At 70.2% G+C, this 53,192-nt stretch carries 69 protein-coding genes (1 of these 69 running past the window's edge); 12 read left to right on the top strand and 57 right to left on the bottom strand.

All coding sequences use genetic code 11. From position 1 onward, the window contains the following. From ABD374_RS13480 to ABD374_RS13470, 3 genes are all read right to left on the bottom strand, one after another. Positions 1-710 carry the 5' portion of a polysaccharide deacetylase family protein gene (locus tag ABD374_RS13480; RefSeq protein WP_344494803.1) on the bottom strand. The gene continues 214 nt to the left of window position 1, outside the view, so 710 of the gene's 924 nt are visible here — the first part of the coding sequence; its start codon is at positions 708-710; the stop codon falls past the left edge of the window. A 100-nt stretch (positions 711-810) separates the two neighbouring features. Continuing rightward, on the bottom strand, positions 811-1,359 hold the full coding sequence (locus ABD374_RS13475) for an NUDIX hydrolase (protein WP_344494801.1): 549 nt from the start codon (positions 1,357-1,359) through the stop codon (positions 811-813). A 21-nt stretch (positions 1,360-1,380) separates the two neighbouring features. After that, positions 1,381-2,772 (bottom strand): hypothetical protein, encoded by a 1,392-nt coding sequence (locus tag ABD374_RS13470; protein ID WP_344494800.1) that lies wholly within the window; start codon positions 2,770-2,772, stop codon positions 1,381-1,383. Between the two features lie 73 nt (positions 2,773-2,845). Between ABD374_RS13470 and ABD374_RS13465 the strand changes: the two genes are divergently transcribed. Continuing rightward, positions 2,846-4,015, top strand: a complete 1,170-nt coding sequence (locus ABD374_RS13465; protein ID WP_425577232.1) for a THUMP-like domain-containing protein — start codon at positions 2,846-2,848, stop codon at positions 4,013-4,015. Between the two features lie 47 nt (positions 4,016-4,062). On the opposite strand, the gene ABD374_RS13460 is transcribed toward ABD374_RS13465, so the two are convergent. From ABD374_RS13460 to tsaB, 5 genes are all read right to left on the bottom strand, one after another. Next, the gene (locus ABD374_RS13460) at positions 4,063-4,635 is read right to left on the bottom strand and encodes a hypothetical protein (RefSeq protein ID WP_344494796.1); all 573 of its coding nucleotides are present in this window, start codon (positions 4,633-4,635) and stop codon (positions 4,063-4,065) included. Positions 4,636-4,740: 105 nt separating this feature from the next. After that, positions 4,741-5,004: a hypothetical protein gene (locus ABD374_RS13455; protein WP_344494794.1), complete on the bottom strand. Its 264-nt coding sequence runs from the start codon at positions 5,002-5,004 to the stop codon at positions 4,741-4,743. Then, positions 5,001-6,098 carry a tRNA (adenosine(37)-N6)-threonylcarbamoyltransferase complex transferase subunit TsaD gene (gene tsaD / locus ABD374_RS13450; protein ID WP_344494792.1) on the bottom strand — a complete coding sequence of 366 codons (1,098 nt, stop codon included), beginning with the start codon at positions 6,096-6,098 and terminating at the stop codon, positions 5,001-5,003. The genes ABD374_RS13455 and tsaD overlap by 4 nt, the downstream gene beginning before the upstream one ends. Next, on the bottom strand, positions 6,091-6,585 hold the full coding sequence (gene rimI, locus ABD374_RS13445) for a ribosomal protein S18-alanine N-acetyltransferase (protein ID WP_344494918.1): 495 nt from the start codon (positions 6,583-6,585) through the stop codon (positions 6,091-6,093). The genes tsaD and rimI overlap by 8 nt, the downstream gene beginning before the upstream one ends. Before the next feature lie 17 nt (positions 6,586-6,602). Beyond that, positions 6,603-7,262: a tRNA (adenosine(37)-N6)-threonylcarbamoyltransferase complex dimerization subunit type 1 TsaB gene (tsaB, locus tag ABD374_RS13440; RefSeq protein ID WP_344494790.1), complete on the bottom strand. Its 660-nt coding sequence runs from the start codon at positions 7,260-7,262 to the stop codon at positions 6,603-6,605. A 97-nt stretch (positions 7,263-7,359) separates the two neighbouring features. Here tsaB and ABD374_RS13435 point away from each other — a divergent pair, with 97 nt between their 5' ends. Continuing rightward, positions 7,360-7,947 (top strand): hypothetical protein, encoded by a 588-nt coding sequence (locus tag ABD374_RS13435; RefSeq protein WP_425577231.1) that lies wholly within the window; start codon positions 7,360-7,362, stop codon positions 7,945-7,947. Positions 7,948-7,962: 15 nt separating this feature from the next. Here ABD374_RS13435 and ABD374_RS13430 read toward each other — a convergent pair whose 3' ends face one another. The 7 genes from ABD374_RS13430 to glmS all read right to left on the bottom strand — a co-directional run bounded on the left by ABD374_RS13430 (position 7,963) and on the right by glmS (position 15,284). Beyond that, positions 7,963-8,124 carry a hypothetical protein gene (locus tag ABD374_RS13430; protein WP_344494786.1) on the bottom strand — a complete coding sequence of 54 codons (162 nt, stop codon included), beginning with the start codon at positions 8,122-8,124 and terminating at the stop codon, positions 7,963-7,965. 127 nt (positions 8,125-8,251) lie between these two features. Then, positions 8,252-8,764 carry a tRNA (adenosine(37)-N6)-threonylcarbamoyltransferase complex ATPase subunit type 1 TsaE gene (tsaE, locus tag ABD374_RS13425; RefSeq protein WP_344494784.1) on the bottom strand — a complete coding sequence of 171 codons (513 nt, stop codon included), beginning with the start codon at positions 8,762-8,764 and terminating at the stop codon, positions 8,252-8,254. Then, a complete protein-coding gene (locus tag ABD374_RS13420) occupies positions 8,736-9,962 on the bottom strand; it encodes an alpha/beta fold hydrolase (RefSeq protein ID WP_344494782.1) in 1,227 nt (408 codons plus the stop codon). The genes tsaE and ABD374_RS13420 overlap by 29 nt, the downstream gene beginning before the upstream one ends. A gap of 12 nt (positions 9,963-9,974) precedes the next feature. Then, complete coding sequence (gene alr, locus ABD374_RS13415; RefSeq protein WP_344494916.1) at positions 9,975-11,117, bottom strand: alanine racemase; 1,143 nt, start codon at positions 11,115-11,117, stop codon at positions 9,975-9,977. A gap of 370 nt (positions 11,118-11,487) precedes the next feature. Next, a complete protein-coding gene (locus ABD374_RS13410) occupies positions 11,488-13,023 on the bottom strand; it encodes an NAD(P)H-hydrate dehydratase (RefSeq protein ID WP_344494780.1) in 1,536 nt (511 codons plus the stop codon). Between the two features lie 13 nt (positions 13,024-13,036). Further along, positions 13,037-13,405, bottom strand: coding sequence for a holo-ACP synthase (locus ABD374_RS13405; RefSeq protein ID WP_344494778.1), 369 nt, complete (start codon positions 13,403-13,405; stop codon positions 13,037-13,039). 4 nt (positions 13,406-13,409) lie between these two features. After that, positions 13,410-15,284, bottom strand: coding sequence for a glutamine--fructose-6-phosphate transaminase (isomerizing) (gene glmS / locus ABD374_RS13400; protein ID WP_344494776.1), 1,875 nt, complete (start codon positions 15,282-15,284; stop codon positions 13,410-13,412). A 78-nt stretch (positions 15,285-15,362) separates the two neighbouring features. Here glmS and coaA point away from each other — a divergent pair, with 78 nt between their 5' ends. Together coaA and ABD374_RS13390 are read left to right on the top strand one after the other, a co-directional pair. Then, a complete protein-coding gene (gene coaA, locus ABD374_RS13395) occupies positions 15,363-16,352 on the top strand; it encodes a type I pantothenate kinase (protein ID WP_344494774.1) in 990 nt (329 codons plus the stop codon). Positions 16,353-16,364: 12 nt separating this feature from the next. Then, entirely contained in the window at positions 16,365-17,309 is a 945-nt protein-coding gene (locus tag ABD374_RS13390) for a DUF389 domain-containing protein (protein WP_344494772.1), read from the top strand. Here the strand turns inward: ABD374_RS13390 and glmM are convergent. The 4 genes from glmM to ABD374_RS13370 all read right to left on the bottom strand — a co-directional run bounded on the left by glmM (position 17,306) and on the right by ABD374_RS13370 (position 21,698). Next, the gene (gene glmM / locus ABD374_RS13385; protein WP_344494770.1) at positions 17,306-18,664 is read right to left on the bottom strand and encodes a phosphoglucosamine mutase; all 1,359 of its coding nucleotides are present in this window, start codon (positions 18,662-18,664) and stop codon (positions 17,306-17,308) included. The genes ABD374_RS13390 and glmM overlap by 4 nt on opposite strands. 141 nt (positions 18,665-18,805) lie before the next feature. Continuing rightward, positions 18,806-19,333 carry a 30S ribosomal protein S9 gene (rpsI, locus tag ABD374_RS13380; protein WP_093799532.1) on the bottom strand — a complete coding sequence of 176 codons (528 nt, stop codon included), beginning with the start codon at positions 19,331-19,333 and terminating at the stop codon, positions 18,806-18,808. 45 nt (positions 19,334-19,378) lie between these two features. Beyond that, complete coding sequence (gene rplM, locus ABD374_RS13375) at positions 19,379-19,822, bottom strand: 50S ribosomal protein L13 (protein WP_028812351.1); 444 nt, start codon at positions 19,820-19,822, stop codon at positions 19,379-19,381. Positions 19,823-20,078: 256 nt separating this feature from the next. Next, positions 20,079-21,698 (bottom strand): ABC-F family ATP-binding cassette domain-containing protein, encoded by a 1,620-nt coding sequence (locus ABD374_RS13370; protein ID WP_344494766.1) that lies wholly within the window; start codon positions 21,696-21,698, stop codon positions 20,079-20,081. Between the two features lie 56 nt (positions 21,699-21,754). Here ABD374_RS13370 and ABD374_RS13365 point away from each other — a divergent pair, with 56 nt between their 5' ends. Then, on the top strand, positions 21,755-22,639 hold the full coding sequence (locus ABD374_RS13365) for a hypothetical protein (protein WP_344494764.1): 885 nt from the start codon (positions 21,755-21,757) through the stop codon (positions 22,637-22,639). On the opposite strand, the gene truA is transcribed toward ABD374_RS13365, so the two are convergent. From truA to rpsJ, 31 genes are all read right to left on the bottom strand, one after another. After that, complete coding sequence (gene truA, locus ABD374_RS13360) at positions 22,613-23,473, bottom strand: tRNA pseudouridine(38-40) synthase TruA (RefSeq protein ID WP_344494762.1); 861 nt, start codon at positions 23,471-23,473, stop codon at positions 22,613-22,615. The two genes, ABD374_RS13365 and truA, sit on opposite strands and share 27 nt — an antisense overlap. A gap of 87 nt (positions 23,474-23,560) precedes the next feature. After that, positions 23,561-24,055, bottom strand: coding sequence for a 50S ribosomal protein L17 (gene rplQ, locus ABD374_RS13355; protein WP_344494760.1), 495 nt, complete (start codon positions 24,053-24,055; stop codon positions 23,561-23,563). 79 nt (positions 24,056-24,134) lie between these two features. Further along, positions 24,135-25,157 (bottom strand): DNA-directed RNA polymerase subunit alpha, encoded by a 1,023-nt coding sequence (locus ABD374_RS13350; protein WP_003956430.1) that lies wholly within the window; start codon positions 25,155-25,157, stop codon positions 24,135-24,137. Positions 25,158-25,320: 163 nt separating this feature from the next. Then, a complete protein-coding gene (rpsK, locus tag ABD374_RS13345; protein WP_003948617.1) occupies positions 25,321-25,725 on the bottom strand; it encodes a 30S ribosomal protein S11 in 405 nt (134 codons plus the stop codon). Between the two features lie 65 nt (positions 25,726-25,790). Continuing rightward, on the bottom strand, positions 25,791-26,171 hold the full coding sequence (gene rpsM / locus ABD374_RS13340) for a 30S ribosomal protein S13 (RefSeq protein ID WP_093799536.1): 381 nt from the start codon (positions 26,169-26,171) through the stop codon (positions 25,791-25,793). Positions 26,172-26,363: 192 nt separating this feature from the next. Continuing rightward, positions 26,364-26,477 carry a 50S ribosomal protein L36 gene (rpmJ, locus tag ABD374_RS13335; protein WP_009740505.1) on the bottom strand — a complete coding sequence of 38 codons (114 nt, stop codon included), beginning with the start codon at positions 26,475-26,477 and terminating at the stop codon, positions 26,364-26,366. Positions 26,478-26,538: 61 nt separating this feature from the next. Beyond that, complete coding sequence (infA, locus tag ABD374_RS13330) at positions 26,539-26,760, bottom strand: translation initiation factor IF-1 (RefSeq protein WP_003956442.1); 222 nt, start codon at positions 26,758-26,760, stop codon at positions 26,539-26,541. A gap of 174 nt (positions 26,761-26,934) precedes the next feature. Next, positions 26,935-27,777, bottom strand: coding sequence for a type I methionyl aminopeptidase (map, locus tag ABD374_RS13325; protein ID WP_344494756.1), 843 nt, complete (start codon positions 27,775-27,777; stop codon positions 26,935-26,937). 104 nt (positions 27,778-27,881) lie between these two features. Beyond that, a complete protein-coding gene (locus ABD374_RS13320) occupies positions 27,882-28,544 on the bottom strand; it encodes an adenylate kinase (RefSeq protein ID WP_344494754.1) in 663 nt (220 codons plus the stop codon). After that, a complete protein-coding gene (gene secY / locus ABD374_RS13315) occupies positions 28,544-29,857 on the bottom strand; it encodes a preprotein translocase subunit SecY (protein WP_344494752.1) in 1,314 nt (437 codons plus the stop codon). Before secY ends, ABD374_RS13320 begins: the two co-directional genes overlap by 1 nt. Positions 29,858-30,096: 239 nt before the next feature. Further along, positions 30,097-30,552 (bottom strand): 50S ribosomal protein L15, encoded by a 456-nt coding sequence (gene rplO, locus ABD374_RS13310; protein ID WP_344494750.1) that lies wholly within the window; start codon positions 30,550-30,552, stop codon positions 30,097-30,099. A 1-nt stretch (position 30,553) separates the two neighbouring features. Further along, on the bottom strand, positions 30,554-30,736 hold the full coding sequence (rpmD, locus tag ABD374_RS13305; protein ID WP_028812361.1) for a 50S ribosomal protein L30: 183 nt from the start codon (positions 30,734-30,736) through the stop codon (positions 30,554-30,556). Then, the gene (gene rpsE, locus ABD374_RS13300; protein ID WP_028812362.1) at positions 30,736-31,338 is read right to left on the bottom strand and encodes a 30S ribosomal protein S5; all 603 of its coding nucleotides are present in this window, start codon (positions 31,336-31,338) and stop codon (positions 30,736-30,738) included. Before rpsE ends, rpmD begins: the two co-directional genes overlap by 1 nt. A 46-nt stretch (positions 31,339-31,384) precedes the next feature. Continuing rightward, a complete protein-coding gene (gene rplR / locus ABD374_RS13295) occupies positions 31,385-31,768 on the bottom strand; it encodes a 50S ribosomal protein L18 (RefSeq protein WP_093799540.1) in 384 nt (127 codons plus the stop codon). A gap of 3 nt (positions 31,769-31,771) precedes the next feature. Next, complete coding sequence (gene rplF, locus ABD374_RS13290) at positions 31,772-32,311, bottom strand: 50S ribosomal protein L6 (protein WP_069927443.1); 540 nt, start codon at positions 32,309-32,311, stop codon at positions 31,772-31,774. Between the two features lie 21 nt (positions 32,312-32,332). Next, entirely contained in the window at positions 32,333-32,731 is a 399-nt protein-coding gene (gene rpsH, locus ABD374_RS13285; RefSeq protein ID WP_028812365.1) for a 30S ribosomal protein S8, read from the bottom strand. 222 nt (positions 32,732-32,953) lie between these two features. Then, positions 32,954-33,139, bottom strand: a complete 186-nt coding sequence (locus ABD374_RS13280; protein ID WP_004571834.1) for a type Z 30S ribosomal protein S14 — start codon at positions 33,137-33,139, stop codon at positions 32,954-32,956. A 2-nt stretch (positions 33,140-33,141) separates the two neighbouring features. Beyond that, positions 33,142-33,699: a 50S ribosomal protein L5 gene (gene rplE, locus ABD374_RS13275; RefSeq protein ID WP_028812366.1), complete on the bottom strand. Its 558-nt coding sequence runs from the start codon at positions 33,697-33,699 to the stop codon at positions 33,142-33,144. Continuing rightward, the gene (rplX, locus tag ABD374_RS13270) at positions 33,699-34,022 is read right to left on the bottom strand and encodes a 50S ribosomal protein L24 (RefSeq protein ID WP_028812367.1); all 324 of its coding nucleotides are present in this window, start codon (positions 34,020-34,022) and stop codon (positions 33,699-33,701) included. Before rplX ends, rplE begins: the two co-directional genes overlap by 1 nt. Before the next feature lie 2 nt (positions 34,023-34,024). Beyond that, the gene (gene rplN / locus ABD374_RS13265) at positions 34,025-34,393 is read right to left on the bottom strand and encodes a 50S ribosomal protein L14 (protein WP_003966950.1); all 369 of its coding nucleotides are present in this window, start codon (positions 34,391-34,393) and stop codon (positions 34,025-34,027) included. Positions 34,394-34,519: 126 nt separating this feature from the next. Then, positions 34,520-34,804, bottom strand: coding sequence for a 30S ribosomal protein S17 (gene rpsQ, locus ABD374_RS13260; RefSeq protein ID WP_028812368.1), 285 nt, complete (start codon positions 34,802-34,804; stop codon positions 34,520-34,522). Continuing rightward, positions 34,804-35,028 (bottom strand): 50S ribosomal protein L29, encoded by a 225-nt coding sequence (gene rpmC, locus ABD374_RS13255; RefSeq protein WP_028812369.1) that lies wholly within the window; start codon positions 35,026-35,028, stop codon positions 34,804-34,806. The genes rpsQ and rpmC overlap by 1 nt, the downstream gene beginning before the upstream one ends. Further along, on the bottom strand, positions 35,028-35,447 hold the full coding sequence (gene rplP / locus ABD374_RS13250; protein ID WP_028812370.1) for a 50S ribosomal protein L16: 420 nt from the start codon (positions 35,445-35,447) through the stop codon (positions 35,028-35,030). The genes rpmC and rplP overlap by 1 nt, the downstream gene beginning before the upstream one ends. Before the next feature lie 5 nt (positions 35,448-35,452). Further along, complete coding sequence (rpsC, locus tag ABD374_RS13245) at positions 35,453-36,298, bottom strand: 30S ribosomal protein S3 (protein ID WP_028812371.1); 846 nt, start codon at positions 36,296-36,298, stop codon at positions 35,453-35,455. Next, a complete protein-coding gene (rplV, locus tag ABD374_RS13240; RefSeq protein ID WP_028812372.1) occupies positions 36,298-36,645 on the bottom strand; it encodes a 50S ribosomal protein L22 in 348 nt (115 codons plus the stop codon). The genes rpsC and rplV overlap by 1 nt, the downstream gene beginning before the upstream one ends. 41 nt (positions 36,646-36,686) lie before the next feature. Next, complete coding sequence (gene rpsS, locus ABD374_RS13235) at positions 36,687-36,968, bottom strand: 30S ribosomal protein S19 (RefSeq protein WP_093799542.1); 282 nt, start codon at positions 36,966-36,968, stop codon at positions 36,687-36,689. A gap of 12 nt (positions 36,969-36,980) precedes the next feature. Further along, entirely contained in the window at positions 36,981-37,817 is an 837-nt protein-coding gene (rplB, locus tag ABD374_RS13230) for a 50S ribosomal protein L2 (RefSeq protein WP_069927446.1), read from the bottom strand. Positions 37,818-37,856: 39 nt separating this feature from the next. Further along, positions 37,857-38,180, bottom strand: a complete 324-nt coding sequence (rplW, locus tag ABD374_RS13225; protein WP_028812375.1) for a 50S ribosomal protein L23 — start codon at positions 38,178-38,180, stop codon at positions 37,857-37,859. Beyond that, complete coding sequence (gene rplD, locus ABD374_RS13220) at positions 38,180-38,830, bottom strand: 50S ribosomal protein L4 (RefSeq protein WP_344494741.1); 651 nt, start codon at positions 38,828-38,830, stop codon at positions 38,180-38,182. The genes rplW and rplD overlap by 1 nt, the downstream gene beginning before the upstream one ends. Positions 38,831-38,837: 7 nt before the next feature. Further along, positions 38,838-39,482: a 50S ribosomal protein L3 gene (gene rplC / locus ABD374_RS13215; protein WP_028812377.1), complete on the bottom strand. Its 645-nt coding sequence runs from the start codon at positions 39,480-39,482 to the stop codon at positions 38,838-38,840. A 14-nt stretch (positions 39,483-39,496) separates the two neighbouring features. Continuing rightward, a complete protein-coding gene (gene rpsJ, locus ABD374_RS13210) occupies positions 39,497-39,805 on the bottom strand; it encodes a 30S ribosomal protein S10 (RefSeq protein WP_003948644.1) in 309 nt (102 codons plus the stop codon). 818 nt (positions 39,806-40,623) lie between these two features. Here rpsJ and ABD374_RS13205 point away from each other — a divergent pair. Further along, positions 40,624-42,714: a PIG-L family deacetylase gene (locus ABD374_RS13205; RefSeq protein WP_425577230.1), complete on the top strand. Its 2,091-nt coding sequence runs from the start codon at positions 40,624-40,626 to the stop codon at positions 42,712-42,714. Positions 42,715-42,839: 125 nt separating this feature from the next. Here the strand turns inward: ABD374_RS13205 and tuf are convergent, their stop codons facing one another. The 6 genes from tuf to ABD374_RS13175 all read right to left on the bottom strand — a co-directional run bounded on the left by tuf (position 42,840) and on the right by ABD374_RS13175 (position 49,070). Next, positions 42,840-44,033, bottom strand: coding sequence for an elongation factor Tu (gene tuf, locus ABD374_RS13200; RefSeq protein WP_344494739.1), 1,194 nt, complete (start codon positions 44,031-44,033; stop codon positions 42,840-42,842). Positions 44,034-44,181: 148 nt separating this feature from the next. Then, positions 44,182-46,311: an elongation factor G gene (fusA, locus tag ABD374_RS13195; protein ID WP_344494737.1), complete on the bottom strand. Its 2,130-nt coding sequence runs from the start codon at positions 46,309-46,311 to the stop codon at positions 44,182-44,184. A 38-nt stretch (positions 46,312-46,349) separates the two neighbouring features. Further along, positions 46,350-46,820: a 30S ribosomal protein S7 gene (rpsG, locus tag ABD374_RS13190; protein ID WP_018101248.1), complete on the bottom strand. Its 471-nt coding sequence runs from the start codon at positions 46,818-46,820 to the stop codon at positions 46,350-46,352. Between the two features lie 2 nt (positions 46,821-46,822). Continuing rightward, on the bottom strand, positions 46,823-47,194 hold the full coding sequence (gene rpsL, locus ABD374_RS13185) for a 30S ribosomal protein S12 (RefSeq protein ID WP_003948652.1): 372 nt from the start codon (positions 47,192-47,194) through the stop codon (positions 46,823-46,825). Between the two features lie 309 nt (positions 47,195-47,503). Then, a complete protein-coding gene (locus tag ABD374_RS13180; protein WP_344494735.1) occupies positions 47,504-48,403 on the bottom strand; it encodes a hypothetical protein in 900 nt (299 codons plus the stop codon). Between the two features lie 220 nt (positions 48,404-48,623). After that, positions 48,624-49,070 (bottom strand): helix-turn-helix domain-containing protein, encoded by a 447-nt coding sequence (locus tag ABD374_RS13175; protein ID WP_344494733.1) that lies wholly within the window; start codon positions 49,068-49,070, stop codon positions 48,624-48,626. A 221-nt stretch (positions 49,071-49,291) separates the two neighbouring features. Between ABD374_RS13175 and ABD374_RS13170 the strand changes: the two genes are divergently transcribed. The 3 genes from ABD374_RS13170 (at position 49,292) to ABD374_RS13160 (ending at position 50,862) form a co-directional block, all read left to right on the top strand. Next, positions 49,292-49,570 (top strand): WhiB family transcriptional regulator, encoded by a 279-nt coding sequence (locus ABD374_RS13170; RefSeq protein WP_344494732.1) that lies wholly within the window; start codon positions 49,292-49,294, stop codon positions 49,568-49,570. A gap of 225 nt (positions 49,571-49,795) precedes the next feature. Further along, on the top strand, positions 49,796-50,659 hold the full coding sequence (locus ABD374_RS13165; protein ID WP_344494730.1) for a hypothetical protein: 864 nt from the start codon (positions 49,796-49,798) through the stop codon (positions 50,657-50,659). Beyond that, complete coding sequence (locus ABD374_RS13160; RefSeq protein WP_344494728.1) at positions 50,656-50,862, top strand: MerR family transcriptional regulator; 207 nt, start codon at positions 50,656-50,658, stop codon at positions 50,860-50,862. Before ABD374_RS13165 ends, ABD374_RS13160 begins: the two co-directional genes overlap by 4 nt. A 95-nt stretch (positions 50,863-50,957) precedes the next feature. Here ABD374_RS13160 and ABD374_RS13155 read toward each other — a convergent pair whose 3' ends face one another. Next, positions 50,958-51,248 carry a hypothetical protein gene (locus ABD374_RS13155; RefSeq protein ID WP_344494726.1) on the bottom strand — a complete coding sequence of 97 codons (291 nt, stop codon included), beginning with the start codon at positions 51,246-51,248 and terminating at the stop codon, positions 50,958-50,960. Between the two features lie 465 nt (positions 51,249-51,713). Here ABD374_RS13155 and ABD374_RS13150 point away from each other — a divergent pair, with 465 nt between their 5' ends. From ABD374_RS13150 to ABD374_RS13140, 3 genes are all read left to right on the top strand, one after another. Then, on the top strand, positions 51,714-52,121 hold the full coding sequence (locus tag ABD374_RS13150) for a hypothetical protein (RefSeq protein WP_344494724.1): 408 nt from the start codon (positions 51,714-51,716) through the stop codon (positions 52,119-52,121). Between the two features lie 123 nt (positions 52,122-52,244). Further along, entirely contained in the window at positions 52,245-52,850 is a 606-nt protein-coding gene (locus tag ABD374_RS13145; protein ID WP_344494722.1) for a phage tail tube protein, read from the top strand. A 91-nt stretch (positions 52,851-52,941) separates the two neighbouring features. After that, positions 52,942-53,192: hypothetical protein (locus tag ABD374_RS13140; protein ID WP_344494720.1), on the top strand; the 251-nt coding region annotated here is incomplete at its 3' end.

The raw sequence follows: 53,192 nt of genomic DNA, 5'->3' as shown, positions 1-53,192 counted from the left end.
CCGCAGGCGCGGGCGGCGCGCAGGGTGTCGGCGTTGTAGTTGCCGTACGGCGGCCTGAAGAGCCGGGGCCGCTTGCCGAACCGCTTCTCGATGACGGCCTGCATGCCGCAGATCTCGCGTTTCTGCTGGGCGTAGGTGAGGCCGGGCATGTAGCGGTGGTTGAGGGTGTGGTTGTGCAGGGCGACGCCGCGCGCCTGCATGCGCTCGAAGTAGCCGTAGTTCTCGCGCACCAGGTAGTCGCTGAGAAAAGCGCTGTAGGGGATGCCCAGCTCGGTCATCATCCGCAGCAGTTTCGGGTCCTTCTCCGCGCCGTCGTCCATCGTCAGGAAGACGACCCGCTCGTCGACCGGGACGGTGGTGAACACGGGCGGCAGCCCGCGCCCGGCCTCGAACCCCTTGCGCGTGGTGATCCTCGGCTTCACGGCGGGCGGTGGGGGCGCGAGGAGCGGCGTCTGCGCGAGCCCCCACTTCCTGGCGGCGGCGACACGCGCGATCTGGGCACGCCGCAGCCGCTCGGCGTACCCGGCGAGGGAGCCGGCGGGGCCCGCGCGGTGCGCCTGCTGCTGGCCGGGGGCCGGCGCGGCGGGCTCGGGGGGCCCGGCGGAGGGCGTGGCGCAGCCGGCGGCGACGAGGGAGGCGGCCAGCAGTACACCGAGCCCCGCCGCGTACCCCCTTCCAGCCCTTTTTGCCTTTTGTCGTACTAGTCGCATGGCGCCGCATACTGCCAGCGCGCGCCCCCCGTTCCCGGCCGACACCCGCGCGAAGAGCCCGCCGTCCCCCGGGCGGCCGACGCCCCGCGCACCGGGGCGCTCAGCCGTACGCCGCGGCCACCCCCAGCGCGGCGAGCGTGAACCCGTCGCGCACCTCCCCGCGCCGGATCCCGTCGGCCAGCTCCTCCCGTGACCACCAGCGGGCGGACGCGACCTCGCCGTCACCACTGCCACCGCCGCCCAGTACGGCATCGGCGGGGACGGTCACCTCCACCACCGCCACTTCGCTCTCGAGCAGACCGGAGTCGACGTCCACCAGGGCCAGCACCTCGGCCGCGCCGCCCCGCAGACCGGTCTCCTCGGCGAGTTCGCGCAGCGCGTCGGCGGCCGGCCCGCTCTCCCCGAAGCCCCGGGGCAGCTCCCACATCCACCGTCCGACAGCGGGCCGCCACTGGCGGACCATCAGCGTCAAGCCGTCGCGCCGGGCCAGCACCACCACCCCGGTACGGCCCGCGCCGACCCGTACCCGGTGCAGCTCCAGCGTCCGTCCGGCGGGCAGCCGGTACGTGTCGAGGAAGACCTCGCACCACCTGCCGTCCGGGTCGCCGTACACCCTGCGCGAGCCGGCGCGCTCCAGCTCACTGTCCACCGTCACCGTCCATGGCCGCTCTCACTGTCCGTCCGGGTCCGACTGCACCGTCGGCACCGCCGTCGGCAACTCCACCACATCGCACCGCCCCCGGTACGCGTCGAGCGAGCGCCTCCCCACCGCTCTTCCCCCGGCCAGCACCACCGCCACCACCACGGGGACCATGGTCCCCGCCATGCCCGACACGGCGTCGCCCAGCAGCCCCTCGCCCGCCACCAGGTTCGCCGCCGCGCCCAGGCCGCCCGCCGCGGTCAGCTCCCCGGTCCGGCCGCCCACGGTCCGTACGGCCCGCTGGATGCGCGTCATCGGGGCACCGCCCGCGGCCGGGCCACCGCTTCCCGGGTCTTTCGTACGGCCGCCGAGCAGCTCCCCTATCTCCTGCAACGCGGCCGGATCACGCGCCTCCCACCAGCGGCCGAGCGCGTCGGCCGCGTCGTCGGCGAACCGCTGCCAGTCCTCCCCGGGCATCAGGCCCAGCCGCCGCTCGAAGCCCGTCGGGAACGTCACCAGCGGCGCCTCCCCGGTGAGCGCCTCCGCCTCCCGCCTGCGCACCCCGCGCCGGGGCGCGGCCAGCGCCAGCATGCAGCGCTCGCCCGCCGCGATGGCCCGGTAGTAGGTCTCGTCGAAGGACTCCCGCAGCAGCTCGGCGTCGTCGCGTTCGGCCCGGCCCGCGGCCCTGGTCAGCGGTTCGAGCCGGTCGTACAGCAGGCTGCGGTTGGGCATCCCGCCCACGTCGAGCGCCCTGCCGGTCCACGCCTCCAGCACCCCCCGGCCCGCGTCGCTGCGCAGTTCCCCGGGCGCGGGCGGCGGCTGCACGGCGTACGCGGTGGGGTAGTCCGCCGGGGCCAGGTCACGCACCTCCAGCAGCCCGCGCCCGGCGGCTTCCAGCCAGTCGCGCCAGCGGGCGACGAGGCGCAGCCGCAGCGCGGGGTCCAGCTCGCCGGACGCGCGCAGCAGCCGGTCCACGGCATCCACCGGCCCGTCGGCGCCAGAAGCCGCGACGCCGCCGCCCGCCTCCGCCAGCCGGTGCTGGAGCCGGTGGCACCGCTCGCCGCTCAGCGGCAGCGAGGAGAGCAGGAAGCCGCGCGAGAGCATCGCCAGCAGCTGCGCCCCCAGGTCCGCGTCGCGCGCGTTCACCCGCACCGGGAGCATCGCGCCGCCGCCGACCGCCCGTATCGCCAGTTCGTCCAGCAGCTCGGCCGGGCGCAGCACGGCGAACGCGGCGCCGTCCAGCAGCTGGGTGTACGTCAGGAAGACCACGCCGCCCTGGATCACCTCCCAGCGCAGCCGCCCCAGCAGCTCCACCCGGCTCTCCGCCGTGGCCCGCTCCTGCGGCACCCCGTCCGTACCGTACGCACCGAGCAGCGCGCGCTGGCGCACGCTGTCCCACCCCGAGCTGAGTACCGCGTCCACGGATCCCCCGATCTCCGCCTGCCCCACGACACCTCGACAGTACGTCCCGCCACTGACAGGGAGAATGGTGTCCGTGGATCCCGACTCCTTCTCCGCCCTGCTCACCGACGAGGGCCAGTTCCTGCTCACCGCGCTCCGCGACCACGACCCCGCCCAGGAGCTGGCCACCGCCACCCGGCTGCGCCGCGACCACCCCGCCGCGCTGGTCTCGGCGGCGCTGGGGCAGGCCCGGTTGCGGCAGCGGGCGGTGGCGAAGTTCGGCGCCGAGGACGCGTACCGGATGTTCTTCACCCCGAACGGCGTCGAGCAGGCCACCCGCGCGGCGGTGGCGACGTACCGCGCCGGCCGCTTCGCCGCGCTCGGCGTGCGGAGCGTGGCCGACCTGTGCTGCGGCATCGGCGGCGACGCGATCGCGCTGGCCCGCGCCGGAATCCGCGTCCTGGCCGTCGACCGCGACCCGCTGACGGCCGAGGTGGCCCGCGCGAACGCCGGCGCGCTCGGCCTCTCGGGCCTCGTCGAGGTCCGCTGCGCCGACGTCACGGACATCGACACGTCCCCCTACGACGCGGTCTTCGTCGACCCGGCCCGGCGCGGCGGCCGCGGCCGCGTCTTCGACCCGGAGGCGTATTCGCCGCCCCTGTCCTGGGCGATCGGGGCGGCCCGTACGTCCGCGCACGCCGCACTCAAGATCGCGCCGGGTGTCCCGCACGAGGCGGTCCCGGACGACGCCGAGGCGGAGTGGATCTCGGACGGCGGCGACGTGAAGGAGGCGGTGCTCTGGTTCGGCACCGGCCCCGGGGCCGTCCGCGCCACCCTGCTCCCCGGCCCGCGCACCCTGGTCGGCACCGGGCTGCCGGACCCGGAGCCCGGCGAGGTCGGCCGCTACCTCTACGAGCCGGACGGCGCCGTCGTCCGCTCGCACCTGGTGGCGGAGGTCGCGGAGCAGGTCGGCGGGCGCCTGATCGACGAGACCATCGCGTACATCACTGCGGACGGGCTCCACCCCACGCCGTACGCCACCGCCTACGAGATCACCGACCGGATGCCCTTCGGCCTGAAGAAGCTGAAGGCGCTGCTGCGGGAGCGGGAGGTCGGCGTACTGACCGTGAAGAAGCGCGGCTCGGCGGTCGAGCCGGAGGAGCTGCGCCGCAGGATGAAGCTGTCGGGGCCGAACTCCGCCACGGTCTTCCTCACCCGCGTCGCGGGCGCGCCGACCGTACTGATCGGCCACCCGGTGCCGTAGCCGGGCGCCGGGCCCCTCACCCGGCCGCTCCGCGCCGCGGCGGCCGTTCAGCCCTTCACGCCACCCGTCTCGCCCACCGGGCCCACCCGCACCGCCCACCGGTGGTGCCCCACGGCCTTCGCCGCGCCGAGCAGCCCGGCCCCCCACAGGACGACCCCGAGTCCGGTGAAGAAGAACGCGTCCGTGTACGTCTCGGTGCCCGGCCGCGCCGTGACCGCGAACCCGAGCGACGACCACAGGCCGAGCCCGCACACCACCAGCGACGAGAGCAGCCACGCGAGGCTGAGCCCGGGAACGCGCCACCGCGCGGCCGAGAAGCCGTGCGCGCGCCCCACCGCGGCCCAGTCCGCCAGCAGCTGACGGGTCGTCCGGTCGCGGCGCGCGCCCGCCCCGAGGAAGGTCCAGCAGGTCACGACGCCCCCGAGCCCGACCGCGCCGAAGACCGCGGCGAGGAGGGCGGTCAGCGGATCGCCCGGCCCCTCGAACGCGTCGAGGGCCGTCCCGGCCATCCCCCACCCGAGCGCGGCGCCGCCCACCAGCAGCCAGAACCGCACCAGCCGCCCGGGGCCGAGACCGCGTGCGGTCAGCTCGTCCATGGCCCGCGCCCGGTCGGCGCGCATCGCCTCGGGTCCGGGCCAGGTCCGCAGGTGCTCGGGCGGTGGGGCGGCGGAAGCGCCGTACGACGGGACATGCGCACGACACTGCCCAGGGGCCGACGGGCCGGATCAGACCCCTTCGACCGACTCGAAGCGCCAGCGGTGAACCGCCCGCGTGACCAGCTCCCCCTCGGGTTCCGGCAGTTCGGGCAGCTCCGCGTCGTACGCCGCCTCCCACCACGTCATGACGAGCACGCGGTCCTGCGGCGCCCGCAGGACCTCCCTGCGCACCGGCCCGCCCGCCAGGGCCCGGACCTGCGTCCGGGCCCACTCCAGCAGCTCCCCGCCCCGGCCCTCGGCGGCACGGGCCTCCCACATCAGCGCGACGGTCATGAGTAGAGGTTGTCCTTGCTGATCTCGTGCACATGGTCGTGGCCATGGGCGGCGCCCGGTACGTGCGGCTCGGTCACCGGCAGCGAGGAGTCCGCCGACAGGTCCCAGTCCGACGCCGCCCGGCCCCGCGCCACCATCTCCGCGCCGAGCGCCGCGACCATCGCCCCGTTGTCCGTGCACAGCCCCGGCCGCGGCACGCGCAGCCGGATGCCGGCCCGCTCGCACCGCTCGGCCGCCAGCGCCCGCAGCCGCGAGTTGGCGGCCACGCCGCCGCCGATCATCAGGTGGTCGACGCCCTCGTCCTTGCAGGCCCGGACCGCCTTGCGGGTCAGCACGTCGACGACCGCCTCCTGGAAGGACGCCGCCACGTCCCGCACCGGCACCTCCTCGCCCGCGCTGCGCTTGGCCTCGATCCAGCGGGCGACCGACGTCTTCAGCCCCGAGAAGGAGAAGTCGTACGCCGCGTCGCGCGGCCCGGTCAGCCCGCGCGGGAAGGCGATCGCCTTCGGGTCGCCCTCCTTCGCGAGCCGGTCGATGACGGGACCGCCGGGAAAGCCCAGGTCCAGTACGCGCGCGATCTTGTCGAAGGCCTCGCCCGCCGCGTCGTCGATGGTCGCGCCCATCGGCCGTACGTCGCTCGTGATGTCGGGGGCCAGCAGCAGCGACGAGTGGCCGCCGCTCACCAGCAGCGCCATCGTGGGCTCGGGCAGCGGCCCGTGCTCCAGCTGGTCGACGCAGATGTGCGAGGCCAGGTGGTTCACGCCGTACAGCGGCTTCCCCAGCGCGTACGCGTACGCCTTCGCCGCGGACACCCCCACCAGCAGCGCACCCGCCAGTCCCGGTCCGGCCGTCACCGCGATGCCGTCCAGGTCGGAGGCGGCGACCCCGGCCTCCTTCAGCGCGCGCCCGATCGTCGGGACCATCGCCTCCAGGTGCGCGCGCGAGGCGACCTCGGGCACCACACCGCCGAAGCGGGCGTGCTCGTCGACGCTCGACGCGATGGCGTCGGCGAGCAGGGTGGTGCCGCGCACGATCCCGACGCCGGTCTCGTCGCAGGAGGTCTCGATGCCGAGGACGAGCGGTTCGTCAGCCATGGTGAATCTCGGTTCCTTGTACGGAGGCGGCGGGGTCCGCCGGGTCGGTCGTCGTCGTCAGCCGCATCACGAGCGCGTCGATGTTGCCCGGCTGGTAGTAGCCGCGCCGGAAGCCGATCGGCTCGAAGCCGAAGCGCTCGTACAGCTTCTGCGCGCGCGTGTTGTCGACGCGCACTTCGAGGAGCACCTCGGCGCACTCGAAGGCGCTCGCGTGCCCCAGCAGGTCGGTGAGCAGCCGGGACCCGAGCCCGGCCCCCCACTGGTCCTTCGAGACGGCGATGGTCTGTACGTCGCCGAGCCCCCCGGCGGCGGCGAGCCCGGCGTACCCGACGATCCGGCCCGCCTCCTCGGCCACCACGTAGCGGCGGGTGGCCCGCGGCCCGCGCGCGTGGGCGAGCTCGGACCAGAACATCCCCGGCGACCAGGCGTCCTCGGGGAACAGCTCACGCTCCAGACCGAGCACCGGCTCGATGTCCCACCAGCGCATTTCCCTCAGGCCCGCGCTCACTTCGGCGTGACCACCTTGTAGTTCTTCGGGACCTGCGCGTCGGGCCGGCGCAGGTAGAGCGGCAGCGGCGCCAGGAACGCCTCCGGCTCCCCCGCCGCGAGCTTCTCGGCGGCCAGCGACGCCAGCGCGCCCGCCGACTGGTGCTCGGGTCCGCGCGCGTCCGGGAAGGCCCCGGGGTAGAGCAGCGCGCCCGAGCCGACCACCGGCAGGCCCGCGAGGTCCTCCGCGATGTCGGCGGGGCGGTCGACGGCGGGCTGGGAGATCCGCGTACGGGCATCGGCGTACCGCGCCCAGTAGACCTCCTTGCGGCGCGCGTCGGTGGCCACCGCGAAGGGGCCGGTGAGCCCCGAGGCGTACGCGAGACCGTCCAGGGTGCACAGCCCGTGGACCGGCACTCCGAGGACGAGGCCGAAGGTCTCGGCCGTCGCGAGGCCGACCCGCAGCCCGGTGTACGGGCCGGGGCCGACGCCCACGACCACCGCGGTCACGGCGTCGAGTTTCAGACCGGCTTCGGCGAGCACCCGGTCGACGGTGGGCAGCAGCAGTTCCCCGTGCCGGCGTGCGTCGACCTGCCCGGCCTCGGCGATGACGGAAGCGCCGTCGTGGAGGGCGACGGTGACGGCTGGGGTGGCGGTATCAACGGCGAGCAAGAGCACACAAACAGCCTACGGCCCGCGCACCGGGGGCACGGCGTCCCCCGTCCCTCCCGGCCCCTGCTGCTACCGTCACCACACATACGCACGCGGCAAGAACATGAGGTGGAGCAAGGTGGCAAGGAGCAGCTCGGGATTCGTGGCCGGGCTCACCGCGGCGGCCGTGGCCGGGGTCGCCTTCCTCGCCTACCAGGCGGCGGCGAGCGCTCCGTCCCCCGCGCGGCTCGCCGAGCCCGCCCCCGGCAAGTCCCCGGCCGCGCACGCCACGCTCCCGCCCAGGAAGAAGCCCGAGAAGAAGGACGTGTTCGCGGTGCCCGCCGACTCGGGCGTCGGCATGCGCGTCGTCTACGCGCTGGGCGACCGGCGGGTGTGGCTGGTGAACGAGCAGGGCAGGGCGACGCGGACCTTCGAGGTCGTGCCGAGCACGGTCAGTCCGCCGCCCGGCACGTACGCGGTGACCTCGCGCTCGGGGAGCATCACCGGCTCGGACGGGGTGCAGATCGAGCACGTGGTCCGGTTCACGAGCGTCGAGAACGTGGTGATCGGTTTCAGCGCCGCGGTCGACGGCTCCATGCCGACCCCGGACCCGGCCGCGGGCAAGACCGGGGGCGTCCGCATGCAGCGCGCCGACGGCGACGCGATGTGGCGCTTCGCGACGGTCCGCGTGAAGGTCGTAGTCGTCCCGTAAATACGCTCGTACGAGCTACGCGGCCTCGCGCCGCTCCGTGTGCTCGTGCCCCTCGGGAGGCGTCTCGCCCTCCTGCGGCTCCCGCGGCGGTGTGGAGACCGCCGTGGCCGCCGCGCACGAGGCCAGCAGGTCGCGCATGGACAGAGGCTGGGGCGCTTCGTGTTCTGAAGCCGGCATGGACGCCTCCTGTGGCTCCGGGGGCAGGCGTGGTTAGGTAGACCTAACCATGTCTCGGTATCCATGTGACCACGCCCGGCGCCACCGGCGCAACATCTTGCCGACGTCTTGTCGGAACGTACGGACGTCAGGCCCCCAGCGCGGCCAGGTCCTCCCCGGCCCACCGCTCGCCGACACCGCGCACCGTCACCTCGCGCACGTCGTCGACGGCGTCCCCCACCGCCCGGTGGATGATCACGTGGAGCCGGTCGTCCGACAGCTCCTCGACCTTCCCGTCGCCCCACTCCACCACCACCACGGAGTCGGGCAGCGAGACGTCGAGGTCGAGGTCCTCCATCTCGTCGAGCCCGCCGCCCAGCCGGTACGCGTCCACGTGCACCAGGGCGGGACCGCCGGTCAGCGAGGGGTGGACGCGGGCGATGACGAACGTCGGCGACGTCACGGCGCCGCGCACCCCGAGCCCTTCGCCGAGTCCGCGCGTCAGCGTCGTCTTGCCCGCGCCGAGTTCACCGGTGAGCATCACCAGGTCACCGGGGCGGAGCATTTTCGCGAGCCGGCGCCCCAGCTCCTGCATGAGGCCGGGCGAGTGGACGGTGAGGACGGCGGTGACGTCAGCCGCCGGGATGTGCGGTGCTTCCATACGTCCCAACGTTAGCGGCTGCCGGTACGGCGCCCACGCGGGCCAGCAGGTCCGCGAGCCGGCCGTTGACCACCTCGGGGTGTTCCAGCATGACCAGGTGCCCGGCGTCCGGGACCATCACCAGCTCGGCGTCCGGCAGCAGGCGGGCGATGTCCTCGCTGTGCTCGCTGGGCGTCACCAGGTCCTTGTCGCCCGCCAGGACGAGCACCGGCACCTCGGCGTAGACCTCCAGCGCCTCCGCCTTGTCGTGGTCCGTGAACGCCGGGTAGAACGCGGCGACCACGTCGATCGGCGTCGCCTCGATCAGCCGCTCCGCGAACCGCGCGACCGCCGGGTCGACGTCCTTCGAGCCGAACGAGTACCGCTTGACGAGCCCGGTGAAGAGATCGGCCGTGGCGCGCCGGCCCCGCTCGACGATCTCCGCCTGCGAGCCGAGGGCGCGCAGCACGCGCGGCAGGACCCGGCGTACGGCGTTCACACCGGCCACCGGCAGCCCGAAATTGACCTCGCCGAGCCTCCCCGACGACGTACCGACGAAAACGGCGCCCACCACGCGCTCGCGGATCACCTCGGGGAACTGGTCGGCCAGCGCCATCATCGTCATGCCGCCCATCGAGTGCCCCACCAGCACCAGCGGCCCCTCGGGGGCCGCGGCGTCGAGAACGGCCTTGAGGTCGCGTCCCAGTTGCTCGATGTCGATCGCGACACCCCGCTCCTGGGCCGCGCCGCGCGCCGAACGCCCGTGACTGCGCTGGTCCCAGTGGACCGTACGCACCACACCGCGCAGCGCCGCCCGCTGGAAGTGCCACGAGTCCTGGCTCAGGCAGAAACCATGGCTGAAAACGACGGTGACGGGGGCCGGGGACCTGCGCCCGAAGAGCCGGCGCCGCCGCGGACCGGCACCGTCCGCCTCCACCTCGTCCACCTCGAAGTAGATCTCGGTGCCGTCGTCCGCCACGGCCTGTCCCGGCATCCCGCGCAGAGCGCCGTACGGTCCGGCGGCGTCCAGCGCGAGCCGCGCCTTCTTGCGCATGCCGCGGCCGACGGTCATCCGCTCCAGGGCGACGCCCGCGGCGGCGCCCGCCGCGACCACGCCCAGCGCGGTGCCGGCCAGGCCCGCCCGGCGCCAGTTGCCGGCGGTGGCGGTCGCGGCCTCCGCGGCCACCTCCACCACACCCGGCGCGCTGCTCTCGCTCACGGTGGCGATCTCCTAGTTTCCGGGGTCCTCGTTCATATAGACACGGGGTACCCGCGATCCGATGCGCGTGACAATTTCATACGCGATGGTGCCCGCGGCCTGCGCCCAGTCCTCGGCCGTCGGCTCCCCCCGGTCGCCCGGACCGAACAGCACGGCCTCGGCGCCCGGCTCGACCACGTCGTGCCCCAGATCGACCACGAACTGGTCCATGGCGACCCGCCCGGCGACCCGGCGCCACTTGCCGCCGACCAGCACCGGCCCGCTGCCCGAGGCGTGCCGCGGGATGCCGTCGGCGTACCCGACGGGAACCAGTCCCAGCGTCGTCTCCTCACCGGTGACGTAGTGGTGCCCGTAACTGACGCCGTGCCCCTCCGGAACCCGCTTGACCAGCGCCACGGACGCCGCGAGGGTCATCACGGGCCGCAGGCCGAAGTCGGCGGGCGTGCCGAGCTCGGGGCTCGGCGAGACGCCGTACATGGCGATGCCGGTCCGGACGAGGTCGAAGTGCGCGTGGGGCAGGGTCAGCGTCGCCGGCGAGTTGGCGATGTGGCGCACCTCGGGCTCGGCCCCGGCCTTCTCGGCGTAGTCGACCAGATCCTGGAAAACGGCCAGCTGCGCGTCGATCGACGGGTGCCCGGGTTCGTCCGCACAGGCGAAGTGGGACCAGAGCCCGGTGACCTTGACGGCGTCCCGCGCCTCCAGGGCGCGGCGCACCAGCTCGGGCCAGTCGGCGGGCTGGCAGCCGTTGCGCCCGAGCCCGGTGTCGGCCTTGAGCTGTACGCGCGCCACGCGCCCCGCCGCACGCGCCGCCTCGACGACTTCCCCGAGCGCCCACATCCCGCTCACGGAGACGTCGATGCCCGCCTCGACCGCCTCGCGCCAGGGCCCGCCCGGGGTCCACAGCCAGCACATCAGCGGTCCGTCGAACCCGGCGGCACGCAGCGCCAGGGCCTCTTCGGGGGTCGCGGTCCCCAGCCAGGCCGCCCCCGCGTCGAGGGCGGCGCGCGCGCAGTGGACAGCTCCGTGCCCGTAGGCGTCCGACTTCACCACGGCCATCAGCTGGGCATTCGCCGCACGAGCGCGCAGAGCCCGCACATTGGCCCGCAGGGCCGCCAGATCGATCTCGGCGCGGGCTCGCATGGGGGTATGAGTCATCGCGGTCATCGCGCCAAGTGTCTCAGAGCCTCGCGACAGCCTCGGATCACCTCGTGCGTCCGCTCCCGCGGGACGTCCGATCAGGGGCGGGACGGCGCCGGGGGGCGGTGTCCGGCGAGGCGCGCGGCGCCCGCAGACTGCCCGTCGGCGCGAGGGGGGCGGAACGCGCAGGGGGCGGTGTCCGGGACGTGCTGCGCCTGCCCGGGGCGACCCCCGGACGACCGGCCGAAACCCTCCGGGCACGCGGCGCCCTCACTGCACCACCCACCGGCGCGAGGGGGCGGGACCCGCAGGGGGCGGTGTCCGGGACGTAAAGCGTGATGTGCGCGCGGGGTGCCGGTTTCGCAAAAGGCACCGCGTCGCGGCCGCATCATGCAGTCCCGAACGCCGCCTCCGGAGCGGCCCGCCCCCGCCCCATGATCCCCCGCCAGGCCCCCGGCACCGCGTCCGCCACATCCGACGCCCCCACCGGCGCCCCGCCACCGGCACCACCGGCGCCCCCGGCACCGCTCGCCGCCAGCCGCCCCGCCAGCCCGTGCACGTACGCCGCGACCGACCCCGCGTCCACCGCCCCGAGCCCGGCCGCCAGCAGCGCCCCCGCGAGCCCCGACAGCACGTCCCCACTCCCGGCCGTGGCCAGCCAGGGCGTTCCGGTGGGATTGACCCGCACCGGGCGCCCCGCGAACCCCGTGCCCGTACCCGTAACCCCCGCCGCCACCAGCGTCGTGGACCCCTTCAGCAGCACCGTCGCCCCGTACAGCGCGGCCAGCTCCCGCACCGCGACCAACCGCCCCGCCTCCACTTCCTCCCGCGCGACCCCCAGCAGCGCCGCCGCCTCCCCCGCGTGCGGCGTCAGCAGCGTCGGTGCGTCCCGCCGCCGCACCATCTCCGGCTCCAGCGGCCGCAGCCCGTCCGCATCGACCAGCACCGGAACGTCCGACGCCAGTACGTCCTCCAGCGCCCCGGCGGCGTCCTCACCCAGCCCCGGCCCCACCACCCACGCCTGCACCCGCCCCGCCTCCGACGGCGGCCCCGCGTGCACCAGCGCCTCCGGGAAGCGCGCGATCACCGCACCCGCCCCGGGCCCGACGTACCGCACCGCCCCGGCTCCGCCCCGCAGCGCTCCGGCGACCGCGAGCACCGCCGCCCCCGGATACCGCTCCGACCCCGCCACGACGCCGACCACCCCGCGCCGGTACTTGTCGCTCTCCGCGCCCGGAACCGGCAGCAGCGCGGCCACGTCCGCGTGCTGCAACGCCTCGACGTCCGCCTCCACCGCTTCGAGATCGAGCCCCAGCTCGACCAGCCGCACGGCTCCGACGTACTCGCGCGCGGGGTCGATCAGCAGCCCCGGCTTGTACGTACCGAAGGTGACCGTCACATCGGCGCGCACGCACTCCCCCCGCACCTCCCCGCTGTCCGCCTCGACCCCGCTGGGCAGATCCACGGCGACGACCACCGCCCCGGAGTCCCGCGCCGCCCGCGCCCACGGCACAGCGGCGTCCCGCAGCCCGCCCCGCCCCCCGATCCCGGTGATCCCGTCGACCACGAGATCGGCACGCGCGAGAACCCCGGCCGCGTCACCGGCCGCCCCCGTCGCCACCGACCCCCCGGCGCGCCGCAACGCCGCCAGCCCGCCCCCGTGCGCCCGCCGCGCGTCCAGCAGTACAGCGGTGACCCCCGCCCCCCGCCGCGCCAGCCGGGCGCCCGCGTACAGCGCGTCGCCCCCGTTGTCGCCGCTGCCGACCAGCAGCACGACCCGTGCCCCGTACACCCGCCCCAGCAGCCCCGCGCACACCGCGGCGAGCCCGGCCGCGGCCCGCTGCATGAGCGCGCCCTCGGGGAGCCGGGCCATCAGCTCCCGCTCGGCGGTCCGTACGGTCTCCACGCCATGAGCAGCGCGCATCAGCGAAAACACCTCACCCTTCGGCAATGACGACGGCGGAAGCGATTCCCGCGTCGTGACTGAGCGAGACGTGCCAGGACCGGACCCCGAGCGCCTCCGCCCGCGCCAGCACCGTCCCGCTCACCCGCAGCCGCGGCTGCCCGCTCTCCTCGACGTACACCTCGGCGTCCGTCCAGTGCAGCCCGGCCGGCGCCCCCAGCGCCTTCGCGAGGGCCTCCTTCGCCGCGAACCGGGCGGCGAGCGAGGCGATGCCGCGCCGGTCCCCGCCCGGGAGGTACAGCTCGCTCTCCAGGAAAAGCCGCCGCGCCATCTGCGGCGTGCGCTCCAGCGACGCCCGGAACCGCTCGATCTCCGCGACGTCGATACCCACACCGATGATCACGCGCTCACTCCACCGTCACGGACTTGGCCAGGTTCCGGGGCTGATCGACCTCGTTGCCCCGCGCCGTGGCCAGCTCGCAGGCGAAGACCTGCAACGGCACGGTCGAGACCAGGGGCTGCAGCAGCGTCGGCGTGGCCGGGATCCGGATCAGGTGATCGGCGTACGGGACGACCGCCTCGTCGCCCTCCTCCGCGATCACGATCGTCCGCGCCCCCCGTGCCCGGATCTCCTGGATGTTCGACACGATCTTGTCGTGCAGCACCGACCGCCCCCGAGGCGAGGGCACGACCACCACCACCGGCAGGTCGTTTTCGATCAGCGCGATGGGCCCGTGCTTGAGCTCGCCCGCCGCGAACCCCTCCGCATGCATGTACGCGAGCTCCTTCAGCTTGAGCGCACCCTCCAGGGCGACCGGGTACCCCACGTGCCGCCCCAGGAACAGCACCGTCCTCTTCTCCGCCAGCGAGCGCGCCAGCTCCCGTACCGGCTCCATCGTCTCCAGGACCCGCTCCACCTCGCCCGAGATCTCCGACAACTCGCGCACCACGCCCCGGACCTCGTCCCCCCACTTGGCCCCGCGCACCTGCGCCAGGTAGAGCGCGACCAGGTAGCAGGCGACCAGCTGCGTCAGGAACGCCTTGGTGGAAGCGACGGCGACCTCCGGCCCGGCATGCGTGTAGAGCACCGCGTCCGCCTCCCGCGCGATGGTCGACCCGTTCGTGTTGCACACGGCGAGCACCTTCGCGCCCTGCTCCCGCGCGTGCCGCAGCGCCATCAGCGTGTCCATGGTCTCGCCGGACTGCGAGATCGCGATCACCAGCGTCCGCGCGTCGAGGATCGGGTCCCGGTACCGGAACTCGCTCGCCAGCTCGGTCTCGCAGGGAATCCGCGTCCAGTGCTCGACGGCCAGCTTCGCGATCATCCCCGCGTGGAAAGCGGTCCCGCAGGCCACCACCACGACCTTGTCGACCTCCCGCAGCACGGAATCGGGGATCCGCAACTCGTCCAGGGTCAGGGCCCCGCCCGCGTCGATGCGCCCCAGCAGCGTGTCGGCGACGGCCTTCGGCTGCTCGGCGATCTCCTTGAGCATGAAGTAGTCGTAGCCGCCCTTCTCGGCGGCGGAGGCGTCCCAGTCGATCCGGTACGACCGCACCTCGCCGGGCGCGCCGTAGAAGTCCGTGACCGTGACCGAGACCCCGGCCGCGCCGCCGCCCTCGCCGTCCCGCCGCACCTCGACGACCTGGTCCTGCCCCAGCTCGATCGCCGACCGCGTGTGCGCGATGAAGGCGGCCACATCGGAGGCGAGGAATGCCTCCCCCTCCCCCACGCCCACCACCAGCGGCGAGTTCCGCCGCGCCCCCACCACCACGTCGGGGTCGTCCGCGTGCACGGCGACCAGCGTGAACGCCCCGTCCAGTTGCCGGCACACCAGCCGCATCGCCTCCGCGAGGTCCCCGCACGAGGAGAAGGACTCGGCGAGCAGGTGCGCCACGACCTCGGTGTCGGTCTCGGACGCCAGCTCGTGCCCGCGCCCGGCGAGCTCGGCCCGCAGACCGGCGAAATTCTCGATGATCCCGTTGTGTACGACGGCGACGCGCCCCGCGTTGTCCAGATGCGGGTGCGCGTTGGCGTCGGTGGGCCCCCCGTGCGTGGCCCACCGGGTGTGTCCGATGCCCGTGGCCCCGGCCGGCAGCGGCCGCCCCACGAGCTCCTTCTCCAGGTTGACGAGCTTGCCGGCCTTCTTCGCCGCGGCCAGCCCACCGTCCGCGAGCACGGCCACACCTGACGAGTCGTAACCCCGGTATTCGAGCCGTTTCAGTCCCGCGATGACAACATCAAGCGCCGACTGCCCGCCGACGTACCCCACGATTCCGCACATGTCCGCACCCTACGGCCGACGCCCCCACGTGACCGAGCACACCACCCACGACAGCTCCGCACCCCCGACAATGTTCATGTGATCACTTCGCCGCAACGGTCCACCCACCGCCGGGCAGACGCTTCGCCGTACCTGGACCTCACCCGGGCCGAGTGGAGCGCGCTGCGCGAGAAGACCCCGCTCCCCCTCACGGCGGAGGAACTCGAACGGCTCCGCGGCCTGGGCGACGTGATCGACCTCGACGAGGTGCGGGACGTCTACCTGCCCCTCTCCCGCCTGCTCAACCTCTACGTCCAGGCGACCTCGGGCCTGCGCGGCGCCCTCAACACCTTCCTCGGCGACGCGGGCAACGGCCACGGCGCCCAGCGCGGCACGCCCTTCGTCATAGGGGTCGCGGGCAGCGTCGCCGTGGGCAAGTCGACCGTCGCCCGTCTCCTCCAGGCGCTGCTGGCCCGCTGGCCGGAGCACCCGCGCGTGGAGCTGCTGACCACCGACGGCTTCCTCCACCCCATGGAGGAGCTCGAGCGGCGCGGCCTCATGGCGCGCAAGGGATTCCCCGAGTCGTACGACCGGCGCGCCCTGACCCGCTTCGTCGCCGACATCAAGGCCGGCAAGGACGAGGTCACCGCGCCCGTCTACTCCCACCTGATCTACGACATCGTGCCCGGCGAGCGCCTCACGGTCCGCCGCCCGGACATCCTGATCGTCGAGGGCCTGAACGTCCTCCAGCCGGCGCTGCCCGGCAAGGACGGCCGCACCCGGGTCGCGCTCGCCGACTACTTCGACTTCAGCGTGTACGTCGACGCGCGCGCCGAGGACATCGAGACCTGGTACCTGAACCGCTTCCGCAAGCTGCGCGCGACCGCGTTCCAGGACCCCTCCTCCTACTTCAGGAAGTACACCCAGGTCTCGGAGGAAGAGGCCCTCGACTACGCCCGTACGATGTGGCAGACCGTCAACAAGCCCAACCTGCTGGAGAACGTGGCGCCGACGCGCGGCCGTGCCACGCTGGTGGTGCGCAAGGGCCCCGACCACAAGGTCCAGCGCCTCTCGCTCCGCAAACTCTGAGGAGTACGTGCCGTGCTGCACCTTCGCCTGATCGTCCCCGCCGACCGCACCGACGAGGTCGTCAGCACGGTGGAGAAGACGGTGGGCACGACACACCTCGCCGTCGTCCCCGGAGCGGCCCGCGACCCGGCGGGCGACCTCGTCATGTGCGACGTGGCGCGCGAGGCGGGCGACGACCTCATCAACACGCTCCGCGGCCTCGGCATCGACGAATGCGGTTCGATCGCCGTCGAGAACATCGACCTGTCGCTGTCCGCGCGGGCCCACCGGGCGGAGAAGGAGGCACCGGGCGAGGCCGCGGACGCGGTGCTGTGGGAGCAGTTGTCGGACGCGACCCACGAGGAGTCGACGCTCTCCGTCACCTACATCGCGTTCCTGTCGCTGGCGACGATGATCGCGGCCTGCGGTGTGGTGCTCGACAACGCGATCCTGATCGTGGGCGCGATGGCCGTGGGCCCGGAGTTCGGCCCGCTGGCCGGCTTCTGCACGGCGCTGGTGCAGCGCGCGCCCCGCCTGGCCTGGCGGTCGTTCATCGCGCTGATCGTGGGGTTCGCGGTGGCGATGGCGGTGACGGTCGCGTTCAGCCTCTTCATGGACGCGACGGGCCTGTTCACCAAGGACATGCTGGACGCGGAGCGCCCCAACACGGGCTTCATCTACGCCCCGGACTGGCTGTCCTTCGTCGTGGCCGTGCTGGCGGGCGCGGCCGGCATGCTGTCGCTCACGTCCGCCAAGTCGGGCGCCCTGGTCGGCGTGGCCATCTCGGTGACGACGGTCCCGGCGGCGGCCAACGCCGCTGTGGCACTCGTCTACGGGGACGCCGCCCAGACCCGGCTCTCCACCGAGCAGCTCCTGCTGAACCTGCTCGGCATCGTCCTCGCCGGTACGCTCACGCTGTTCGCCCAGAAGTACCTGTGGACGAGGCAGCGCGGGCGCACCGGCGGCGAGAACGCCTAACCGAGCGCGGACTTCACCACATCGGCGAGCCGCCCCGCGACCGCCTTCGCCTGCTCGATGTCGGCCGCCTCGACCATGACCCGCACGAGCGGTTCGGTGCCCGAGGGCCGCAGCAGCACCCGCCCCGTGGCGCCCAGCTCCCGCTCGGCGTCGGTGACGGCGGCCGCCAGCTCGGCGGAGGTGGTGACGCGCGACTTGTCGACGTCGGGCACGTTGACGAGGATCTGCGGCAGCCGGCTCATGACCCCGGCGAGGTCCGCGAGCGTACGCCCGGTGGCGGCCACCCGCGCGGCCAGCATCAGCCCGGTCAGGGTGCCGTCGCCGGTGGTCGCGTGGTCCAGCACGATGACGTGCCCGGACTGCTCGCCGCCGAGCGCGTACCCCTCGGCCTTCATCGACTCCAGTACGTACCGGTCGCCGACGGCGGTCTGTACGAGCTCGATGCCCTCGCGCTCCATGGCCAGCTTGAAGCCGAGGTTCGACATGACGGTGCCGACGACGGTGTTCTTGCGCAGCTGACCGGCCTCGCGCATGGCGAGCGCCAGTACGGCGAGGATCTGGTCCCCGTCGACCTCGTTGCCCAGCGCGTCCACGGCCAGGCACCGGTCGGCGTCGCCGTCGTGCGCGACACCGAGGTCGGCGCCGTGCTCGACGACGGCGGCCCGGAGCATCTCCAGGTGTGTGGACCCGCACCCGTCGTTGATGTTCAGCCCGTCGGGGTCGGCACCGATGGTGACGATCTCGGCGCCGGCCCGGGCGAAGGCCTCGGGAGAGACGCGGGAGGCGGCCCCGTGCGCCTCGTCGAGCACCACCTTCACGCCGTCGAGACGGTTGGGCAGCACGGTGAGCAGATGGGCGATGTACTGGTCGACGCCCTCGGCGTAGTCGGACACCCGGCCGACGCCCGCCCCGGTCGGCCGGGCCCAGGGCTCACCGGTGCGGTGCTGCTCGTACAGGTCCTCGATGCGGATCTCCAGCTCGTCGGCGAGCTTGTGCCCGCCGCGCGCGAAGAACTTGACACCGTTGTCCGGCATGGCGTTGTGGCTGGCCGAGAGCATGACGCCGAGATCGGCGCCCAGCGCGCCGGTGAGGTACGCCACCGCGGGGGTGGGCAGCACCCCCACCCGGAGCACGTCCACACCCGCGCTCGCCAGGCCCGCCACGACGGCGGCCTCCAGGAACTCTCCCGACGCACGCGGATCACGCCCGACCACGGCGGTCGGCCGATGCCCCTCGAAGGTGCCCGCCTCGGCGAGTACGTGCGCCGCCGCGACCGACAGACCGAGCGCGAGCTCGGCCGTCAGGTCGGCGTTGGCGACACCGCGCACGCCGTCAGTGCCGAAGAGTCGTCCCACTGGTGTCCTCCGAAATACTCCGAAAATGCAAGCTCTGGTGCGCTTCAACGCCGTGGTGCACCCGGCATGCCGATAAACGAACGCCCCGACAGCACACAATGTGCCGCCGGGGCGAACGTCTGGAGCAGCCGAGCAGGCGGATTAGCGCTTGCTGTACTGCGGCGCCTTGCGGGCCTTCTTGAGACCGGCCTTCTTGCGCTCGACCGCACGGTCGTCGCGGGAGAGGAAGCCGGCCTTCTTCAGGGTGGGACGGTTGTTGTCCACGTCCGCCTCGTTCAGCGCACGGGCGACACCGAGACGGAGCGCACCGGCCTGACCGGAGACGCCGCCACCCGCGATGCGGGCGATGACGTCGTAGCGGCCGTCGAGCTCGAGCACCTTGAAGGGCTCGTTGACTTCCTGCTGGTGAACCTTGTTCGGGAAGTAGTCCTCGAGCGTACGCCCGTTGATCTTCCACTTGCCGGTGCCCGGGACGATCCGGACGCGGGCGATGGCGTTCTTGCGACGGCCCAGGCCGGCCGCGGGCTGCGGGTCACCGAAACGGCCCGCGAGGGACTCGCTGGTGTACTCGCCCTCGACGGGAACCTCGGACTCGAAGGTGGTCACCTCGGCGAAGGTCTCTTCGGCCTCGGAACCCTCGACGGGCGTCTCTGCAGTGGTCTCGGCCACGATTCTCCTCAGATTTCTTTCGTTCTTAGGGGGGTGTGGCCGGAACTACTGCGCGACCTGGGTGATCTCGAACGGCACCGGCTGCTGAGCCGCGTGCGGGTGCTCGGGACCTGCGTAGACCTTCAGCTTCGAGAGCATCTGACGACCCAGAGTGTTCTTGGGGATCATGCCCTTGATGGCCTTCTCGACGGCCTTCTCGGGGCTCTTCGCCAGCAGCTCGTCGTAGCGGACGGAACGCAGACCACCCGGGAAGCCGGAGTGGCGGTACGCCATCTTCTGGGTCTTCTTGTTGCCGGAGAGGTGAACCTTCTCGGCGTTGACAATGATGACGAAGTCGCCCATGTCCATGTGGGGGGCGTAGATCGCCTTGTGCTTGCCCCGCAGGAGGTTGGCGGCAGTCGTCGCCAGACGGCCCAGGACGATGTCCTGCGCGTCGATGATGTGCCACTGGCGCGTGACATCGCCGGGCTTGGGGCTGTACGTACGCACGGTCGTAGCCTTCGCTTCTTCAGTGAGTGGGTCCTGACAAGGCCACTGGGACGATCACGACAGCCTTGGCGGCATCCGGGGACGCAACCCGTCTGCCTGCCGCTGGTCATCGGCCCGGTGGACCGGCGTAAGGGCCCCTCGCGTGAGAACGACCAAGCCAATACGCATAACGAACTGGAAGCCTACCCGCCCGCCCCCGTACGGGTCAAAACGGCCCGGCGGGAACGCGCACCGGCCCCCCGCGCGGCGCGATGCCCTACCGTGTCCGCTCCACCCGGCGCTCGTCCCACACCGGCTCCGCCGTCTCCCGTACGACGCCGTCGGAACCGAAGACCAGGTACCGGTCGAAGGACTTCGCGAACCACCGGTCGTGCGTCACGGCCAGCACCGTCCCGTCGTACGCCTCCAGCCCCTCCTGCAGCGCCTCGGCGGACTCCAGGTCGAGGTTGTCCGTCGGCTCGTCGAGCAGCAGCGCGGTCGTCCCCTGCAACTCCAGCATCAGGATCTGGAACCGCGCCTGCTGTCCGCCCGAGAGCTTCTCGAAGGGCTGGTCCCCCTGCCGCTCCAGCTCGTAGCGCCGCAGCACGGACATCGCCCCGCCCCGGTCCTTCGCGTGCTCCGTCCACAGGATGTCGACGAGCGTGCGCCCCAGCAGCTCCGGATGCGCGTGCGTCTGGGCGAAGTGCCCGGGCACCACCCGCGCGCCCAGCTTCCACGCCCCCTTGTGCGCCACGTCCTCGCCCGCCAGCAGCCGCAGGAAGTGCGACTTCCCGGATCCGTTCGACCCGAGTACGGCGACCCGCTCCCCGTAGTAGATCTCCAGCGAGAACGGCTTCATCAGGCCGGTGAGCTCCAGCCCCTCGCACGTCACCGCGCGCACGCCCGTGCGCCCGCCCCGCAGCCGCATCCTGATGTCCTGCTCGCGCGGCGGCTCCGGCGGCGGCCCGGCCTCCTCGAACTTGCGCAGCCGCGTCTGCGCCGCCGCGTACCGCGACGCCAGCTCATGGCTGCTCGCCGCCGCGGCCCGCAGATTCAGCACCAGCTTCTTGAGCTGCGCGTGCTTCTCGTCCCAGCGCCGCTTCAGCTCCTCGAAACGCGCGAACCGCTCCCGCCGCGCCTCGTGGAACGTCCCGAAGCCACCGCCGTGCACCCACACGTCCGACCCCGCGGGCCCCGGCTCCACCGCCACGATCTTCTCAGCGGCCCGGGCCAGCAGCTCCCGGTCGTGCGAGACGAACAGCACGGTCTTGCGGGTCTCCTTGAGCCGCTCCTCCAGCCACCGCTTCCCGGGTACGTCGAGATAGTTGTCCGGCTCGTCGAGCAGCAGCACCTCGTCGGGCCCCCGCAGCAGCGCCTCCAGCACGAGCCGCTTCTGCTCGCCCCCGCTGAGCGTCCGCACCTGGCGCCACTGCGCCTTCTCGTAAGGCATTCCGAGCCCGGCCGTGGTGCACATGTCCCACAGCGTCTCCGCCTCGTACCCGCGCGCCTCCGCCCAGTCGCTCAGCGCCTGCGCGTACGCCATCTGCGCGGCCTCGTCGTCCCGCGTCAGGATCGCGTGCTCGGCGGCGTCCACCGCCGCGGCCGCCTCCCGGACACGCGGCTGCGCGACCGAGACCAGCAGGTCCCGTACGGTCCGCTCGTCCCGCACCGATCCCACGAACTGCGGCATCACGCCCAGCCCGCCGCTGACCGTCACGGTCCCGCCGTGCGGCTGGATCTCGCCCGCGATCAGCCGCAGCAGCGTCGTCTTGCCGGCCCCGTTCGCGCCGACCAGCGCGACGACGGCCCCCTCCCCCACCCGGAACGAGGCGTCACCGAGCAGCACCCGCCCGTCCGGCAAGTAGTACTCGACGTGTGCGGCCTCAAGATGTCCCATGCTCCGCATTGTCGCCGCCGTCCGCCGCATCACCCAACCGGATTAGGATGCGCGGCATGAGCTTTGGGCAAGGGGGGCCCTCCTGGGGTGGCCCCGAGGGACAGCAGAACCCTCAGGATCCGTACGGAACGCAGTCGTCGGGGGACACGCCGGACTGGGCGGCGCTCGCCGACGCCTCCGCCGCCCGCGCCCGCCGCAAGCGGTGGCTGTACATCGGCGGCGGTGTGCTGGCGACCGCCGTGGTCGGCGCGATCGTGGCGACGGCGGTCGTCACGACGAACAAGAACAACGGCACCACCGGCTCCACGACCGGGCTGCCGACCGCGGAGACCCTGCCGACCGAGTCCGCCCAGCCCGGCCCCTCCTTCTCCTCCCAGGCGCCCCCGCCCCCGCCGAACCCCAGGGACTTCATCTCCAGCGCCACGAAGGACACGGCGCCGCTCAGCGCCGACACCCTGTACCCCGGCAAGCGGCTGACGATGGGCGACCGCGTCTACGCCAAGGGCGCGACGAACCGCACCACCAGCTGCTCCGCCGCGACCCAGGGCGCGCTGGGTTCCGTACTCGCGAACAACGGCTGCGACCAGGTCATCCGCGCGACGTACTCCAAGGCCGGCGTGGCCGTCACCGTGGGCGTCGCGGTCTTCGACACCGCCGCCCAGGCCGAGAAGGCCAAGGAGCAGGCGAGCGGCGGTCTCGCGTCCCTCCCCGGAGCCGGCGTCCCCACCTTCTGCCGGGGCGGCTCGATCTGCCGCAAGACCACCAACGCCTACGGCCGCTACGCCTACTTCACCGTCTCCGGCTTCACCAGTGGCAAGAACGTCACCACGTCCGACAAGGACGTCTACACGACCGGCGACGACATCGCCGAGTTCACGTTCCGCCAGATCCACCAGCGCGGAAGGGCCCAGGCGTCAGCAGCAGCCACCGCCGGGCAGTGACCGCATGTTCCGGGCCTGGCGGGCACGCGCCGCCAACAGCTCGTCGGCCGGGTAGCCGACTTCCTCCAGGGTGAGGCCGTGCGGGCGTACGACATGGACGGAGGAGTCCCGTACGCCCGCCGCCAGCACCTTCCCCGGCCATTCCGCGTCCCGGTGCCCGTCCCCGACGAACAGCATCGCGCCGACCAGCGAGCGCACCATGTTGTGGCAGAAGGCATCGGCGCGCACGGTCGCGGTGATGACCCCGTCCGCCCCGCGTTCCCAGCTGAGCTGCTGCAGGGTGCGAATGGTGGTCGCGCCCTCCCGCCGCTTGCAGTACGCCGCGAAATCGTGCTCCCCCACCAGCTTCTCGGCCGCCCGGTTCATGGCGTCCACGTCCAGCGGCCAGTCGTGCCACAGCACATGGCCGCGCAGCAGCGGGTCGACGCCGCCGGGGTCGTCCGTCACGCGGTACGCGTAGCGCCGCCAGACGGCCGCGAACCTGGCGTTGAACCCCGCGGGAGCCTCCGCCACCTTCCACACCCGCACGTCGTGCGGCAGCCGCCCGGCGAGCCGCCGCAGCAGCTTGTCCCGGTGCTCGGCCCACACGTCCTCGGGCAGGTCGACGTGCGCGACCTGCCCGCGCGCGTGCACGCCCGAGTCCGTACGCCCGGCGACCGTCAGGTCGTACGTCTCCGAGGACCGCGTCACGGTCCGCAGCGCGCTCTCGATCTCACCCTGGACCGTGCGCCGCTCGGCCTGCTTCGCCCACCCGGAAAAGTCCTTCCCGTCGTACGAAAGATCCAGCCGCACCCGCACGAACCCCGGCGCCGCGCCCTCAATGTCCTCGCTCACCAGCGCATCCTCTCGATACAACACAAACAGAACGGGCCCGCACCGCCCCGAAGGGTGATGCGGGCCCGCCCGGTGGAGTCAGAACGCTCAGGCGTCCTTGGACTCGCCCTCGGCCTCGGCGGCCGGAGCCTCGTCCTGGGCAGCCTCGTCCTTCTTGGCCTCGTCCTCCTTGACCGCGCGCTTCGTCGCGGCCTCGGCCTCACCGGTGGCCTGCTGGGCCACGGTCAGGGCCTCGACGAGCTCGATGACCGCCATCGGGGCGTTGTCGCCACGACGGTTGCCGATCTTCGTGATGCGGGTGTAACCACCGGGGCGGTTCTCGTACCGCGGGGCGATCTCGGTGAAGAGCGTGTGGACGACGCTCTTGTCCGTGATCGTCTGCAGCACCAGGCGACGGTTGTGGATGTCGCCCTTCTTCGCCTTGGTGACCAGACGCTCGGCGACGGGGCGCAGGCGGCGGGCCTTGGCCTCGGTCGTCGTGATGCGGCCGTGCTCGAACAGCGACTTCGCCAGGTTGGCGAGGAGCAGACGCTCGTGCGCGGCGCTGCCGCCCAGACGGGCACCCTTTGCGGGACGCGGCATGGTGTTTCTCCTAGTGTCTGCACCGGCCGTACGAGGTACCGGTGTCAGTTACCGACGAGCTAGTGCCCGCCGGAAGTGCTTAGTACTGCTCGGTCTCGACGAAACCGGCGTCCGCGTCGTCGTCGGCGCCGAAGGCGTCGGCGGCGGCGGTCGGGTCGAATCCGGGCGGGCTGTCCTTGAGGGCCAGGCCCATGCCGGCCAGCTTCGCCTTGACCTCGTCGATCGACTTCGCACCGAAGTTGCGGATGTCGAGCAGGTCGGCCTCGGAGCGCGCCACGAGCTCACCCACGGAGTGGATGCCCTCGCGCTTGAGGCAGTTGTACGAACGGACGGTGAGCTCGAGCTCCTCGATCGGCAGCGCCAGATCGGCGGCGAGCGCGGCGTCCGTGGGGGACGGGCCCATGTCGATGCCCTCGGCGTCGATGTTGAGCTCGCGCGCCAGGCCGAACAGCTCGACCAGGGTCTTGCCGGCGGACGCCATGGCGTCACGCGGGCGCATGGCCTGCTTGGTCTCGACGTCGACGATCAGCTTGTCGAAGTCGGTGCGCTGCTCGACACGGGTCGCCTCGACCTTGTACGTGACCTTGAGCACCGGCGAATAGATGGAGTCGACCGGGATACGGCCGATCTCCTGGCCCACCTGCTTGTTCTGGACGGCGGAGACGTAGCCGCGACCGCGCTCGACGGTCAGCTCCATCTCCAGCTTGCCCTTGCCGTTGAGCGTGGCGAGCACCAGGTCGGGGTTGTGCACCTCGACACCGGCCGGCGGGGCGATGTCAGCAGCGGTGACCAGGCCCGGTCCCTGCTTGCGCAGGTACATCACGACGGGCTCGTCGTGCTCGCTGGAGACCACCAGCTGCTTGATGTTCAGGATGAGGTCGGTGACGTCCTCCTTGACACCCGGCACGGTGGTGAACTCGTGCAGGACGCCGTCGATCCGGATGCTGGTGACAGCGGCACCGGGGATCGAGGAGAGGAGCGTCCGGCGGAGCGAGTTGCCGAGGGTGTAACCGAAGCCCGGCTCGAGGGGCTCGATCACGAACCGCGAGCGGTACTCGTCGACGACCTCTTCGGTCAGCGACGGACGCTGAGCGATAAGCATGAGAAATGCCTCCAGTCTTGGCACCCACTATTTGATGCCAACTACTACAAGGGTACGGGCGGCACCGCCCCGAAGGGCCGTACCGCCCGAGTACAGCGCGCACGGAGGGAAGGTCGGTCTTCCCTCCGTGCGCACTGCAACAACCGGAGTCGGACGCGGAGCGTCAGACGCGGCGGCGCTTGGGGGGGCGGCAGCCGTTGTGCGGGGTGGGGGTGACGTCCTGGATCGAGCCGACCTCGAGGCCGGTGGCCTGGAGGGAGCGGATCGCGGTCTCACGGCCGGAGCCGGGACCCTTGACGAAGACGTCGACCTTGCGCATGCCGTGCTCCTGCGCGCGACGGGCGGCCGACTCGGCGGCCATCTGCGCGGCGAAGGGGGTGGACTTGCGCGAGCCCTTGAAGCCGACGTGGCCGGCGGAGGCCCAGGAGATCACGTTGCCCGTGGGGTCGGTGATCGAGACGATCGTGTTGTTGAACGTGCTCTTGATGTGGGCGTGCCCGTGAGCGACGTTCTTCTTTTCCTTGCGGCGCACCTTCTTGGCGGCGCCCTGACGACCCTTGGGGGGCATCTATATCTCCTACGGGAGGTGGTCGGTCCTACAGCGAAGACCGCTGATGAGCGTCCGGCTGAGGACTACTTCTTGCCCGGCTTCTTCTTGCCGGCGATCGCGCGACGCGGGCCCTTGCGGGTACGGGCGTTCGTGCTGGTGCGCTGGCCGTGAACCGGCAGGCCGCGGCGGTGACGCAGACCCTGGTAGGAGCCGATCTCGACCTTGCGGCGGATGTCGGCCTGCACCTCGCGACGGAGGTCACCCTCGGTCTTGAAGTTCACGTCAACGTACTCGCGGATCTTGACCAGGTCCTCTTCGGCCAGGTCACGAACGCGCGTGTCGGGGTTCACGCCGGTAGCGGCGAGCGTCTGCTGGGCACGGGTGCGACCGATGCCGAAGACGTAGGTGAGGGCGACCTCGATACGCTTTTCGCGCGGGAGGTCAACGCCTTCAAGGCGTGCCATTCATGGCTCCTGTTTGCTTGGAGGTCTTCCGCAGAACCGTTCCGTGGCCACCGACCTCTCCCTCGAGGGGAGCGGTGCGGACCAGGTCCCCGGCCTCCGCCGGAGGTGTCAGCGCCCGTGGGCACTGGGTTCTGCGTATGTACGTATTTACGTGCGTCGCGCGAAGTTCTGCGAGATGCAGGGGGTCGTGCGTCAGCCCTGGCGCTGCTTGTGGCGCAGGTTTTCGCAGATGACCATGACCCGGCCGTGACGGCGGATCACCTTGCACTTGTCGCAGATCTTCTTGACGCTCGGCTTGACCTTCATGGGATGTGAGGTTCTCCGGGTCAGTGCCACCACCCCGTGGAACACGGGGCGCGGGCAAGATCTACTTGTACCGGTAGACGATCCGGCCACGCGTCAGGTCGTACGGAGACAGCTCCACCACGACCCGGTCATCCGGGAGGATGCGGATGTAGTGCATACGCATCTTGCCGCTGATGTGCGCTAGGACCTTGTGACCGTTCTGCAGTTCCACCTTGAACATTGCGTTCGGGAGGGACTCGATCACGGTGCCCTCGATTTCGATGGCACCTTGCTTCTTGGCCACGCTTCGCCCTTCGAATCGGCTACCTTGATCGACTCTCGCTTCCGCATGCAGGCATGCGGGTACACGAGAGCCGACGAGTCAGTCTACGTCAGGCTCCCGGAAAAGACGAATCCGGGAAGTTTGCCCAACACTGAAGATCATTAAGCGGTTCGGTCATGGGGCATCCCCTGGTCCTCAAGACCGTGAGGAGGGATCGGGCGCGGCCGTGACGCCGTACTCCGCCAGCTTCGCCTTGCCGCCGTCGACGGCGGTCAGGACCAGCGGGCCCTCCTCCGTCAGCGCCACCGAGTGCTCCCAGTGGGAGGACCAGGTCCCGTCGGTGGTGACGACGGTCCAGTTGTCCTCCAGGACGTCCGTCTGCGCCGTACCGAGGCTCACCATCGGCTCGATCGCCAGGCAGAAGCCGGGAACCAGCTTCGGGCCCTTGCCGCGCTTGCGCGTGACGTAGTTCAGCAGGTGCGGGTCCATGTGCATCTCGGAGCCGATGCCGTGGCCGCCGTAGTCCTCGATGATCCCGTACTTGCCCGTCGCCGGACGCGGCTGACGGCGGATGTACGACTCGATCGCCTTGGAGATGTCGACGAGCCGGTTGCCCAGCTTCATCGCGGCGAGGCCGGCCCACATCGACTCCTCGGTCACCCGGGAGAGCTCGATCAGCTCGGGCGCGTGCCCGGTGCCCACGAAGGCGGTGTACGCCGCGTCGCCGTGCCAGCCGTCGACGATCGCGCCGGCGTCGATCGAGATGATGTCGCCGTCCTTGAGGACCGTCTTCTCGTCCGGGATGCCGTGGACGACGACCTCGTTGACCGACGTGCAGATGGTGGCGGGGAATCCGCCGTACCCGAGGAAGTTCGACTTCGCACCGTGCTCGGCGAGCACCTTGCGCGACACCTCGTCCAGGTCCTTGGTGGTGGCGCCCGGCACGGCCGCCTCGCGCGTGGCCGCGTGGACGGCGGCGACGACCAGCCCCGCCTCGCGCATCTTCGCGATCTGCTCGGGGGTTTTGATCTCCACCATGAGTGTGCCTTCCGCATTCGCTGTCACTACGTACTACCCGCCCAACAGTACGGCCGCGGCGCCTCTCGGACACCGCGGCCGCAACCGTCGTACTGCTTGCTCGATCAGCCCTCGCCGGAGGACTTCTTCAGGGCTTCCATCGCACGCCGGGTCACTTCGTCGACCTTGCCCAGCGCGGAGATGGTGACCACCAGGCCCTGAGCCTTGTAGTGGTCGATGATCGGCTCGGTCTCGCTGTGGTAGACCTCCAGCCGGCGCCGCACCGTTTCCTCGGTGTCGTCGCCCCGCTGGTAGAGCTCACCGCCGCAGACGTCGCAGACGCCGTCTTCCCCGGGCGGGCTGTACGTCACGTGGAAGACGTGGCTGGAGTCGTTGCGGCAGGTACGGCGACCCGCGATCCGCTTCACGACCTCGTCCTCGGGGACTTCCAGGTCCAGTACGCCGTCCAGCTGCACGCCCTCGGCCTTCAGCGCCTCGTCGAGCGCCACGGCCTGCGAGACGTTCCGCGGGAAGCCGTCCAGCAGGAAGCCGTCCTCGGCGTCCGGCTGGTCCATGCGGTCCTTGGCCATCCCGATGGTGACCTCGTCCGGAACCAGGTTGCCGGCGTCCATGAAGGCCTTCGCCTGCTTGCCGAGGGCCGTGCCCTGGCTGATGTTGGCGCGGAAGAGGTCGCCCGTGGAGATGTGCGGGATCGACAGGTTCTTGGCAAGGAACGCGGCCTGCGTTCCCTTGCCGGCACCGGGCGGCCCGACGAGGACGATTCGCATCAGCGGAGGAACCCTTCGTAATTGCGCTGCTGGAGCTGGCTCTCGATCTGCTTCACGGTCTCCAGGCCCACACCCACGATGATGAGGATGCTTGTCCCACCGAAGGGGAAGTCCTGGTTCGCGCCGAAGCCCGCCAACGCCATCGTCGGCACAAGAGCGATCAGACCCAGATACAGCGAGCCCGGCCAAGTGATCCGGTTGAGCACGTAGCTCAGGTACTCGGCGGTAGGCCGACCTGCCCGGATACCCGGGATGAAGCCACCATACTTCTTCATGTTGTCGGCGACTTCCTCGGGGTTGAACGAGATCGCCACATAGAAGAAGGCGAAGAACACGATCAACAGGAAGTACGTGGCGATGTAGATGGGCTTGCCGTCGACGAAGTTCGCCTGGATCCAGGTGCCCCAGCCGGAATTGCCGCCGCCCCCGCTGAACTGCACGATCAGCATCGGGATGTAGAGCAGTGACGACGCGAAGATGACCGGGATCACACCGGCCTGGTTGACCTTCAGCGGGATGTACGTGGACGTACCGCCGTAGGACTTCCGGCCGATCATGCGCTTCGCGTACTGCACGGGGATCCTGCGCTGCGCCTGCTCGACGAAGACCACGAGGCCGACCATCGCGAAGCCGACCAGGATCACGATGCCGAACTCGATCCAGCCGTTGGCCAGCTCGCCCGACTCCTTGATGGCCCACAGGGCGCCCGGGAAGCCGGCGGCGATCGAGATGAACATCAGGATCGACATGCCGTTGCCGATGCCGCGGTCGGTGACGAGCTCACCGAGCCACATGACGGCCGCGGTGCCCGCGGTCATCGTGACGACCATCGTGAGGGTCACGAAGATGGACTTGTCCGGGACGATCTGATCCGCGACGGGGCATCCCTGGAAGATCGCGCCGTTGCGGGCGGTGGCCACCAGGCCGGTGCCCTGGAGCACGGCGAGGGCGACCGTCAGGTAACGCGTGTACTGCGTGATCTTGGCGGTACCGGACTGTCCCTCCTTCTTGAGGGCCTCCAGTCGCGGAATCACCACGGTCAGAAGCTGGAGGATGATGCTCGCCGTGATGTACGGCATGATGCCGAGCGCGAAGATCGTGATCTGCAGCAGAGCGCCGCCGCTGAACAGATTGACGAGTCCGAAGAGCCCGCCCGTCTGCGCCTGGTCGACACAGATCTGCACGTTCTTGTAGTTGACGCCGGGAACCGGAACGTGGGCCCCGAGCCTGTACAGCACGATGATGCCCAGTGTGAAGAGCAGCTTCTTGCGCAGGTCGGGCGTCTTGAACGCCCGGGCGAACGCGGTGAGCACGGTGCCTCCTGCGACCCCCGCGCTACTGCGTCAGAGGTGACGGTATTGAGGATCGACGAATCCGACGGAACAACGAGTGCAACGAATACAAAGCAGTCAAAAGCCGTGCGGACACACCGCACGGAAGTTAACGGTGCACGCCACCATACCGGCGACCATGCCCCCCTAGGAACGACCAACCGGGGATGCCCCTTATGTGAGGCATCCCCGGTCGATGTTCAAGCCATCGGGCCCGTCTCTCAGACGAGCTCGGTGACGGTGCCGCCAGCGGCAGCGATCTTCTCCTTGGCGGAGGCGGAAACGGCGTCAACCGTCACCGTCAGCGCCACGGAGATCTCGCCGGCGCCGAGCACCTTGACGAGCTGGTTCTTACGAACCGCACCCTTGGCGACCAGGTCGGCCACCGTGACCTCTCCACCCTGCGGGTAGAGGTCGGCGAGCTTGTCCAGGTTCACGACCTGGTACTCGGTGCGGAACGGGTTCTTGAAGCCCTTGAGCTTCGGCAGACGCATGTGGAGGGGCATCTGCCCGCCCTCGAAGCGCTGCGGAACCTGGTAACGGGCCTTGGTGCCCTTGGTACCACGACCTGCGGTCTTACCCTTGGACGCCTCACCACGACCCACACGGGTCTTGGCGGTCTTGGCGCCCGGGGCGGGCCGGAGGTTGTGGACCTTCAGCGGGTTGTTCTCCGCCATGTCAGTCGACCTCCTCAACCGTCACGAGGTGGCGGACGGTGTGAACCATTCCGCGGAACTCGGGGCGGTCCTCCTTGACAACCACGTCGTTCAGGCGCTTGAGCCCGAGCGAACGCAGGGTGTCGCGGTGGTTCTGCTTGCTGCCGATGTACGACTTCGTCTGCGTGATCTGGAGACGGGCCATTACGCACCCGCTCCCGCACGCGCACGGAGCAGGGCCGCGGGGGCCACGTCCTCGAGGGGCAGACCACGGCGAGCCGCGATCTCCTCGGGACGCTGCAGACCCTTGAGGGCCGTCACAGTCGCGTGGACGATGTTGATGGGGTTCGACGAGCCGAGCGACTTCGACAGGATGTCGTGAACGCCGGCGCACTCGAGCACGGCACGCACCGGGCCACCGGCGATAACGCCGGTACCGGGGGAAGCCGGCTTGAGCAGGACGACGCCCGCAGCCTTCTCGCCCTGAATCGGGTGAGGGATGGTGCCCTGGATGCGCGGAACCTTGAAGAAGGACTTCTTCGCCTCTTCAACGCCCTTGGCAATGGCCGCGGGAACTTCCTTGGCCTTGCCGTATCCGACGCCTACAGTGCCGTCACCGTCGCCCACCACGACCAGCGCGGTGAAGCTGAAGCGGCGACCACCCTTGACAACCTTGGCGACACGGTTGATCGCGACAACGCGCTCAACGTAAGCGGTCTTCTCGGCGGCAGCGCCACCGTCGCGACCCTTCCGGTCCCGCCGCTCGCCGCCACCGGCACCGCTTCCGCGGCGCTGGGGTCCAGCCATTGGATTTACCTCTCTCTGTTACGTCCGTTAGTCCCGGAACCGGGGCTTAGAACTTCAGCCCGGCTTCGCGGGCGGCGTCAGCCAGAGCGGCAATGCGCCCGGCGTACCTGTTGCCACCACGGTCGAACACGACGGCCTCGACGCCGGCAGCCTTCGCGCGCTCGGCGACGAGCGCACCCACCTGCTGGGCCTGGGCGCTCTTGTCGCCCTCGCCACCACGGATCGAGGTGTCCAGGGTCGACGCCGACGCGAGCGTGTGGCCCGCGATGTCGTCGATGACCTGCGCAACGATGTTGCGGTTGGAACGCGTCACGACCAGGCGCGGACGCTCCGGCGTACCGGAGACGTGCTTGCGGACCCGGATGTGGCGGCGCTTGATGGCAGCGCGCTTGTACGCGTCACCCTTGGCGATCTTCACACCGTATGCCATGGCTTACTTACCCGCCTTTCCAACCTTGCGGCGGATAACCTCGCCGGCGTACTTGACGCCCTTGGCCTTGTACGGGTCGGGCTTCCGCAGCTTGCGGATGTTAGCGGCGACCTCGCCGACCTTCTGCTTGTCGATGCCCTCGACGCTGAGCTTCGTGGGCGACTCGACCTTGAAGGTGATGCCCTCGGGGGCCTCGACGACGATCGGGTGGCTGTAGCCCAGGGCGAACTCCAGGTTGGAGCCCTTCGCCTGGACGCGGTAACCGACACCGCTGATCTCGAGCGCCTTGGTGTAACCCGTGGTCACGCCGGTGATCATGTTCGCCACCAGCGTGCGGGACAGGCCGTGGAGGGCCTTGTTCTGACGCTCGTCGTTGGGGCGGGTGACGCTGAGCACGCCGTCCTCGCCCTTGGTGACCTCGATCGGCGCGGCGACGGTGTGCGAGAGGGAACCCTTGGGGCCCTTCACCGCGACCGTGCGGCCATCGATGGTGACGTCCACACCGGCGGGAACCTGGATGGGGAGCTTGCCGATTCGCGACATTAGCTTTTCCTCCGTTCCCGACTACCAGACGTAGGCGAGGACTTCCCCACCTACGCCCTTCTTGCCTGCCTGCTGGCCGGTCAGGAGACCGTGGGACGTGGAGATGATCGCCACGCCCAGGCCGCCGAGGACCTTCGGCAGGTTGGTGGACTTCGCGTATACACGCAGACCCGGCTTCGAGATCCGCTTGATGCCCGCAATGGAGCGCTCACGGTTCGGGCCGAACTTCAGCTCGAGAACGAGGGACTTGCCGACCTCGGCGTCCTCGACCTTCCAGCCGGTGATGAAGCCCTCCTGCTGGAGGATCTCCGCGATGTGCGACTTGATCTTGCTGTGCGGCATAGCCACGGTGTCGTGGTACGCCGAGTTCGCGTTACGCAGACGAGTCAGCATGTCCGCGATCGGATCAGTCATGGTCATGAATTGGCCTTCGGCCTCTCTCGCCGGGGTTTCCTGTATGCGCCATCCCTCTCCCCACTCAGTGGCGGGACGGGTGCGGTGCGGGGACCTACGGCGTAGTAAGTCGGTCAGGGCGGCAGGCGCCCAACCCTTCAAGCCTACGGCATGTCGGGGTGGGCTCCTGCCGACCAGATACTTACCGAGAGCTTCTGGAAATCCGTACGCCCGAAGGGCAGTACAGGACTACCAGGAGCTCTTGGTCACGCCCGGCAGCTCGCCACGGTGAGCCATCTCACGAAGGCACACGCGGCACAGGCCGAACTTGCGGTAGACGGAGTGCGGACGGCCGCAGCGCTGGCAACGCGTGTACGCGCGCACAGCGAACTTCGGCTTGCGGGCCGCCTTAGCGATCAGGGCCTTCTTCGCCACGGTCAGTTCTCCTTGAACGGGAAGCCGAGGTGACGAAGGAGGGCACGACCCTCGTCGTCGTTGGTCGCCGTGGTGACCACGGTGATGTCCATGCCCCGGACCCGGTCGATCTTGTCCTGGTCGATCTCGTGGAACATGACCTGCTCCGTGAGACCGAAGGTGTAGTTGCCACGGCCGTCGAACTGCTTCGGCGACAGACCACGGAAGTCACGGATACGCGGCAGCGCGAGCGACAGCGTACGGTCCAGGAACTCCCACATGCGGTCACCGCGGAGGGTGACGTGGCAGCCGATCGGCTGACCCTCGCGCAGCTTGAACTGCGCGATGGACTTCCGGGCCTTGGTGACGGCCGGCTTCTGGCCCGTGATCGTGGTGAGGTCGCGGATGGCGCCGTCGATCAGCTTGGAGTCGCGGGCGGCGTCGCCCACACCCATGTTGACCACGATCTTGACGAGACCGGGGATCTGCATGACGTTCTCGTACGAGAACTCTTCACGCAGCTTGCCCGCGATCTCCTCGCGGTAGCGCAGCTTGAGGCGCGGTGCGGTGGTGGTAGTCATCAGATGTCCTCACCAGTCCGCTTGGCAACGCGGATCTTGTTGCCCTCGTCGTCAAAGCGGTAGCCGACGCGGGTAACGACCTTCTTGCCGTCCTTCTCAACAACCAGCTGCACGTTGCTGACGTGGACCGGAGCCTCGGTCGTCACAATGCCACCGGTCTGCGAACCGCGAGCGGTCTGGCCGGCCTTGGTGTGCTTCTTGACCCGGTTGACACCCTCGACGAGGACGCGGTTCTCGCGGGGGAAGGCGACGATGACCTTGCCCTGCTTGCCCTTGTCCTTACCGGTGATGACCTGAACCAGGTCGCCCTTCTTGATCTTCATGCTTACAGCACCTCCGGCGCGAGCGAGATGATCTTCATGAACTTCTTCTCGCGCAGCTCACGGCCCACCGGGCCGAAGATACGGGTGCCACGAGGGTCGCCGTCGTTCTTGAGAATGACAGCGGCGTTCTCGTCGAAGCGGATGTACGAGCCGTCCTGGCGGCGGCGCTCCTTGACGGTGCGAACGATGACGGCCTTGACGACGTCACCCTTCTTCACGTTGCCGCCGGGGATCGCGTCCTTGACGGTGGCGACGATGACGTCGCCGATGCCCGCGTAGCGGCGACCCGAGCCACCGAGAACACGGATGGTGAGAATTTCCTTCGCACCCGTGTTGTCGGCGACGCGCAGTCGCGACTCCTGCTGGATCACGTCTATCTCCTGATCGTCTGCCGGTTCCCGGCAGGGGCACCTGGATGCCCCTGCCGAGCCTGGCGGAACTACTTAGAAGGAAACCCCTCTAAGGCGTCTCTACTGGAATTCCCTTGCGGGAATTACCTACTTGGCCTTCTCGAGGATCTCGACGATGCGCCAGCGCTTGCTCGCCGACAGCGGACGCGTCTCCATGATGAGGACGCGGTCGCCGACGCCTGCGGCGTTGGACTCGTCGTGAGCCTTGAGCTTGTTCGTACGGCGGATGACCTTGCCGTACAGGGCGTGCTTGACGCGATCCTCGACAGCGACGACGACGGTCTTGTCCATCTTGTCGCTGACGACGAGACCCTCACGGGTCTTGCGGAATCCGCGCTGCTCAGTCGTCTCAGTCACATTCTTCTCGCTCATCAGGCACTCTCCACCGTCTCGATGCCCAGCTCGCGCTCACGCATCAGGGTGTAGATCCGGGCGATGTCCTTACGGACGGACTTGAGCCGGCCGTGGTTCTCGAGCTGTCCGGTCGCCGCCTGGAAGCGGAGGTTGAACAGTTCTTCCTTGGCCTCACGGAGCTTCGCGACGAGGTCCTCGTCGTTGAGCTCGCGCAGCTCGGTCGCCTTGGTACCGGCCGCCATCACGACTCACCTGCCTCGCGCCGAACAATCCGGCACTTCATCGGAAGCTTGTGAGCAGCGCGGGTGAGCGCCTCACGAGCAATCTTCTCGTTCGGGTAGGACAGCTCGAACATGACCCGGCCCGGGTGCACGTTCGCGATCCACCACTCGGGAGAACCCTTACCGGAACCCATGCGGGTCTCGGCGGGCTTCTTCGTCAGCGGACGGTCCGGGTAGATGTTGATCCAGACCTTGCCGCCACGCTTGATGTGGCGGGTCATCGCGATACGAGCAGCCTCGATCTGGCGGTTCGTCACGTAGGCCGGGGTCAGCGCCTGGATGCCGTACTCGCCGAATGCGACCTCAGTGCCACCCTTCGCCATACCACGGCGCTTGGGGTGGTGCTGCTTGCGGTGCTTGACCCTACGAGGGATCAGCATTTCGGTCAGGCCTCCGTTCCGGTGCTCTCAGCCGGAGCAGCGGCGGCGGGAGCGTCGGCCTTGGGGGCCTCTGCTGCCGGTGCGCCCTGCTGCGGCTTGCGGCCGCGGCCGCCACGCTCGCCACCACGACCACCACGGCCACCGGCCGGACGGTCGGCCGCGCCGCCACCACGGGCCGGGCGGTTACCCGCACGGGCCGCGGCGTTCTCGGCACGGACCTCGGCGATGTTCTTGACGTCGCCCTTGTAGATCCAGACCTTCACGCCGATACGGCCGAAGGTGGTCTTGGCCTCGAAGAAGCCGTAGTCCACGTTCGCGCGCAGCGTGTGCAGCGGCACACGACCCTCGCGGTAGAACTCGGACCGGGACATCTCGGCGCCGCCGAGACGGCCACCACACTGGATCTTGATGCCCTTGGCGCCGGCCTTCATCGTGCCCTGCATGCTCTTACGCATGGCGCGACGGAAGGAGACGCGGGAGGAGAGCTGCTCGGCAACGGCCTGGGCGACCAGCTGAGCGTCCATCTCGGGGTTCTTGACCTCGAGGATGTTCAGCTGGACCTGCTTGCCCGTGAGCTTCTCGAGGTCGCCGCGGATGCGGTCGGCCTCGGCGCCACGGCGGCCGATGACGATGCCCGGACGAGCGGTGTGGATGTCCACACGCACGCGGTCACGGGTGCGCTCGATCTCAACCTTCGAGATGCCGGCGCGCTCCATGCCGGACGTCATCATCCTGCGGATGGCGACGTCTTCCTTGACGTAGTCCTTGTACAGCTTGTCGGCGTACCAACGGGACTTGAAGTCCGTGGTGATGCCGAGCCGGAACCCGTGCGGGTTTACCTTCTGGCCCATTACCGGGAACCTTCCTTGCTGCTGACGACCACGGTGATGTGGCTGGTCCGCTTGCGGATCCGGTAGGCACGGCCCTGAGCGCGCGGACGGAACCGCTTCAGGGTCGGGCCCTCGTCGACGTACGCCTCGCTGATGACCAGCGAGGAGGCGTCCGTGTGGTCGTAGTTGTGCGCGGCGTTGGCAATGGCGCTGTCAAGCACCTTGCCTACCGGCACGCTGGCGGCCTGCGGGGCGAAACGCAGGACCGCCTGGGCCTCCGTGGCATCCATGCCACGGATAAGGTCCACCACGCGGCGGGCCTTCATGGGCGTGACGCGGATGTACCGCGCCTGGGCCCTGGCTTCCATGGTTGTCCCTTCGGTGTCGTTCATAGTCATCGCACCCCGCCTTAGCGGCGCTTCGACTTGCGGTCGTCCTTGACGTGGCCGCGGAAGGTGCGGGTCGGCGCAAACTCGCCGAGCTTGTGGCCGACCATCGACTCGGTGACGAACACCGGGACGTGAATCTTGCCGTTGTGCACCGCGATGGTGTGACCCAGCATGGCCGGGGTGATCATCGAGCGCCGGGACCAGGTCTTGATGACGTTCTTGGTGCCTGCCTCGTTCTGTACGTCCACCTTCTTGATGAGGTGTCCGTCGACGAAGGGCCCCTTCTTGAGACTACGCGGCATCTAAACCCGCTCCTAGCGCTTCTTGTTCGACTTGCGGCGGCGGACGATGTACTTGCTCGATGCCTTCTTCGGCGAGCGAGTACGACCTTCCTTCTGACCCCACGGGCTGACCGGGTGACGACCACCGGAGGTCTTGCCCTCACCGCCACCGTGCGGGTGGTCGACGGGGTTCATCGCGACACCACGAACGGTCGGGCGGACGCCCTTCCAGCGCATGCGGCCGGCCTTGCCCCAGTTGATGTTCGACTGCTCGGCGTTGCCGACCTCGCCAATCGTGGCGCGGCAGCGGGCGTCGACCAGGCGGATCTCACCGGAAGGCATACGAAGGTGGGCCATCGTGCCCTCCTTCGCCAGCAGCTGCACGGAGGCACCCGCGGAACGGGCGAACTTCGCACCGCCGCCGGGCCGCAGCTCGATGGCGTGGATGGTCGTACCGACCGGGATGTTGCGCAGCGCCAGGTTGTTGCCGGGCTTGATGTCGGCGCCAGGGCCGTTCTCAATCCGGTCACCCTGCGTGAGGCCACGCGGCGCGATGATGTAGCGCTTCTCGCCGTCTGCGTAGTGCAGGAGCGCGATGCGCGCGGTGCGGTTCGGGTCGTACTCGATGTGCGCGACCTTCGCCGGCACGCCGTCCTTGTCGTGACGACGGAAGTCGATCACGCGGTAGGCGCGCTTGTGTCCGCCACCCTGGTGGCGAACGGTGATCCGACCGGCGTTGTTACGGCCGCCCTTGCTGTGCAGGGGGCGGACCAGCGACTTCTCCGGCGTGGACCGCGTGATCTCGACAAAGTCGGCTACGGAGGAGCCACGGCGGCCCGGCGTAGTCGGCTTGTACTTGCGGATTCCCATTTCTCAGTCCTCGTCCGATTCCGGACGACTCGACCTCCGTCAGGAGGTCGGGCCGCCGAAGATGTCGATACGGTCGCCCTCGGCGAGGGTCACGATGGCGCGCTTGGTGTCGGCGCGCTTGCCGAAGCCGGTCTTGGTCCGCTTGCGCTTGCCCTGCCGGTTGATCGTGTTGACCCCGGTGACCTTGACCCCGAAGACCGCCTGGACGGCCTGCTTGATCTGGGTCTTGTTGGAGCCGGGCGCGACGATGAACGTGTACTTGTTCTCGTCGAGCAGCGCGTAGCTCTTCTCGGAAACAACCGGCTTGACGAGGACGTCGCGCGGGTCCGTGAAGGTCTTGCTGGTTACGGTCGTCTCAGCCATCAGACGTCGCTCCCTTCGGTCTCATCGGCCTTGGGGCCAGACACGAAGGACTCGAAGGCGGCCTGGGTGAAGACCACGTCGTCAGAGACGAGCACGTCGTACGTGTTGAGCTGGCCCGGCTCCAGGAGGTGCACCTGGGGCAGGTTGCGGGCGGACAGCCACGCGGCCTCGTCCGAACGCTCGGCGACCAGGAGCACGTGCTTGCGCTCGCTGACCTTGCCCAGCAGGTTCTTCGCGGCCTTCGTGGAAACCGCACCCTCGACCACGCCGGAGACGACGTGGATGCGAGCGTTGCGGGCCCGGTCGGTGAGGGCGCCACGCAGAGCGGCGGCCTTCATCTTCTTGGGCGTGCGCTGCGAGTAGTCACGCGGCTGCGGGCCGTGGACGACGCCACCGCCGGCGAACTGCGGGGCGCGGGTCGAACCCTGACGGGCGCGGCCGGTGCCCTTCTGGCGGTACGGCTTCCTGCCGCCACCACGGACTTCGCCGCGACGCTTGGTCTTGTGCGTGCCCTGGCGGGCAGCGGCCAGCTGAGCGACGACGACCTGGTGGATCAGCGGAATGCTGACCTTGGCGTCGAAGATCTCCGCGGGGAGCTCGACCGTCCCGGTCTTGTCGCCTGCCGGCGAAAGGATGTCAATGGTGCTCATCGGTTCCTCAAACCCCCTTGGCCGCGGTGCGGACCAGGACGAGGCCACCGTTGGGGCCGGGGACGGCGCCCTTGATGAGCAGCAGGCCCTTCTCGGCGTCAACGGCGTGGACGGTCAGGTTCTGGGTGGTGACCCGCTCGTTGCCCATACGACCCGCCATGCGCATGCCCTTGAAGACACGGCCGGGAGTAGCACAGCCACCGATGGAACCGGGCTTGCGGTGCACGCGGTGGGCACCGTGCGAAGCCTTGCCACCGGCGAAGTTGTGACGCTTCATGACACCGGCGAAGCCCTTGCCCTTGCTCTTGCCCGTGACGTCGACCTTGACGCCGGACTCGAACACCTCGGCAGTGATCTCCTGGCCGAGCGTGTACTCGCTGGCGTCGGAGGTACGGAGCTCCACCAGGTGGCGGCGCGGGGTCACGTCGGCCTTGGCGAAGTGGCCCTTGAGGGGCTTGTTCACCTTGCGAGGGTCGATCTCGCCGAAGGCGATCTGGACCGACTCGTAGCCGTCGGAGTCATTCGTGCGGACCTGGGTCACGACATTAGGCCCGGCCTTGACGACGGTCACCGGGACGACCCGGTTGTTCTCGTCCCAGACCTGGGTCATGCCGAGCTTCTCGCCCAGGATGCCCTTAATCTGCTTAGCCATCTTTCCCGCGCCTCTCAGAGCTTGATCTCGATGTCAACGCCGGCCGGAAGGTCCAGGCGCATCAGCGAGTCAACGGTCTTGGGCGTCGGGTCGAGGATGTCGATGAGGCGCTTGTGCGTGCGCATCTCGAAGTGCTCGCGAGAATCCTTGTACTTGTGCGGCGACTTGATGACGCAGTACACGTTCTTCTCTGTGGGCAGCGGCACCGGGCCCGCGACCGACGCACCAGTGCGAGTCACCGTCTCGACGATCTTCTTCGCCGAAGAGTCGATGACCTCGTGGTCGTAGGCCTTGAGCCGGATGCGGATCTTCTGTCCCGCCATGGCTACCTAGTAGTCCTGTTCTCTCGTCACGCTCTGGGACCCGGGGGCTGTCTCTGTCAGCACCGCTCTTCTCCGACCCACGCGGTCGGGCGTGTCGCATCCTCGCCAGTAAGAAATCCCGAAGGTTTTCCCTGCAGTAGGGGATGCGGTCCGCGACCGCAAGCCGGGGGAAGAACACCCACCGGGTGCCTGGTATCAGCCCCGCCAACGCTTCCCGAAAGATTCCCGTACGTCCGCCCCAGCGCTGCCTGAGGGCAGTTGGGGCGACGAGTACTGTGGGACTCGCTTCCGGTCCTCCCGACGGGAGGCGCGCAGCATCGGCACTCAACCGAGCAACCCCGACAGTCTGCCATACGGGGCACAGCCCGCGCCAATCGGACGCAAGAGATTACCCCGTACGTGACGAACGTCAAACCCGGGATCCCCCGGGCGGGCCGCGATCGCACGGAATCCCCGACCCGTATCTTCCGGACGTCCGGGTTGCGCCTTCGACGGCCCCGGCGCGGTCCTCCCGCCTCCGGCCGGCCGCGCGGACATCGCGTGGACACCCCACCGCGCCTTCGGCACCGCCGGCCGGGTCGGCGGACCGGTGGGGTCAGCCAGCTTCGACGTGGCCCAACTGCCCGGCGTCCAGGAGGCGTTGGAGGTGGTGGCGCAGCGCCGTCGCGCCGCCGCCGTGACGCCCGGGCGTCGCACGCGTCCCCGCACACGGCCGCGCGGAGGCAACCCCGCGTACCCAATCCCCGTCCACCTTCACGGAACACGGAACGCAGCGCGAAGGACCGCCCGCTGCGGGGGAAGCGGACGGAGCGACACGCGTGACCAGCACGACCGAACGGGGGCTCGCCCCTGCCTGCCCTCAGGACACCGCCGTATCCGGCCCCGGCAGGCGCGCCGTCGTCGCCTCCGCCGCCGCCGTCGCCGGGGGCCTGGCCCTCACCGCCTGCTCCGTCCCCGCCCCGCGCCGCACGGGACCCGTCGCCGACCCGGTCCCCGGCAAGCAGATAGCCCGTACCCGTCACGCGCTGCTGATGCAGGTCCTGGCGCACCCCGACGACGACCTGTACTTCATGAACCCGGACACCCGGCAGACGCTGGACTCCGGCACCCCGCTGGTCTGCGTGTACGTCACCGCGGGTGAGGCCAACGGCGTCAACCGGATACCCGGCGCCGCCCCCCGGCCCCCCGACAGGGGGGCGTACTCCTCCGCCCGCCACCAGGGGCTGCGCCAGGCGTACGCCGTCCTTCTGGGCCTGCCCCGGTTCACCCGGTGGCAGAGGTCCGTGACCACCCTGCGCGGGGGCCGCGAGGCCGAGCTGAACACCCTCGTGAACGGTGACCGCCGGGTCGAGCTGATCTTCCTCAACCTGGCCATGCACACCTCGTGGAGGCGGCTGGGGCTGCCCAGCCTGTGGGAGGCGCGCGGCCTGTCGCTGCGCACCGTCGTGGCCGACGGTTCGCCCCTGCAGAAGGCCGGCTCGTACGACTACGAGGGGCTCGTGGACGTGCTCGCGGGGCTGATGGACCGGTACCGCCCCACGGTGGTGCAGACCCTCGACCCCGACCCGGACATCCAGCACAGCGACGAGGCCACCCGGCGCCACGACAGCGAGCAGCCCGGCTACTCCGACCACGCGGACCACACCGCGGCCGCCTCCTTCACCTGGGCCGCGATGATCCGGTGGGTCGCCGAGGCGACGGAGGGCGGCGGTGCCGTGCCGCGCTTCGTCGCCACCGCTTACCGCGGCTACTACAACCGCCACTGGCCGAAGAACCTCCCGGGGCCCGTGGTCAGGGAGAAGGCCGCACACCTCGTGCCGTACGGCGGCGGCCCCGACTGGGCGTGCGGGAACGCGGCGGGCTGCGGCGACTACAACGTCGGCGGCGGCCGTCCGCTCACCAACCGCAAGGGCTGGGTCCGCTCCACCCACTACCGCCACCCCGGCGCCCGGCCCGTCGTCACCACAGGTCCCGACGGGCGTCTCACGGCGTACGGCGTGCTGGGCCTGCGGGTCGCGCGCTGGCGCGAGACGGCGCGGGGCAGCGGCGCGTGGGGCGCGCCGGACGACCTCGGCGGCGGACCGCTGGCTCCGGCGCTCGGCGCGGCCACGTTCGAAGACGGCCGTCAGCTCCTCTTCGGCCTGCGCTTCTCCGCGCTCACGGGCCACGGCGCGCCCAACACGCGCGAAATCGTGGTACTCGAACAGCGCGCGCCCGGTGGCAGGTTCGGCGCCTGGGCCGGCCTCGGCAATCCGGAGAAGCGCCATGACCGGGGCCGCCGCATCGGCTCCCCCGTCGCGGTGGCGGCGCCCGACGGCCGGGTCCATCTCTTCGTACGGAACGCGGACAAGGGCATCAGCACGCGCGTCCGCGGCGCGGCCGGCGGCTGGGACGCCTGGCGCGACCTCGGCGGCGGCGAGATCCAGGACGGCCTCGCGGCGGTGGTGGACCGGGCCGGCCGCGTCCACGTCTTCGCCGCGGGCCGCGAGACCGTGCACCACTGGACGCAGGACGCGCCCGGCCGGCCGGTGGGCCCGCGCCCGGGCACCGGGCTGCCCACGCCGGGGGGCTCCCCCACCGCACTCGCGGCGCCGGACGGCGGCATAGACCTGGTGTACCGGCGCCCCGCGACGGCCCGTCTGACGACGGCGCGGGTGGGCGGCAGCAGCCCGGTGCGGCTGCGGTTCAACGGGTACGGGGCGGTGGGCGCGGCGTCCGCTCCGACGGGGCCCGTCCTGCTGGGCCGGAACCCGAGGGGGCAGGTCCAGCTGCTCGCGAGCGGCCGCCTGGTACGCCGCAGGGGCGGCGCCCCGGCCTCCCTGGAGGGCCCGGCACTGCACGTCGGCCCGGAGGGCCCGGTCGTGGTCGGCCTGGGGCCGGACGCCATGCCCTGGCTCTGGCGGCCCTAGGGAACCTCGCGGGCGGCAGGGCCCGCCGGGCCGCGAAAAGCAGAAAGGGCCCCGGCGCCGCCGCGAACGGCGGGCCGGGGCCCTTCTTGGTGCTCTGGTGGAGCTACCAGGTCAAACCAACAAGACTACTTGTTGATCTTGGTGACCTGGCCGGCGCCCACGGTCCGGCCACCCTCACGGATGGCGAACTTGAGGCCTTCCTCCATGGCGACCGGCTGAATCAGCGAGACCGTCATGACGGTGTTGTCGCCCGGCATGACCATCTCGGTGCCCTCGGGGAGGGTGACGACGCCGGTCACGTCCGTGGTACGGAAGTAGAACTGCGGGCGGTAGTTGTTGAAGAAGGGGGTGTGACGGCCACCCTCGTCCTTCGACAGGATGTAGGCCTGGGCCTCGAACTCGGTGTGCGGCGTGACCGAACCGGGCTTGATGATGACCTGGCCGCGCTCGACGTCCTCGCGCTTGATGCCACGGAGGAGCAGACCGACGTTCTCACCGGCCTGGCCCTCGTCGAGCAGCTTGCGGAACATCTCGATGCCCGTGACCGTGGTGGTGGTCTTCTCTTCCTTGATACCCACGATGTCAACGGTCTCGTTGACCTTGAGGATACCGCGCTCGATACGACCGGTGACGACCGTGCCACGACCGGTGATCGTGAAGACGTCCTCGATCGGCATCAGGAACGGCTTGTCGACGTCGCGCTCGGGCTGCGGGATCGACTCGTCGACGGCGGCCATCAGGTTCAGGACCGACTGGCCCCACTCCTTGTCGCCCTCGAGCGCCTTGAGCGCCGAGACACGCACGACCGGAAGGTCGTCGCCCGGGAACTCGTACTCGGAGAGGAGCTCACGGACCTCGAGCTCGACGAGCTCCATGATCTCTTCGTCGTCCACCATGTCGGCCTTGTTCAGGGCGACAACGATGTACGGCACGCCTACCTGGCGGGCCAGGAGCACGTGCTCCTTGGTCTGCGGCATCGGGCCGTCGGTGGCGGCGACCACGAGGATGGCGCCGTCCATCTGCGCCGCACCCGTGATCATGTTCTTGATGTAGTCCGCGTGACCGGGGCAGTCGACGTGCGCGTAGTGACGCGACTCCGTCTGGTACTCGACGTGCGCGATCGAGATCGTGATACCGCGCTGGCGCTCCTCAGGAGCCTTGTCGATCTGGTCGAAGGCCGAGGCCTCGTTCAGGTCCGGGTACGCGTCATGCAGCACCTTGGTAATCGCCGCGGTCAGCGTCGTCTTACCGTGGTCGATGTGACCGATGGTGCCGATGTTGACGTGCGGCTTAGTCCGCTCGAACTTCGCCTTCGCCACTGGGTCCTCCTGGAGTGGTTCTGTACGCCTTGCTTCATCGGCGCCAGGTGATCTTTGCTGGGATGCCGACCGCCGGGGGTTTCCCATACGGATCGCGGGGGAGAGCCCCCGGCGGTCGGGTCAAGCCTAAAGCGTCAACTCGGGGGAGCTACTCGCCCTTGGCCTTCGCGATGATCTCCTCGGCGACGTTCCGCGGAACCTCGGCGTAGGAGTCGAACTGCATCGAGTAGCTTGCGCGACCCGAGGTCTTGCTGCGGAGGTCTCCGACGTAGCCGAACATCTCCGAGAGGGGCACGAGGCCCTTCACGACGCGAGCGCCGCTGCGCTCCTCCATGGCCTGGATCTGGCCACGGCGGGAGTTGAGGTCGCCGATGACATCGCCCATGTAGTCCTCGGGCGTGGTGACCTCGACGGCCATCATCGGCTCGAGGAGCACGGGAGAGGCCTTGCGGGCACCCTCCTTGAACGCCTGCGAACCGGCGATCTTGAAGGCGAGCTCCGAGGAGTCGACCTCGTGGTAACCACCGTCGAGAAGGGTGACGCGAACGCCGACCATCTCGTAGCCGGCCAGGATGCCGAACTGCATGGCTTCCTGCGCGCCCGCGTCCACCGACGGGATGTACTCCCGGGGGATGCGGCCACCGGTGACCTTGTTGACGAACTCGTACGAGGCGTCGCCACCCTCGATGGGCTCGAGGGCGATCTGCACCTTCGCGAACTGGCCGGTACCACCAGTCTGCTTCTTGTGCGTGTAGTCGATGCGCTCGACGGCCTTGCGGATCGTCTCGCGGTAGGCGACCTGGGGCTTGCCGACGTTCGCCTCGACGCGGAACTCGCGCTTCATGCGGTCGACAAGAACCTCGAGGTGAAGCTCGCCCATACCGCCGATGACGGTCTGGCCGGTCTCCTCGTTGGTGTGCACCTGGAAGGAGGGGTCCTCCTCCGAGAGACGCTGGATGGCTACACCCAGCTTCTCCTGGTCACCCTTGGACTTGGGCTCGATCGCGACCTCGATGACCGGCGCCGGGAAGTCCATGGACTCCAGGATCACCGGCTGCTTCTCGTCGCACAGCGTCTCACCGGTGGTGGTCTGCTTCAGGCCCATGACGGCGATGATGTCACCGGCGCCCACCGACGCGATCTCCTCACGCTTGTTCGCGTGCATGCGGTAGATCTTGCCGATGCGCTCCTTCTTGCCCTTGACCGAGTTCAGCACGGAGCTGCCGGCCTCGAGGCGGCCCGAGTACACCCGGACGAAGGTGAGCTTGCCGAGGTGCGGGTCGCTCATGATCTTGAACGCAAGACCGGAGAACGGCTCGTCGTCGGCAGGCTTGCGCTGGACGACCTTCTCCGGGTCCTTGACGTCGTGGCCCTCGATGGCCTCGACGTCCAGGGGGGAAGGCAGGTAGCGCACGACCGCGTCGAGCAGGGGCTGGACGCCCTTGTTCTTGAACGCGGTGCCACAGAACACCGGGGTGACCGTGACGGAGTCGGCGCTGCCCTTGGAGGCGAGCGTGATGCGACGGATGGCGGCGTACAGCTGCTCCACCGAAGGCTCCTGGCCCTCGAGGTACAGCTCCATCATCTGGTCGTCGTGCTCGGCGACGGCCTCGAGCAGCTTGCCGCGCCACTCGTCGGCAGCCTCGGTGTGGGTGTCGGGGATGTCGACGATGTCGTACATCTCACCCTTGGCAGCCTCGGCGGACCAGACAAAGGCCTTCATCGTCACGAGGTCGACGACGCCCTTGAAGTCGGCTTCGGCACCGATGGGGAGCTGCATGACCAGCGGAACCGCACCGAGGCGGTCGACGATCATGTCGACGCAACGGTGGAACTCGGCGCCGGTGCGGTCGAGCTTGTTGACGAAGCAGATGCGCGGCACGCCGTAGCGGTCCGCCTGACGCCAGACGGTCTCGGACTGCGGCTCGACGCCCGCCACACCGTCGAACACGGTGACGGCACCGTCGAGGACGCGGAGCGAACGCTCCACCTCGACGGTGAAGTCCACGTGACCCGGGGTGTCGATGATGTTGATCGTGTGATCGACATCGTTGAGCGGCCAGTGGCAGGTCGTCGCGGCAGACGTGATCGTGATGCCGCGCTCCTGCTCCTGCTCCATCCAGTCCATGGTGGCTGCGCCGTCGTGGACTTCACCGATCTTGTAAGACACACCGGTGTAGAAGAGGATCCGCTCGGTGGTGGTCGTCTTGCCCGCGTCGATGTGGGCCATGATCCCGATGTTGCGGACCTTGGCCAGGTCAAGCGAAGTGGTGGCCATAAGGCTCAATCTTCTCTCGGTCTCGATGTGGGTAGCGACTACCAGCGGTAGTGCGCGAAGGCCTTGTTGGACTCGGCCATCTTGTGGGTGTCCTCACGCTTCTTGACGGCAGCGCCAAGACCGTTGGAGGCGTCGAGCAGCTCGTTCATGAGGCGCTCGGTCATGGTCTTCTCGCGGCGGGCGCGGGAGTAACCCACGACCCAGCGCAGCGCGAGCGTGGCCGCACGACCGGGCTTGACCTCGATCGGCACCTGGTAGGTGGCGCCACCGACACGGCGGGACTTGACCTCGAGAGACGGCTTCACGTTCTCGAGGGCGCGCTTCAGCGTGATGACCGGGTCAGCGCCGGTCTTCTCGCGGAGGCCTTCCATGGCGCCGTAGACGATCCGCTCGGCGGTGGAACGCTTGCCGTCGAGGAGGATCTTGTTGATCAGCGACGTGACAAGAGGAGAGCTGTAGACCGGGTCGATGATGACCGGGCGCTTCGGGGCGGGGCCCTTACGAGGCATTCTTACTTCTCCTTCTTGGCGCCGTAGCGGCTGCGGGCCTGCTTGCGGTTCTTGACACCCTGGGTGTCGAGCGAGCCGCGGATGATCTTGTAGCGAACACCCGGCAGGTCCTTCACACGGCCACCACGCACGAGCACGATCGAGTGCTCCTGCAGGTTGTGTCCCTCACCCGGGATGTAAGCAGTGACTTCGATCCCGCTGGTCAGACGCACACGCGCGACCTTACGCAGGGCCGAGTTCGGCTTCTTCGGGGTGGTCGTGAACACACGCGTGCAGACGCCGCGGCGCTGAGGGGAACCCTCGAGTGCGGGCGTCTTGTTCTTCTCGACCTTGTCCTGCCGGCCCTTGCGGACCAGCTGCTGGATCGTAGGCACTACTTCTCCGGTTTCTGTGTGCCGATCACTGTGAAACTAACCTGGAACACCTCCGACCCACGCGGTCGGGTGTGTCGAACACTGGAAGCCCCCGCCGAAGCGGAGAAGACACAGATTGCGGTGTGTTTTCTCCCCTGGCTTCCCGAGCGGACGTCAGCACGCACGGCAGCCGGGACACACCCCAGGCACAAGGTCTGACTGTACCTACCTCACTGACTCCGGTCAAAACAAATGCCCACGCACGGCAAGGCCCGGCTCACCTCGGACGACGTCCCGGCCGCTTCCCGGGAACACCTGCCGGACCCGTGGTCAGACGGTGTTGTCGCCGGAGGCGTGGGGAGGGGCGCCGCGGGAGTCGTCGGGGCCTCCGGGCGGCCCGCCCGGAGGGGCGCGCCGGGGGCGGCGGATCGCGCTGAGCCTCGGGATGGTGGGGACCTTGGAACTGCGGCTCTTGGGCGCGAAGGCGGGCCGGGTGCTCCGGGGCGCGGCGGGGCTCCCGGCCTGCTCGGGGGCGCCTGCCTGCTCGGAGGTGCCCGCCGATTCGGGGGTGCCTGCCGGCTCGGGGGTGTCCGTCGGCTCGGGGGCGGGGGTCCGGGTCCCGGTGGAGGGCTCGGGCGGGGCGGGGGCCTCGGCGTCCGGCGCGGCCCCGGTGCGTGAGCCGACGGCCCGGCCGGGCTTCGCGGGCTTCTCGCTCCGCGCAGTCGTGTTCCCGGTGGCGGCCGCGTCGTCGTCGATGGCGTCGGGGCGGTTCGTGGTGCCGCCGGGCGCAGGGGTACGACCCCGGGGCCCCGGCTCGCCCCTGTGTTCCGCCGCCTTGTTCACCGAGTAGTTCCGGTCCTTGAGAAAGGGGATCACCGCGGCCTGCCCGGGCGTGTCTTCCACCAGCCGCAGGGTGCGGGCGCGCGACAGGCGCGCTTCCTCCAGGGCCGGTGTGAAATGGGCGACGGCGTCGCGCCAGCCCTTCGCGTAGGCGGTGAACTCGCGGCGGTCGCTCTCCTCGCGGAGCAGGGCGGCGACCTCCTCGGGCGTGTGCTCGTCCAGCAGTCTGCCGAGCGCCCCGGGAAGGCCCAGGGGGTCGCCCGTGGATATCGGGGCCGACTTCTCCTTCTCCCCGGACGGGCACTTCTCGTCTCCGTCGGGGCCCGCGGTCCCGTCTCCGGCCTCATGTGCGGCGCCCGAGGACAGGGAGCGCTTCTCGCACTCGGTCATACGGGCATCCCTTTCGCGTCCCATCGCTGCCAATCCCGCCCATGGAAGGCGCACTTCGGCGACGCGTCCGGCGTGGCGGCGTCGGAATGTGCGGCTCTTGGAGGCGTACAACCTGTGCGTATGTGGGGGGACAGGCTGTGACAGTTTACCGGGATCAAGAGGAAGCGCCCGTTCCGCACCGCCCGCTCACCAAGGAACCGCCGGGGCGGACGAAGCGCGGTCAGTCCTTGGCGAGCGGGGCGCGACGGGCCGGGGCGGCGGGCAGGAACTGGCCGGCGACCTTGATGAACATGTCCCGCTGATCAGCCGGTACGCCCAGGCCGGCTGCGGCCTCCTCCAGTGTCAGCCGGCGTTCCCCCACGCCCGGCCGGGCCGCTCCCTCGACGGCCTGCGGCAGCGGCAGCGGCAGGTCGTCTTCGGTGAGCCGGCCGGACCGGATGAGCATCTCCCGCACCGATACGTCCAGCACGTGCGCGAGGCGCCGGGTCGTCTCCAGGTCCGGCATGCTCTGTCTCTGGAGCAGCCGGGTGATGGCTGCGCGATGGACCCCGGCCTCGTCGGCGAGTCGGGACTTGCCCCCGCCGCGGGGGCTGTCGATGTCGAAGCCGCGACGGCGAATCAATTCCTCGATCCATGCGGCGAACTGTTCCAGGTCACTGACGGTCATGGTTGGACGCCTCCCTCCAAGGCAATACCCAACCTTATCGCGCTTGCGCGCACAGAATTACGTGCTCCTGCGCGCGCACGGTGAGGTTTTTCGAGAGAGGGTGCGGATCATTAAGTTGCGCACGAGCGCGCAACATGTCATCGTGCGGGTTCGCAACCACCCTTCGGGGTGGTCCGAGCCGTCCGAGCCGGTCGGCTCCCGCCCGAACCAGGAGTACCGCCATGGCGTCCGCATCCACCCTGCCCCTGCCCGAGGTGCTGGAGTTCTTCGGCTGGCGAGCCGCTGCCGCCTGCGCGGGCCTCCCCCCGCAGGTGATCTTCAGCAAGCGCGAGGAAGAAGCCCGGCCTGCGTTGACGGCGTGCGGGCGATGCCCCGTGGTGCGCCGTTGCGAAGAGTCGGTGGCTCCGGCCGAGAGCTTCTTCGACGGCGTGAGCGCGGGGCGCCTGTGGCGCAACGGGCGCCCTGTCGACCTCAAGGGCGTCCGTCGCGCCGCCGCCTGACCCCTCTTCGGCGAGTTAGTTGCGACTGCGCACGATAGGCCCGGAAGTGGCTGTGGACGACCAGGCGCGGAACGACTTCGTACGTATGACGGCTACGACAGAAGCCCCGATCGGCGGCATCACGCGACGTATGCGTTCTCCCGTACATGCCTCTCCACACAGCTCCTTTCCCCTCTTCACGCTTTTTCTTCACTCCTTTCCCGCCCGTCGTACCTGGGAGGCACCATGTCCGCATCAGCCTCGTCCTCCGCGTTTCCGTCCGCGTCGTCCTTTTCCCCTTCTCCTCCCTCTTCGTCGTCCACGTCGTCCGCGTCGTCCGCGTCGTCCGCGCCGTCAGCGCCGGCGCCCTCGGCCGAGCACGTCGTCCGTGACGCGGCGCTCTGGATAGAGGCGCTCCTGAAGCAGTTCCCCGAACTGCTCACGGAGCTGGCCCCGGGCCGCCCGTCCGCCGTCACCGAGCGGCGGGCCCCCGCCCCCGGCACCGCCGAGCGGATCCGCGAAGAGCGGCGGGACGCCCTCCTCGTCCAGCAGCGGCACGGCCTCTCGGTACCCGGGCACTCGGCGGCGCCGCTGCGGCTCCACGTCTCGGACGCCATCCGGGACATCACCGACGGCGTCATCGAGCTGGACGAGGCCGTCCACGACAAGCTCGGCCTGGGCCGGCCGCGCCAGGCGCGCGTACCGCAGCGGCTGATCCGGACCGCCGGGCTCCTGCCCCGGGTGGCGGCCCATCCGGCGCTGGCGGCGCACGTCCGCGACGAGTCCCGGCGGATGGCCCGGCGCTGCGCCCGGGTACTGGGCGACTCCGAGTCGATGGTCCGGGTGCGGGGCCGTTGCCCGTGGTGCGACTCGGTGTCGCTGCGCGCGTTCCCCGCCCGGCGGGCGGTGCTGTGCGTGAACCCGGCCTGCCGGTGCGGCGCCGAGGAGTGCGACTGCCGTACGGACCCGGCGTACCGGCACGTCTGGCACGAGGGCGACTGGGAGACGCTGTCGGGCACGGCCGGAGCGGACCGGGCGGAGATCGACGCGTCGATGGACGAGTCGGCGACGGCCGCCCGGGCCACGAGCACCGAAGGAGCGCGTCGATGACGATCGCCGCCGACACCCTGATCAACGGCGCCCTCGCGGCGACCGAGGCGGGCGTGGTGCCCGCCACGATCCGCAAGTGGGTCCAGCTGGGGCACCTGGTGCCGGCAGGACGCCAGGGCCGGGCGCAGTTGTACCGCCTGGAGGACGTGTTCGCGGCAGAGCGTGCGGCCCGGCGCAAGGCGCAACCGGCCGGTACCGGGTGAGGCCGGCCGATCCGGAGGAGAAGTAACCCGTAGTAAAGAAGAGGCGGCCACCCCGAGGGGTGGCCGCCTCTTGCGTCTGCCGTGCGGGCCTGACGTCACGGTCCGGCGTCCCCCTCCGGGCGCATGCGCAGCACCTGCGCGTCGTCGAGTTCGGGGCCGGGGGCCGAGACGTGCCGCACGGCTTCCTGCCAGCCGCTGGTGAAGCCGCGGACCTCGGCGTCGACCGCGATGCGCGCGCCGATCTTGCCGACGACGGCGGTGAGCGTTCTCGCGATCTCTCCGGTGTAGGTACCGGACTCTCCTGCTTCCGCCGCTACCTCGACAGCGACGGCGACCACTTCGGTCAGTCGCTCATGCGCACTGCTGACGCTGCTGACCACGCGCACCTGCCGTTTCCTGTCCGCACAACGGGCTGCCATCCACACTCACCACACCTTTTCGAATCTCAGTTCGAAATATCGAGAGTAACGCCCCCGGGGTCCGCGACACCACTACAAACACACCTGTTCAAGTGCGTTCGCGCACGAACGAGTTGCGCGCTCGCACGATCTGAATCACAATAGGTGCAGCGGCGGAGCTGCGCCCGCATCCCTCCAGGGTGCGGCTCCGCCGTACGGATCCGTGCGGCGCCCCGCAGGCCCCGCGCGTCGGACGGCAGGCTCCCCCGGCCGCCTCCGGCGCGTGGTGCGTGCCGCGGGGCGCCGCCCGGGTCTTCACCAGCCCCCGTGAGCCCGTCGGATCTCGTGAGCCCCGCCAGGTCCCGTGTGCCTCGTCAGGTCTCAGGAGCCCAGTAGGTCCCATGAGTCCCGCCAGCCCCGTCAGTCCCCGTACGAACAGGAGCGGTATCCCGTATGAGCCAAGCCCCGAACACCTTCCCCGACGTGGAGGCCATCGTCGTGGACCTCCTCTCCGACCGGCCGGAGCTGGCGGGCGCGATCGTGGACGACGAGCCGCCGGCCGACTTCAACGGCACGCAGCGGGCGGTCATCGTCTCCCGGCGCGGCGGTGCCTGGATCGACGACCTCCACGTCGACCAGCCGCTGATCGAACTGGAGGTCTACGGCCCGACGAAGTCCGCCGCGCACCTCCTGGCGAACCAGGCCCGTGCCGTGGTCCTCCAGAGCGCCGGCACGGTCTTCGGCGTCTCGACGATCACCGACGTCAGTGAGGCCGACGGCCCGCGCTGGCTCCCCGACTACATCTACACCGCGGCCAACCGCTACCTCTGCGTGCTGCGCCTCTCCGTGCGTACGGACTGACGCGCCTTCCGGGCCGACGCGTCCGTACGCCCCCACAGACCAGGCCTCGCCGTTCCGGCGGGGCCTTTGCCGTACCCACGGCAGCCCACCCACGCACCACCCATCCCTTTGAAGGAGCACCCCATGGCAGGCAACACCTCTTCCGAGATCCGCGTCGCCGGTACCGGCCGTGTCCTCGTCGCGCCGATCGGCGCGCCCCTCCCCACCACCTTCTCCGCCACCCCGTCCACCGACTGGGGCACCGGCTGGGTGGACCTCGGGTACACGTCGACCGACGGTGTGACCTTCTCGAAGAAGGACAAGCTCGACCCGGTCGAGACGTGGCAGTCGATCAGCCCGGCCCGGTTCGTCTACGCGGACCGCGACCTGACGCTGAAGTTCTCGATGCTGCAGTTCAACGAGGACACGCTGCCGTTCTTCATGGGCGGCAGCAAGAACGACATCACCGCCGCCGGCGCGGGCTCGGGCGTCTTCACCTTCGACGTCCCGGACGGTCCGACCTTCGACGAGCGCGCGCTCGGCCTGGAGTTCACCGACGGCAAGGACATCACGTACCGCTTCGTCATCCCGCGCGGTCAGGTGACGGCCTCGGACGACATCAAGCTCGCCCGTAAGGCCGCGGCCTCGCTCGGCGTCACCTTCACCGCCCTGTCCGGTGGCGACGGCGAGCCGCTGGCGACCTTCGTCATGAAGGACCCGACGTACGCCACGGCTCCCGTCTCCGCCTAAGCACCACCCGCGCCGGGCGGGGGCACTCCGTCCCCGCCCGGCGCACGTTCCGCCCCTTCACCAGCTCAGTCCCAGAGATACGGAGACACCCATGGCACCCTTCGACGTCAACGCCGCCCGCGCCCAGCGCATGGAGGCCCTCGGCCGCGCCTGGTCGTTCAGCCTGGACGACGACACCTTCGAACTGCCCACCGAGCTCTCCCGCGCGACGGCCAAGGGGCTGCGCCGGCTCGACGACGACGATGTGGACGGCCTGCTGAAGCTGCTGCTCGGTGAGGAGCAGTTCAAGCGCTTCGGGAAGCACGAGGTCACGATGCAGGACATCGGGGCGATCCTGAACGC

Source organism: Streptomyces enissocaesilis (assembly GCF_039533765.1).
Lineage (GTDB): Bacteria > Actinomycetota > Actinomycetes > Streptomycetales > Streptomycetaceae > Streptomyces > Streptomyces enissocaesilis.
Note: the sequence above shows the minus strand (reverse complement) of the source record. Positions and strands in the feature narration are given on the sequence as shown.

Bases quoted from the DNA above. Each gene is read 5' to 3' on its own strand.
- rplE (WP_028812366.1), bottom strand. From the start codon at position 33,699: ATGACTACCACCACCGCACCGCGCCTCAAGCTGCGCTACCGCGAGGAG.
- alr (WP_344494916.1), bottom strand. From the start codon at position 11,117: ATGACTCATACCCCCATGCGAGCCCGCGCCGAGATCGATCTGGCGGCC.
- rpmD (WP_028812361.1), bottom strand. From the start codon at position 30,736: ATGGCCCGTCTCCAGATCACGCAGACGAAGTCGTACATCGGCAGCAAG.
- rplF (WP_069927443.1), bottom strand. From the start codon at position 32,311: ATGTCGCGAATCGGCAAGCTCCCCATCCAGGTTCCCGCCGGTGTGGAC.
- rpsE (WP_028812362.1), bottom strand. From the start codon at position 31,338: ATGGCTGGACCCCAGCGCCGCGGAAGCGGTGCCGGTGGCGGCGAGCGG.
- rpsM (WP_093799536.1), bottom strand. From the start codon at position 26,171: ATGGCACGCCTTGAAGGCGTTGACCTCCCGCGCGAAAAGCGTATCGAG.
- rplR (WP_093799540.1), bottom strand. From the start codon at position 31,768: ATGGCATACGGTGTGAAGATCGCCAAGGGTGACGCGTACAAGCGCGCT.
- ABD374_RS13455 (WP_344494794.1), bottom strand. From the start codon at position 5,004: ATGACCGTCGCGCTGATGTGGGAGGCCCGTGCCGCCGAGGGCCGGGGC.
- rpsC (WP_028812371.1), bottom strand. From the start codon at position 36,298: ATGGGCCAGAAGGTAAACCCGCACGGGTTCCGGCTCGGCATCACCACG.
- rplX (WP_028812367.1), bottom strand. From the start codon at position 34,022: ATGAAGATCAAGAAGGGCGACCTGGTTCAGGTCATCACCGGTAAGGAC.
- rpsH (WP_028812365.1), bottom strand. From the start codon at position 32,731: ATGACCATGACTGATCCGATCGCGGACATGCTGACTCGTCTGCGTAAC.
- fusA (WP_344494737.1), bottom strand. From the start codon at position 46,311: ATGGCCACCACTTCGCTTGACCTGGCCAAGGTCCGCAACATCGGGATC.
- ABD374_RS13430 (WP_344494786.1), bottom strand. From the start codon at position 8,124: ATGCCGGCTTCAGAACACGAAGCGCCCCAGCCTCTGTCCATGCGCGAC.
- rpsG (WP_018101248.1), bottom strand. From the start codon at position 46,820: ATGCCTCGTAAGGGCCCCGCCCCGAAGCGCCCGGTCATCATCGACCCG.
- rpsK (WP_003948617.1), bottom strand. From the start codon at position 25,725: ATGCCCCCCAAGGGTCGTCAGGGCGCCGCCAAGAAGGTGCGCCGCAAG.
- glmS (WP_344494776.1), bottom strand. From the start codon at position 15,284: ATGTGCGGAATCGTGGGGTACGTCGGCGGGCAGTCGGCGCTTGATGTT.
- tsaD (WP_344494792.1), bottom strand. From the start codon at position 6,098: ATGGCTGACGAACCGCTCGTCCTCGGCATCGAGACCTCCTGCGACGAG.
- ABD374_RS13410 (WP_344494780.1), bottom strand. From the start codon at position 13,023: ATGCGCGCTGCTCATGGCGTGGAGACCGTACGGACCGCCGAGCGGGAG.
- rpsJ (WP_003948644.1), bottom strand. From the start codon at position 39,805: ATGGCGGGACAGAAGATCCGCATCCGGCTCAAGGCCTACGACCACGAG.
- ABD374_RS13170 (WP_344494732.1), top strand. From the start codon at position 49,292: ATGGCGTCCGCATCCACCCTGCCCCTGCCCGAGGTGCTGGAGTTCTTC.
- ABD374_RS13160 (WP_344494728.1), top strand. From the start codon at position 50,656: ATGACGATCGCCGCCGACACCCTGATCAACGGCGCCCTCGCGGCGACC.
- rplC (WP_028812377.1), bottom strand. From the start codon at position 39,482: ATGGCTAAGCAGATTAAGGGCATCCTGGGCGAGAAGCTCGGCATGACC.
- ABD374_RS13145 (WP_344494722.1), top strand. From the start codon at position 52,245: ATGGCAGGCAACACCTCTTCCGAGATCCGCGTCGCCGGTACCGGCCGT.
- ABD374_RS13435 (WP_425577231.1), top strand. From the start codon at position 7,360: ATGAGGTGGAGCAAGGTGGCAAGGAGCAGCTCGGGATTCGTGGCCGGG.
- rplD (WP_344494741.1), bottom strand. From the start codon at position 38,830: ATGAGCACCATTGACATCCTTTCGCCGGCAGGCGACAAGACCGGGACG.
- rpmJ (WP_009740505.1), bottom strand. From the start codon at position 26,477: ATGAAGGTCAAGCCGAGCGTCAAGAAGATCTGCGACAAGTGCAAGGTG.
- ABD374_RS13365 (WP_344494764.1), top strand. From the start codon at position 21,755: ATGAGCTTTGGGCAAGGGGGGCCCTCCTGGGGTGGCCCCGAGGGACAG.
- rplV (WP_028812372.1), bottom strand. From the start codon at position 36,645: ATGGAAGCCAGGGCCCAGGCGCGGTACATCCGCGTCACGCCCATGAAG.
- rplO (WP_344494750.1), bottom strand. From the start codon at position 30,552: ATGGCGGAGAACAACCCGCTGAAGGTCCACAACCTCCGGCCCGCCCCG.
- ABD374_RS13370 (WP_344494766.1), bottom strand. From the start codon at position 21,698: ATGGGACATCTTGAGGCCGCACACGTCGAGTACTACTTGCCGGACGGG.
- ABD374_RS13320 (WP_344494754.1), bottom strand. From the start codon at position 28,544: ATGCGAATCGTCCTCGTCGGGCCGCCCGGTGCCGGCAAGGGAACGCAG.
- rplW (WP_028812375.1), bottom strand. From the start codon at position 38,180: ATGGCTGAGACGACCGTAACCAGCAAGACCTTCACGGACCCGCGCGAC.
- ABD374_RS13165 (WP_344494730.1), top strand. From the start codon at position 49,796: ATGTCCGCATCAGCCTCGTCCTCCGCGTTTCCGTCCGCGTCGTCCTTT.
- ABD374_RS13150 (WP_344494724.1), top strand. From the start codon at position 51,714: ATGAGCCAAGCCCCGAACACCTTCCCCGACGTGGAGGCCATCGTCGTG.
- tsaE (WP_344494784.1), bottom strand. From the start codon at position 8,764: ATGGAAGCACCGCACATCCCGGCGGCTGACGTCACCGCCGTCCTCACC.
- map (WP_344494756.1), bottom strand. From the start codon at position 27,777: ATGGTGGAGATCAAAACCCCCGAGCAGATCGCGAAGATGCGCGAGGCG.
- rplB (WP_069927446.1), bottom strand. From the start codon at position 37,817: ATGGGAATCCGCAAGTACAAGCCGACTACGCCGGGCCGCCGTGGCTCC.
- ABD374_RS13175 (WP_344494733.1), bottom strand. From the start codon at position 49,070: ATGACCGTCAGTGACCTGGAACAGTTCGCCGCATGGATCGAGGAATTG.
- ABD374_RS13180 (WP_344494735.1), bottom strand. From the start codon at position 48,403: ATGACCGAGTGCGAGAAGCGCTCCCTGTCCTCGGGCGCCGCACATGAG.
- rimI (WP_344494918.1), bottom strand. From the start codon at position 6,585: ATGCGCTGGTGGGACATCGAGCCGGTGCTCGGTCTGGAGCGTGAGCTG.
- rplP (WP_028812370.1), bottom strand. From the start codon at position 35,447: ATGCTGATCCCTCGTAGGGTCAAGCACCGCAAGCAGCACCACCCCAAG.
- rpsQ (WP_028812368.1), bottom strand. From the start codon at position 34,804: ATGAGCGAGAAGAATGTGACTGAGACGACTGAGCAGCGCGGATTCCGC.
- ABD374_RS13350 (WP_003956430.1), bottom strand. From the start codon at position 25,157: ATGCTTATCGCTCAGCGTCCGTCGCTGACCGAAGAGGTCGTCGACGAG.
- rpsS (WP_093799542.1), bottom strand. From the start codon at position 36,968: ATGCCGCGTAGTCTCAAGAAGGGGCCCTTCGTCGACGGACACCTCATC.
- ABD374_RS13460 (WP_344494796.1), bottom strand. From the start codon at position 4,635: ATGCGCGCCGACCGGGCGCGGGCCATGGACGAGCTGACCGCACGCGGT.
- rplQ (WP_344494760.1), bottom strand. From the start codon at position 24,055: ATGCCGCGTCCCGCAAAGGGTGCCCGTCTGGGCGGCAGCGCCGCGCAC.
- rpmC (WP_028812369.1), bottom strand. From the start codon at position 35,028: ATGGCGGCCGGTACCAAGGCGACCGAGCTGCGCGAGCTCAACGACGAG.